At 48.9% G+C, this 49,311-nt stretch carries 43 protein-coding genes, 11 tRNA genes and 1 rRNA gene; 9 read left to right on the forward strand and 46 right to left on the reverse strand.

Annotated elements, in window-relative coordinates; all coding sequences use genetic code 11:
* Window positions 1-183 precede the first annotated feature (183 nt).
* Together KB559_RS23890 and KB559_RS23895 are read right to left on the reverse strand one after the other, a co-directional pair.
* Window positions 184-462: a DUF6171 family protein gene (locus KB559_RS23890; RefSeq protein ID WP_211025839.1), complete on the reverse strand. Its 279-nt coding sequence runs from the start codon at window positions 460-462 to the stop codon at window positions 184-186.
* Window positions 463-469: 7 nt separating this feature from the next.
* The gene (locus KB559_RS23895; protein ID WP_211025841.1) at window positions 470-1,963 is read right to left on the reverse strand and encodes an alpha-N-arabinofuranosidase; all 1,494 of its coding nucleotides are present in this window, start codon (window positions 1,961-1,963) and stop codon (window positions 470-472) included.
* Between the two features lie 180 nt (window positions 1,964-2,143).
* Between KB559_RS23895 and KB559_RS23900 the strand changes: the two genes are divergently transcribed.
* Window positions 2,144-3,067 (forward strand): ArsR/SmtB family transcription factor, encoded by a 924-nt coding sequence (locus KB559_RS23900; RefSeq protein WP_211025843.1) that lies wholly within the window; start codon window positions 2,144-2,146, stop codon window positions 3,065-3,067.
* A 28-nt stretch (window positions 3,068-3,095) separates the two neighbouring features.
* On the opposite strand, the gene KB559_RS23905 is transcribed toward KB559_RS23900, so the two are convergent.
* Window positions 3,096-3,920: an AraC family transcriptional regulator gene (locus KB559_RS23905; protein ID WP_211025845.1), complete on the reverse strand. Its 825-nt coding sequence runs from the start codon at window positions 3,918-3,920 to the stop codon at window positions 3,096-3,098.
* 124 nt (window positions 3,921-4,044) lie between these two features.
* Between KB559_RS23905 and lacZ the strand changes: the two genes are divergently transcribed.
* Window positions 4,045-7,155, forward strand: a complete 3,111-nt coding sequence (gene lacZ, locus KB559_RS23910) for a beta-galactosidase, LacZ type (RefSeq protein ID WP_211025847.1) — start codon at window positions 4,045-4,047, stop codon at window positions 7,153-7,155.
* Window positions 7,156-7,230: 75 nt separating this feature from the next.
* Here the strand turns inward: lacZ and KB559_RS23915 are convergent, their stop codons facing one another.
* The 5 genes from KB559_RS23915 to KB559_RS23935 form a co-directional block, all read right to left on the reverse strand.
* On the reverse strand, window positions 7,231-9,243 hold the full coding sequence (locus KB559_RS23915) for a methyl-accepting chemotaxis protein (RefSeq protein WP_211025849.1): 2,013 nt from the start codon (window positions 9,241-9,243) through the stop codon (window positions 7,231-7,233).
* A gap of 162 nt (window positions 9,244-9,405) precedes the next feature.
* Window positions 9,406-9,921, reverse strand: a complete 516-nt coding sequence (locus tag KB559_RS23920) for an STM3941 family protein (RefSeq protein ID WP_211025851.1) — start codon at window positions 9,919-9,921, stop codon at window positions 9,406-9,408.
* Window positions 9,922-10,644: 723 nt separating this feature from the next.
* Window positions 10,645-11,379 carry a hypothetical protein gene (locus KB559_RS23925; RefSeq protein ID WP_211025853.1) on the reverse strand — a complete coding sequence of 245 codons (735 nt, stop codon included), beginning with the start codon at window positions 11,377-11,379 and terminating at the stop codon, window positions 10,645-10,647.
* Window positions 11,380-11,540: 161 nt separating this feature from the next.
* Complete coding sequence (locus KB559_RS23930) at window positions 11,541-11,915, reverse strand: MmcQ/YjbR family DNA-binding protein (protein ID WP_211025855.1); 375 nt, start codon at window positions 11,913-11,915, stop codon at window positions 11,541-11,543.
* A 50-nt stretch (window positions 11,916-11,965) separates the two neighbouring features.
* Entirely contained in the window at window positions 11,966-12,460 is a 495-nt protein-coding gene (locus tag KB559_RS23935) for a glutathione peroxidase (protein WP_211025857.1), read from the reverse strand.
* 117 nt (window positions 12,461-12,577) lie between these two features.
* On the opposite strand from KB559_RS23935, the gene KB559_RS23940 reads away from it, so the two are divergent.
* Complete coding sequence (locus KB559_RS23940) at window positions 12,578-13,024, forward strand: MarR family winged helix-turn-helix transcriptional regulator (protein ID WP_280520404.1); 447 nt, start codon at window positions 12,578-12,580, stop codon at window positions 13,022-13,024.
* 81 nt (window positions 13,025-13,105) lie between these two features.
* Here the strand turns inward: KB559_RS23940 and KB559_RS23945 are convergent, their stop codons facing one another.
* The 10 genes from KB559_RS23945 to nagA form a co-directional block, all read right to left on the reverse strand.
* Window positions 13,106-13,576: a DinB family protein gene (locus KB559_RS23945; RefSeq protein WP_211025861.1), complete on the reverse strand. Its 471-nt coding sequence runs from the start codon at window positions 13,574-13,576 to the stop codon at window positions 13,106-13,108.
* A 200-nt stretch (window positions 13,577-13,776) separates the two neighbouring features.
* Window positions 13,777-14,631, reverse strand: coding sequence for a carbohydrate ABC transporter permease (locus KB559_RS23950; RefSeq protein WP_211025863.1), 855 nt, complete (start codon window positions 14,629-14,631; stop codon window positions 13,777-13,779).
* A complete protein-coding gene (locus tag KB559_RS23955) occupies window positions 14,624-15,607 on the reverse strand; it encodes a carbohydrate ABC transporter permease (RefSeq protein WP_211025865.1) in 984 nt (327 codons plus the stop codon). Before KB559_RS23955 ends, KB559_RS23950 begins: the two co-directional genes overlap by 8 nt.
* Before the next feature lie 62 nt (window positions 15,608-15,669).
* The gene (locus KB559_RS23960) at window positions 15,670-17,085 is read right to left on the reverse strand and encodes an ABC transporter substrate-binding protein (RefSeq protein WP_247682059.1); all 1,416 of its coding nucleotides are present in this window, start codon (window positions 17,083-17,085) and stop codon (window positions 15,670-15,672) included.
* Between the two features lie 202 nt (window positions 17,086-17,287).
* Complete coding sequence (locus tag KB559_RS23965) at window positions 17,288-17,866, reverse strand: hypothetical protein (RefSeq protein ID WP_211025867.1); 579 nt, start codon at window positions 17,864-17,866, stop codon at window positions 17,288-17,290.
* Window positions 17,867-18,097: 231 nt separating this feature from the next.
* Entirely contained in the window at window positions 18,098-18,901 is an 804-nt protein-coding gene (locus tag KB559_RS23970; RefSeq protein ID WP_211025869.1) for a DeoR/GlpR family DNA-binding transcription regulator, read from the reverse strand.
* 114 nt (window positions 18,902-19,015) lie between these two features.
* Window positions 19,016-19,972: a 1-phosphofructokinase family hexose kinase gene (locus KB559_RS23975; RefSeq protein WP_247682060.1), complete on the reverse strand. Its 957-nt coding sequence runs from the start codon at window positions 19,970-19,972 to the stop codon at window positions 19,016-19,018.
* Window positions 19,942-20,808 carry a class II fructose-1,6-bisphosphate aldolase gene (gene fba / locus KB559_RS23980; protein WP_211025871.1) on the reverse strand — a complete coding sequence of 289 codons (867 nt, stop codon included), beginning with the start codon at window positions 20,806-20,808 and terminating at the stop codon, window positions 19,942-19,944. Before fba ends, KB559_RS23975 begins: the two co-directional genes overlap by 31 nt.
* Before the next feature lie 43 nt (window positions 20,809-20,851).
* On the reverse strand, window positions 20,852-21,814 hold the full coding sequence (locus KB559_RS23985; protein ID WP_211025873.1) for an ROK family protein: 963 nt from the start codon (window positions 21,812-21,814) through the stop codon (window positions 20,852-20,854).
* Entirely contained in the window at window positions 21,811-23,055 is a 1,245-nt protein-coding gene (nagA, locus tag KB559_RS23990; RefSeq protein ID WP_211025875.1) for an N-acetylglucosamine-6-phosphate deacetylase, read from the reverse strand. Before nagA ends, KB559_RS23985 begins: the two co-directional genes overlap by 4 nt.
* A 258-nt stretch (window positions 23,056-23,313) precedes the next feature.
* Between nagA and KB559_RS23995 the strand changes: the two genes are divergently transcribed.
* Window positions 23,314-24,357, forward strand: a complete 1,044-nt coding sequence (locus KB559_RS23995) for an SIS domain-containing protein (RefSeq protein ID WP_211025877.1) — start codon at window positions 23,314-23,316, stop codon at window positions 24,355-24,357.
* Between the two features lie 187 nt (window positions 24,358-24,544).
* Here KB559_RS23995 and gnpA read toward each other — a convergent pair whose 3' ends face one another.
* The 5 genes from gnpA to KB559_RS24020 all read right to left on the reverse strand — a co-directional run bounded on the left by gnpA (window position 24,545) and on the right by KB559_RS24020 (window position 30,187).
* The gene (gnpA, locus tag KB559_RS24000; protein WP_211025879.1) at window positions 24,545-26,719 is read right to left on the reverse strand and encodes a 1,3-beta-galactosyl-N-acetylhexosamine phosphorylase; all 2,175 of its coding nucleotides are present in this window, start codon (window positions 26,717-26,719) and stop codon (window positions 24,545-24,547) included.
* Between the two features lie 15 nt (window positions 26,720-26,734).
* Window positions 26,735-26,917: a DUF6903 family protein gene (locus KB559_RS24005; RefSeq protein WP_211025881.1), complete on the reverse strand. Its 183-nt coding sequence runs from the start codon at window positions 26,915-26,917 to the stop codon at window positions 26,735-26,737.
* Window positions 26,918-26,923: 6 nt separating this feature from the next.
* Window positions 26,924-27,817 carry a carbohydrate ABC transporter permease gene (locus KB559_RS24010; protein WP_211025883.1) on the reverse strand — a complete coding sequence of 298 codons (894 nt, stop codon included), beginning with the start codon at window positions 27,815-27,817 and terminating at the stop codon, window positions 26,924-26,926.
* 11 nt (window positions 27,818-27,828) lie between these two features.
* The gene (locus KB559_RS24015) at window positions 27,829-28,617 is read right to left on the reverse strand and encodes a carbohydrate ABC transporter permease (RefSeq protein ID WP_247682061.1); all 789 of its coding nucleotides are present in this window, start codon (window positions 28,615-28,617) and stop codon (window positions 27,829-27,831) included.
* Between the two features lie 202 nt (window positions 28,618-28,819).
* A complete protein-coding gene (locus tag KB559_RS24020) occupies window positions 28,820-30,187 on the reverse strand; it encodes a carbohydrate ABC transporter substrate-binding protein (RefSeq protein WP_211025887.1) in 1,368 nt (455 codons plus the stop codon).
* Between the two features lie 252 nt (window positions 30,188-30,439).
* On the opposite strand from KB559_RS24020, the gene KB559_RS24025 reads away from it, so the two are divergent.
* Complete coding sequence (locus KB559_RS24025) at window positions 30,440-31,279, forward strand: AraC family transcriptional regulator (RefSeq protein WP_211025889.1); 840 nt, start codon at window positions 30,440-30,442, stop codon at window positions 31,277-31,279.
* Between the two features lie 161 nt (window positions 31,280-31,440).
* Here KB559_RS24025 and KB559_RS24030 read toward each other — a convergent pair whose 3' ends face one another.
* Both KB559_RS24030 and KB559_RS25520 read right to left on the reverse strand, forming a co-directional pair.
* Entirely contained in the window at window positions 31,441-32,418 is a 978-nt protein-coding gene (locus KB559_RS24030; RefSeq protein ID WP_211025891.1) for an alpha/beta hydrolase family protein, read from the reverse strand.
* Window positions 32,419-32,492: 74 nt separating this feature from the next.
* Entirely contained in the window at window positions 32,493-32,906 is a 414-nt protein-coding gene (locus tag KB559_RS25520) for an Lrp/AsnC family transcriptional regulator (protein ID WP_211025893.1), read from the reverse strand.
* Window positions 32,907-33,044: 138 nt separating this feature from the next.
* Here KB559_RS25520 and KB559_RS24040 point away from each other — a divergent pair, with 138 nt between their 5' ends.
* Window positions 33,045-33,497 (forward strand): DUF3100 domain-containing protein, encoded by a 453-nt coding sequence (locus tag KB559_RS24040; RefSeq protein WP_211025895.1) that lies wholly within the window; start codon window positions 33,045-33,047, stop codon window positions 33,495-33,497.
* A gap of 365 nt (window positions 33,498-33,862) precedes the next feature.
* Here KB559_RS24040 and KB559_RS24045 read toward each other — a convergent pair whose 3' ends face one another.
* Window positions 33,863-34,300: an Lrp/AsnC family transcriptional regulator gene (locus tag KB559_RS24045; protein WP_211025897.1), complete on the reverse strand. Its 438-nt coding sequence runs from the start codon at window positions 34,298-34,300 to the stop codon at window positions 33,863-33,865.
* A gap of 119 nt (window positions 34,301-34,419) precedes the next feature.
* Here KB559_RS24045 and KB559_RS24050 point away from each other — a divergent pair, with 119 nt between their 5' ends.
* The 3 genes from KB559_RS24050 (at window position 34,420) to KB559_RS25525 (ending at window position 36,624) form a co-directional block, all read left to right on the forward strand.
* The gene (locus KB559_RS24050; RefSeq protein ID WP_211025899.1) at window positions 34,420-34,971 is read left to right on the forward strand and encodes a cysteine hydrolase family protein; all 552 of its coding nucleotides are present in this window, start codon (window positions 34,420-34,422) and stop codon (window positions 34,969-34,971) included.
* Window positions 34,972-35,189: 218 nt separating this feature from the next.
* Window positions 35,190-35,705 carry a MerR family transcriptional regulator gene (locus tag KB559_RS24055; protein ID WP_211025918.1) on the forward strand — a complete coding sequence of 172 codons (516 nt, stop codon included), beginning with the start codon at window positions 35,190-35,192 and terminating at the stop codon, window positions 35,703-35,705.
* 4 nt (window positions 35,706-35,709) lie between these two features.
* Complete coding sequence (locus KB559_RS25525; RefSeq protein WP_211025902.1) at window positions 35,710-36,624, forward strand: SRPBCC family protein; 915 nt, start codon at window positions 35,710-35,712, stop codon at window positions 36,622-36,624.
* Window positions 36,625-36,735: 111 nt separating this feature from the next.
* On the opposite strand, the gene glmS is transcribed toward KB559_RS25525, so the two are convergent.
* From glmS to rrf, 20 genes are all read right to left on the reverse strand, one after another.
* Window positions 36,736-38,568, reverse strand: a complete 1,833-nt coding sequence (gene glmS / locus KB559_RS24065) for a glutamine--fructose-6-phosphate transaminase (isomerizing) (RefSeq protein ID WP_211025904.1) — start codon at window positions 38,566-38,568, stop codon at window positions 36,736-36,738.
* A 177-nt stretch (window positions 38,569-38,745) separates the two neighbouring features.
* A complete protein-coding gene (locus KB559_RS24070) occupies window positions 38,746-38,994 on the reverse strand; it encodes a hypothetical protein (protein ID WP_211025906.1) in 249 nt (82 codons plus the stop codon).
* 375 nt (window positions 38,995-39,369) lie between these two features.
* A complete protein-coding gene (gene glmM / locus KB559_RS24075) occupies window positions 39,370-40,710 on the reverse strand; it encodes a phosphoglucosamine mutase (RefSeq protein ID WP_211025908.1) in 1,341 nt (446 codons plus the stop codon).
* A gap of 320 nt (window positions 40,711-41,030) precedes the next feature.
* The gene (locus tag KB559_RS24080; protein ID WP_247682063.1) at window positions 41,031-42,467 is read right to left on the reverse strand and encodes a CdaR family protein; all 1,437 of its coding nucleotides are present in this window, start codon (window positions 42,465-42,467) and stop codon (window positions 41,031-41,033) included.
* Window positions 42,467-43,291: a diadenylate cyclase CdaA gene (cdaA, locus tag KB559_RS24085; RefSeq protein WP_211025910.1), complete on the reverse strand. Its 825-nt coding sequence runs from the start codon at window positions 43,289-43,291 to the stop codon at window positions 42,467-42,469. The genes KB559_RS24080 and cdaA overlap by 1 nt, the downstream gene beginning before the upstream one ends.
* A 239-nt stretch (window positions 43,292-43,530) precedes the next feature.
* Window positions 43,531-44,148: a zf-HC2 domain-containing protein gene (locus KB559_RS24090; RefSeq protein ID WP_211025912.1), complete on the reverse strand. Its 618-nt coding sequence runs from the start codon at window positions 44,146-44,148 to the stop codon at window positions 43,531-43,533.
* 126 nt (window positions 44,149-44,274) lie between these two features.
* Window positions 44,275-44,850, reverse strand: coding sequence for an RNA polymerase sigma factor SigW (gene sigW, locus KB559_RS24095; RefSeq protein ID WP_211025920.1), 576 nt, complete (start codon window positions 44,848-44,850; stop codon window positions 44,275-44,277).
* Window positions 44,851-45,092: 242 nt separating this feature from the next.
* A complete protein-coding gene (gene ppc, locus KB559_RS24100) occupies window positions 45,093-47,888 on the reverse strand; it encodes a phosphoenolpyruvate carboxylase (protein ID WP_211025922.1) in 2,796 nt (931 codons plus the stop codon).
* A 329-nt stretch (window positions 47,889-48,217) separates the two neighbouring features.
* Window positions 48,218-48,291: transfer RNA gene (locus KB559_RS24105), tRNA-Gly, on the reverse strand.
* Window positions 48,292-48,300: 9 nt separating this feature from the next.
* A tRNA-Pro gene (locus KB559_RS24110) sits at window positions 48,301-48,377 on the reverse strand.
* Between the two features lie 32 nt (window positions 48,378-48,409).
* A tRNA-Arg gene (locus tag KB559_RS24115) sits at window positions 48,410-48,486 on the reverse strand.
* A 6-nt stretch (window positions 48,487-48,492) separates the two neighbouring features.
* Window positions 48,493-48,567, reverse strand: a tRNA-Gly gene (locus KB559_RS24120).
* 5 nt (window positions 48,568-48,572) lie between these two features.
* Window positions 48,573-48,656, reverse strand: a tRNA-Leu gene (locus KB559_RS24125).
* An 11-nt stretch (window positions 48,657-48,667) separates the two neighbouring features.
* Window positions 48,668-48,740 (reverse strand) — tRNA-Lys (locus KB559_RS24130).
* A 10-nt stretch (window positions 48,741-48,750) separates the two neighbouring features.
* Window positions 48,751-48,825: transfer RNA gene (locus KB559_RS24135), tRNA-Gln, on the reverse strand.
* Window positions 48,826-48,837: 12 nt separating this feature from the next.
* Window positions 48,838-48,913: transfer RNA gene (locus tag KB559_RS24140), tRNA-Val, on the reverse strand.
* Between the two features lie 20 nt (window positions 48,914-48,933).
* Window positions 48,934-49,008 (reverse strand) — tRNA-Glu (locus KB559_RS24145).
* A gap of 15 nt (window positions 49,009-49,023) precedes the next feature.
* Window positions 49,024-49,099, reverse strand: a tRNA-Thr gene (locus KB559_RS24150).
* Window positions 49,100-49,102: 3 nt separating this feature from the next.
* Window positions 49,103-49,178 (reverse strand) — tRNA-Asn (locus tag KB559_RS24155).
* A 7-nt stretch (window positions 49,179-49,185) separates the two neighbouring features.
* A 5S ribosomal RNA gene (gene rrf / locus KB559_RS24160) occupies window positions 49,186-49,302 on the reverse strand.
* Between the last annotated feature and the right edge of the window lie 9 nt (window positions 49,303-49,311).

A 49,311-nucleotide genomic window follows, 5' to 3' on the forward strand; every position in this document is an offset into this window, starting at 1 on the left:
ACCTCTCCTTTTCGAATGGTTGCTCGACACTTCCATTTTACCAAGGATTGGTTTCTTTTTGTTTGATTTGAATGAAAAAAAAGGGGCGTCCCTCAGTCATCTAGGATGACTTTTGGGACAGCCCCTTTTGCAGTAGCCCTACATGTGCATTCCACAATTCCACAATACGGTCACCGTCAGGAATCATTCGATAGCGTTAGCCGCACTCCACAATCCGCCGCCCGGCAGCGGGCATGAACGTTCCTTCAGCCAGGCGATCACCGGAATGATGCAGCCGCAGGCCGTACACGTCACTCCATCCCTCAGTTTCGGGCAGGAACTGCAGAGCTCCAGCCGGTCTTGATACTCCGCTTCGCTAACCCGCCGCTCCGGTGCGAACATCGACGTTTTTAGCAGCCGTTCCATTTGGGCATCGGTAACCTTGTAATCGTCACGGCAAGCTTTGCAGGAGTTCTCAGCCATGGCGAGCCTACGCTTTGACCGCCAGCTCCAGCGTCGTCACCGACATGGCCGGAAGCGTCACGGACAACGTACCGTTTTCCAGCACGAAATCGGTAAATGCTCTCGGAGCAACGGCCTCCGGCTGCTCGAACGTGTTGTGGGCATCGATTTTGTCACCGGTCAGCGTGCTGCCTGTAATGCTCGGTTCGCATGAAGCCAAGCCGCGCAGATCGAGCTTCACTTGATTTGCCGAATCGGCCTGGAGATTACAGAAGCTGATATGAATGGCCCCTTGCGCGTCGCGGGAAGCCGTAGCCGTTACGGCCGGAATCTCCTCGTCACCCATCTTGTAACTGCCGCCGTCGAGCGACAATTCCAGCAATTCGGCGTCCTGATGGACCTTATACATATCGAATACGTGATAGGTCGGCGTCAGAATCATCTTCTCTCCCTCCGTCAAAATGACGGCTTGAAGCACGTTGACGGTTTGGGCGATGTTCGCCATCCGGACCCGGCCGCTGTGCTTATGGAAAATGTGGAACGTCAGTCCCGCCACCAACGCGTCGCGCATTGTGTTCTGCTGATACAGGAAGCCCGGGTTCGTTCCCGGCTCCACGTCGTACCAGGTTCCCCATTCATCGACAATAAGTCCGACCCGGCCTTCCGGATCATATTTATCCATAATCGTACTGTGGCGAGTGATGAGTTCATCCATATGGAGCGCCTTTTTCAGGGTTTCGAACCATAGTTCTTCGTCGAAGCCGGTCGCTCCCCCCTTATTATTCCAATCTTTCGGGACCGTGTAATAATGCAGCGTAATGGAATCCATGAACCGTCCAGCCTCGCGCATCAGCACTTCCGTCCAGTTATAATCGTCCGAGTTTGGACCGCAGGCGATCCGATGGATTTTATTGTCATCATAATTCCGGACATAAGTTTGGAAGCGGCGGTATAAATCCGCGTAATACTCGGGACGCATATTCCCTCCGCAGCCCCAGTTTTCGTTCCCCACTCCGAAGTAAGTTACCTTCCAGGGTTCTTCGTGCCCGTTTTGACTGCGAAGGTCGGACATCGGCGATTTGCCGCCGAACGTCAAATACTCAACCCATTCGGACATTTCCTGAACCGTGCCGCTGCCCACATTTCCGTTGATATAAGGCTCGCACCCCAATTGAGCGCACAGGTCCATGAATTCGTGGGTCCCGAAATGATTGTTCTCGACCACGCCGCCCCAATGGGTATTGATCATCTCTTTGCGCGCTTCCTTCGGACCGATGCCGTCCTTCCAGTGATATTCATCCGCGAAGCATCCCCCCGGCCAACGAAGTACCGGAATTTTAATTTTCTTAAGCGCTTCCAAGACATCGTTGCGAATTCCGTTCGTATTAGGAATAGGTGAGTCTTCGCCAACCCAAATTCCTTCGTAAATACATCTTCCCAAGTGTTCGGAGAAATGCCCGTAAATATTGCGGTTAATGCTTCCTTGTCCGAGATCGGCGTTAAGTACACCTTGCAGCGTCATGAATGATTCACTCCTTAAGTTAATAATTTTATTAATCAGTTTATATTTATATAAACATTATAGTCAGCATACATTCCATTCGTCAATCGGGAAAATGGAAAATTTGACGTTAAAGCTTGCAAAAGGGGTTTAATTTGATTAATATATTTGTTAATCAAATGTCTATAAGGTGGAACTCTAATGAATCTTGATCTTACGGAAGCTTCCCTTCCCGTATATGAAGCGCTAGCCAGCCCGGTACGACTGCATGTCCTGCGACTGTTGACGGAGCGCCCGATGAATATTAAAGACTTGGCAAGCGCGACCGGATTATCGAGCGCAATTATGACGATGCATGTCCGCAAGCTGTCGGAAGCCGGACTTATCGCGACGCAAATGATGCCCGGCAAAAGCGGCTTGCAAAAGGTCTGCTCCCTTGCGATGACCGGCGCGGAAATTCAAATCCTTCCGAGCGGCCCCTCCGGGCGCAAGAGCCATCGGGTTGAAATCCCGGTCGGCCATTATTCCGATTTTCATATCGAGCCGACCTGCGGTCTGGCTACCACGGACAAAATTATCGGCAGCTTCGATGACCCCCGTTATTTTTGGGACCCGGAGCGTACCGACGCCTCCGTTCTTTGGTTCGGCAAAGGCTTCGTAGAGTACAAGGCCCCGAATTACTTGCTGTCCAGCGAACAGCCGACCGAGCTTGTGCTGACTATGGAGATCGCTTCGGAGGCTCCGTCAACCAACAATGACTACCCGTCCGACATCACCTTCAAGTTCAACGGAGTTACTGTCGGCACCTGGACCAGTCCCGGGGATTATGGAGACCGGCTGGGTAAATATACGCCTGACTGGTGGTCTCCCTATACAAACCAGTACGGTTTGCTGAAGCAGCTGCGTATTACGGATGAAGGCACCTTTATGGACGGGCTCAAGTTATCGGATGTTAAATTGCAGGACCTTGATTTGAAGCGTAAGGAGTGGACATTCCGGTTATCCGTCGAGGATGACGCGGTTCATATCGGAGGATTAACCTTGTTTGGAAAAGGGTTTGGAAATTATGATAGCCATCTGGCGCTTGAGCTGTTTTATACGGAGGCGGGGGGCCGGGTTACGTAACCGGCTTCGGCGATGCCTTCCTCTCCCGCTATGAACTCAACCCGTGCAATTTCTTGAAGTCCTCCGGACTCATGCCGGTATGACGTTTAAACACCGCGCAAAAATAACTCGGATTCTCGTAACCGACCTGGTGGGCAATCTCGTAAATCTTTTTGTTCCGTTCACTGAACATCAGCTTTTTGCTTAGGCTGACCCGCTCCTGATTCACGTAAAAGAGCGGCCTCATCTTCATCGTTTTCTGAAACAGCCTGCATAAATATTGGGGCGAAACCGAAGCAACTTCGGCCAGTTCGGCAAGAGGCAGAGGCCGATGCAAATGTTGCGCGATATGCCGGAGCACCGGCTTTAACCGTTCCAACTCCTCATTTCGGCCCGCCGGCTCGATGAGGAGCTTTTTTAGGTCCAGGAGTACGGAATAGATCAGCTTCGAGCATTCCGCTTCAAAATCCGCCGCTTCTTTCCCTTCCATCAAAAGCATCTGCTCAATTCCTTTTATGAGAGTCTTGGAGCGTAATTTGCCTACCCCGGATCTGTCGATTCCCGCATAAGAGAGTAGATGGCTCGCCTCCCTTCCGTTAAACGACACCCAGGCGATTTCCCATGGCGCGCTGACCGGCATGTAACGATGCGGAATGCCAGGAAACAGAAAAAATATGTCGCCCGGACCCATCACGTATTCTTCTTCCCCGAGCACCAGTTTGCCTTGGCCGCCGAGGACCTGGTGTAACTGATAATCGGGAAACCCCGATGGCCGGTCAGTCTCCGATTGGTGCTGCCAATACCCCACCGTCGTCATAAAGACGGGAAGCCCTGCGGCCTCCTCCGTCTGGGAAAACAGGAACGCATCTTTCATCCCGCGCTCCCTCCTTTAGTTTCATATTTTGATATAGAATACTCATATTCTTTATTTTGTATGGAATGGTTCGATCGTATAATGACAATATAATTATATCATTGAATAAGAAAGGTGCTTATCGATGCGCAAAAAACTGGTTTATTCGCCTCCCGCTAACGGTTATCCCGAATGGAACAACAATCCGGACATTTTCCAGCTTGGCCGGCTCCCGGCCCATGCTTCGATGATGCCCTTTCCGTCCATATCGGATGCTCTTGCCGGCGATCCGGCTTCGTCTCCTTTCTATCGTTCCTTGAACGGGGTTTGGAAGTTTGCGTTTGCCGAAACGCCGGAGCAGCGGATCAAGTCCTTCTATGAAACCGATTATGATGCCAGCAGCTGGGGAGATATGCCCGTTCCTTCCCATTGGCAGCTCCAGGGGTACGATTACCCGCAATATACGAATGTCCGTTATCCTTGGGCGGAATCAGAGCCTGAACTGAGTCCTCCTTTTGCTCCAACTGCTTACAATCCTGTCGGATCGTATCTCCGTACGTTCACCGTTCCCGAAGCTTGGGCGGACCGGCCGGTCATTCTAAGCTTTCAAGGCGTGGAATCCGCCTTTTATGTGCGGGTCAACGGAGAGCTGGCCGGGTACAGCGAAGATACGTTTACGCCAGCCGAATTCGATATTACCCCCTATCTGGTTGAAGGAGAGAACAAGCTGGCTGTCGAGGTGTACCGCTGGTGTGATGCGAGCTGGCTGGAGGATCAGGATTTCTGGCGGCTTAGCGGCATTTTCCGGGACGTCTATTTGTACTCGCCCTCCCCGGTTCATATATTCGATTTCTTCGTCCGCAGTGAGCTGGATGCCCAATACCGGGATGCGGAACTGCTGGTGGACATAACCATAGAGGATGTACGCGATGGGGAAAAGTTCGAAGAATTCACGGTCGAGGCCCAGCTGTTTGACGCAAGCGAACAAGCCGTTTTGGCACATCCGCTGTCCTTCGCTTTTTCCGTTCATGGCGGGGAATCCCATACGGCGCAACTCTCGGCTACGATTCACGATCCTTTGAAATGGAGCGCGGAAACGCCCCACCTGTACACGCTGGTCTTGTCCTTGAAGGACCGAGAGGGCCGCGTAGTCGAAGCTGTCAGCTGCAAAACCGGGTTCCGCAAGTTCGAGCTGAAGGACGGATTGATGAAAATCAACGGCAAGCGGATTGTTTTCAAAGGCGTGAACAGGCATGAATTTTCACCGGAAACCGGCCGCGCTTTGGGCAGGGAGGACATGATCCGGGATATTGAATTAATGAAGACGCATAACGTGAATGCTGTCAGAACCTCTCATTATCCAAATCAAACCCTCTGGTATGAGCTTTGCAACGAATACGGTTTGTATGTGATCGATGAGACCAATCTGGAGACGCATGGCACTTGGCAATACAATCAAAAGGAACTGAACGAATTCAATGTACCGGGCAGCAGACCCGAATGGCGCGACAACGTCCTCGACCGCTGCAACTCCATGCTCCAACGGGACAAAAACCACCCGTCCATCATCATTTGGTCGCTGGGAAATGAATCGTTCGGCGGCGATAACTTTATCGCCATGCACGATTTCCTGAAACAAGCAGATCCTACCCGGCTCGTCCATTATGAAGGCATCTTCCATTACAGAAAGTCGGAAGCGGCGAGCGACATAGAATCCACGATGTACGTGAAGCCCGCGGATGTTGAACGTTACGCGCAGAACGATCCGCAGAAGCCGTACATCCTGTGCGAGTACAGCCATGCGATGGGCAATTCCTGCGGCGGGCTCCACCTGTATTGGGAGCTCTTCGACCGTTATGAAATCCTCCAAGGCGCATTCATCTGGGATTGGGTCGACCAGGCGATTCGCACGACGACGCCGGATGGCACCGAATATCTCGCTTACGGTGGAGATTTCGGGGAGTCGCTGCATGACGGTACTTTCTGCGGCAACGGCCTTATATTTGCCGACCGGACGGTGACGCCGAAATTGCTGGAAGTGAAGAAATGCTATCAGGATGTAAAAGTAGAAGCCGCCGATTTGCAGAACCGACTGATTCGGATCACGAACCGGTTCCTGTTTACGGATTTGAGCAACTATTCATTGAATTGGGAATTGGCGCAAGACGGGTTGGTCGTTCAAAGCGGCATCCTGGAAACTTCGGTTCCGCCGGGAGAGTGTGCTGAAATCACGATTCCTTTTGAGCTGCCGAATGATTTCGCCAAAGAATCGGTGCTCACGATCTCCTTCAAAACGACAAGAGATCAGAAGTGGGCCCAGTCCGGACATGAAGTAGCCTGGGGACAATTTGTTTTGTCGCCTCGCCTCCTTCCATTGCGCACCGTTTCCCTTGATGCTCCGGTGCAAACGGAGGAAACGTCGGAGGAACTCCTTCTCACATGTCTGGATGCATCGATACGCTTTAACCGGTCCACGGGAGAACTTACGTCTTATTCCAGAGCCGGTAAAGAACAGCTGCTGAGTCCGGTCAGACCGAATTTTTGGCGGGCCGTCACCGACAACGATCGCGGCAACAAGCTGGCCGATCGGTGCGGCTTCTGGAGAAGCGCCCCTGCCACCCGCCGGTTGATCCGGTTTGACTTTCGTATGGATGGGGCCGATTGCGTCGTTACAACCGATTACATGTGGACGAATCAGCCTGCTTGCACTCTGTCCCTCGTCTACCGGATCCATCGGGACGGTTCGATCGACGTCGAGCAAACTCTTGTTCCGGCCGAAGGCCTGCCGCAGCTTCCGGAGTTCGGACTCTTGCTCGAGCTGAGCCAAGATCTGGACACGGCCGCCTGGTACGGCCGGGGGCCGCATGACAGCTACGCCGACCGTAAAACGGGTGCCCGGCTTGGGCTCTACTCCGGAGCGGTTCGGGACCAGTACGTCCCGTATTTGAGACCGCAGGAATGCGGCAATAAAACCGACATCCGGTTTGCACAAGTTACACAGGGAACTGAAGGACACGGCCTGCGTTTCGACTCCGCGGTTCCGTTTGAATGGAACGTCCTCCCTTGGACGCCGGAGGAACTTGAGGACCACGATCATGTATACAAGCTGCCCGTCAGCCATAAAACCGTGGTACGGGTGAATTACATGCAAATGGGCGTGGGCGGTGACGACAGCTGGGGAGCACCGACGCATGAAGCCTATACGCTTCCTTCCAATCGGCCTTACCGTTTTACCTTTACGCTGCGTCCGATTTGACGGAGGACTGCCGAACGAACAAAGCCGGAGCACCGCAATATTGCGGGCGCTCCGGCTTCTTTTGATGGGTCAGGTTTATATGCTGAATTTCTTGATCATTTCCTGTAATTCCGCAGCCATTTGGCTTAACGATTGGGAGGAGGAAGAAATCTCTTCCATGGCTTGATGCTGCTCTTCCGCCCCGTTGCCTATTCCTTTCAGCTCGGTCAGTGACTCCCGTGAAATGGCGACCATTTCGTCCATGGAAGCCGAAACCTGCTCGGCACTGGCCGAGAGCTCTTCGGTCGCCGCAGACACTTCTTCAATCTGGGAAGTAACGCCTCTCACAGCCTCTTGAACCGTGTCGAACACGTCTTTTACTTTAACCATTTGGACTACGCTTCTTTCGACGTCGGCAATACCTTCCACAACCGCTTTTCCGCTGTCCGAGGCCGCGCCTTGAAGATCCAATAGAATGGCGGTGACATTACTTGCAGCCGCGGTCGTCTGCTCGGCCAGCTTCTTCACCTCACCCGCGACTACGGCGAATCCACGCCCGTGTTCGCCCGCCCGCGCTGCCTCAATCGCTGCATTCAACGACAAGATGTTTGTTTGTGCGGCAATCGCGGAAATGTAGCCGACGATTTCGTTGATTTCTTGCGATTTCGACTCCAATGCCTGCATCATGACAACCGATTTGCTCACGCTGTCTTTCACGCTGCTGACGACCATAACGGCCTCATCCACCACTTGTTCGCCGGTGGCAACTTCACTGTACATATCCTGCACCTGTTGATTCACTGCTCCTGCCGATTCGGCGATTCGCTGAATGCCGGCCGCCATTTCCTCGATCGCGACAGCCGATTGCTCGGAGCTCTCCGTCTGCGTCGTCGCGCCCTTAATCATTCCCTCTACCGATTTAGCGGTATTTTCGGAGGTTTGCACGGAGCTCTCTGCAATAGCAGACAGTTCCTCGGACGAGGCCGCTGTATGCTGAATCGAATCGGTGATCCGTTCAATCATATGCGAAAAGGAATCCAGCATCCCGTTCATATTTCGTTTTAACTGTTGAAGTTCATCATGGCCTCTCCCTGTTTCCAACCTTTCGGTCAGATCACCGACGGCCACCCTCTGCATCAACTTCGTCATTCTTATAATCACCCTCATAATGAAGAAGGAGATCAACAGCGCGATCATGGCTAGCGCCACCGTACAGATCAAAATAAAGAGATCGGCTTTCTTCTGACTTTTCTCCGCTCCGCTCATCAAGTCATGCTTATTGCCGGAGACGATAACCTTCCAGCCCGTCAGTTCCACCTTGGCAAAAGAAGCGATCTTAGCTGTGCCGTCCTCTTCGACATAATCGACGGTTCCCGAATCTTTGGCCAATACCTGCTCCTCATAAGTTTTGATCTTCGCAGCATTGGCGTAGTCTCTGAAATCTTTGCCAACCTTCTCTGCTGTTAGGTGGGACATGTATACCCCGGAGGAAGATAACAGATAGGAATAGCTGGTCTCGCTCATCAGATTATGATTCAATTCCTTCTGAATATTACCCGGCAACAGAATGGCCTGGATCAAGCCCCGGAACTCTCCACTGTTATCCGTGATCGGGATGTCAATGATGATGCTTTGTTCGCCGCTTGTCGTATCCATCAGTATGTCAGAGATACCAAGCGTCTTCTCCTGCTTAACCCGCTGAAAATTAGAGAAACCCGATAAATCCAGCTGCGTTCCTTTCTGGTCAAAAGACTGCCCATCTGCCGTTGAATACGAGATCGACTGTACGTCCGGATTCAAAGCCTTCATTCCTTTAAGGAGCGGCAGGATCTGTTCCTGATCCCCGGAAAGCAGCACCGGTTGGTACTCCTTGACTGCATTTTCAAAAGCGCCTATTTTCCCTTGCAGCATGGTATTCAGGACGTCCGCATTGGCTACAGCAGTCATTACCTGCTGCTGCTTCACTTTGTCCTTTACCACATCGGTAAAACTGAGGCCGAGCAACATGGAGACAGCATACAAAGGAATAATGGATAGCACTAGCAACAATACGGGTAATTTCAATTTCAATGTGTCCAGCTTGCGCCAAACCCCGGTGAACAATTTCATAATGATTTCCCCTTTTATTCTCACGATATACAATCTATGATATTTTATCGACATAAATCGACATTATCATTAGATCTCTGCCCGGCTAAACCTGATTTTTCGAAAATAAATAAAAAACGCAGGAATACTTCCTGCGCTTCGTCCATGTAAGGAGTATATTGCTTATTGATATTGTTCCCATCTCAGCAGCATAGCCTCATAAATCTCCGTAATCGGAACCGTCATACCTGGACGTGAAATGTTGACAGGAGCCCCTGTCAGCTTCTGGTTGACCGAAATCAACCAGCGCTGGATGCCATTCTTGCTGTCCAAAAAAGCTTGGGGATTCCGTAAACGGATGCCGATCGTCAACTGGTTAGCAACATTAAAGATCGAGATCGACTCAACTTCACTCCATAGGATCCGGCCGCCTGCAACATAGGAGGTGCGGTCGAGCAATCCTCCGTCATCGATTTCCAGCACCGGCGAGGTATCAAACAAGCTTTTGAAAATGAACAGAAAACAGATCCCAAAGAACAGTACGCTGATTACGCCAATCCCACCGATTATCCAGCTCTCCGCTTCCGTCAGGGCCAGCCTGAACATCCAGATTCCAGCGGCGATAAACCCTGATGCTAATAAGAGGAGCAGCCATGTTTTCCCCTTTGACGCATAAACCTCAATTTTCCCATGATTCATTGATCGCAGCATCCTCTCGAAGCAGTATTGCCTTACGGGCGGTTTTCACTGAAAAATTAATCCTTTAAAAGAAGTATACCGAAGACGAAGAAAAGTGATCTATGGTTTCAGAGAATTTACCTTCTATAAGCTATCCAGCTACGGGCGGCATGCCAACAGCGGTGATTCGTCTCAGCTAGTTGGATCTCAGCCACATGGGTCTAGTCCGCAACAGGTCTCGGCTAACGGACACCACGGCCCTTAAAACGCCGAATTCATGACATTTCAAATTCTAACGGACATGACGGCCCTTAAATGCTGATTGAACACATGTTTTCGGGTCAATCAACTTAGTTAAGGTCCTGTGTGTCCGTTAGCTTTGCAAAGTTGCCATTATCGATCCAATAGAGTCCCTGGTGTCCGTTAGACTGGAGCTGAGAAGGGATGGCACTCCCGAATGGCTATGAAAGTGCCGAAAGGTAGCGGAACCGGAAAAACAGGAGAGGGGCTGACTTCAATACCAGCGGGCTCCTCTTATTTTCATCAAAGCCCATAGAGTGGAGAAAGCTTATGCATCGAGGTAGCTGATGCCAGTCGAGCTATCGATATAGATGGTTCCTAGCCCCTAGGAATATTCCATTGGAGGTTGGAGCACATGAACGAAACGCGAACAATTATAGTGCATTTCCACACGATTAGGAAGTATACTCGACAGAATGAGAGTAAAGAGCTAAGCCGCTAGGGCTAGGGCTTTAACCAATTACGGATTTCATCCTTCACAAGTCGGGTGTCCCAAGGGTGGAAGAACACATGAACCCCATCATCAGCGAGCGAATAGGCATATCCGAGTTGCCCATTTTCCATGAAGAAGACCATTTGATAATAGTCAGGATCTCCATCTTTGTTCTCAGGCGAATAGCCCGGCTTATCCGTTCCATGATCCAAGAGTTCTATGAAACGCTCCTTATCCCGATCCTTCAGTGTATTAAACGGGGCGGTCTCATCGAACCGGTACAAGGCGACGCTGGCCACCTGATCTTTTGGTATATCCTTATACCGTAGTCCAAGCGACCTGGCATGATCTTCCCCTGCATATAGGCGGTATCCGCCAATAGAAGCCTCGTCCTTCGCGGCGATCAATTCTTCCTTGGCAAATCCTTTGACCTGATACAGCTTCGTGCCGATTTCCAAAAAAGCGGCATCCCCGGGCTGGGTCTTATAATCAGGATTCGTAACCACATCCCCTACCTTGAACTTCACCTCTCCTACAACCTCATCTGTGACATCGTCGGGATCACTCAACACCAATTCATACATGCCTGTGTAGGTCTGATCGTTCAGCTTCACAAAGTCGACCCAATCAATAATCGAATTCCCTTTAATCGGATTCGAATTTGAATTTGGATTCGGTTGGATCTTTCCAGCAGAGCATCCGCCTATAATCATTGCAAAACCAAGCAGCAACGTGAATAATTTCATGTTAAGCCCCCCCTTTTGATACATAGACGATGGCAAGGAGCAATTTGTTCTAAGACCCGCGGCGAAATCAGCAAATTGAAAAATGAGAAGGGCATTTCATATGAAAGGTAAGGCAAACATGAAGACATGAAGGTATTAGAAAAGGGAAGGAGGAGCAGGAATTACCTGCTCCCCCCTATTTTTAGAAGAACCGATTCACGAGCCGCTTTGGTTAAACTGGCGAGCACCAATTCATAGGAATGATCGATCATCGCTTTCAGGTCATCCACGGCGAGGCTGCCGTCGGCGGCTACGGTGTTCCAGTGCTTTTTGTTCAGATGATAACCGGGCCGAACGCATTCATGCTGTTCCCTCAGATTGGCTGCGATAACCGGATCGCATTTCAGCGAAATTTGAACTTCATCGTCGGCTTCCGCCCGGGTAATCAGTGCAAACATTTTGCCCCCTACCTTCATAACCAGCGGCGACGGCCCGAACGGATAATCCTCTACAGCTCCTTTTTTGGAAAGACAATAAGCGGTGAGCTTGCTGTACACAGGTATCTCTCCTTATATTCTTGATAAACGAAATGACTCGTCATCATTAATTATACACGCGCCGACTCCGTTAGCAGCTGTATGATCTCATTTTCGATTTTTTCCGGGGTTTCGTTCGGTCCAAACCGCTTCAAGACATTGCCTTCCCGGTCGATCAGAAATTTCGTGAAGTTCCACTTGATCGACTTCGATCCCAGCACGCCCCGCGCCTTATCGCTTAGATACTTGAATAGCGGATGAGCTTCGTCCCCCTTCACGTCAATCTTTGCAAAAAGAGGAAACGATACGCCAAAGTTCAGCTCACAAGCCTGAGCGATGGCCTCGTCACCCTCCTCCTCTTGGTTCGCGAACTGGCCGCATGGAAAACCAAGCACCGCGAATCCCTGGGCTCCATATTCATCATGCAGTTGTTGCAGGCCTTTAAACTGCGGAGCAAATCCACACTTCGTCGCAGTGTTGACGATCAATAGCACTTGCCCTCTATACTCGGCCAGCGTTTTCTTTTCCCCGCGAATCGTCTTTACCTCGTAATCGTAGACAGACATTATGATCTCCTCCGGTTAGGTTTTATAAATTAGATTTTATACAATTTAATTTGATACGTCAAATATAAGCGTGTTATAATTAGATCCAATTATGTATGTAAGGAGAATTGTTCCGTGATACCCGAAGACGAACTGCTCAAGCTGGAGAATCAACTATGTTTCGCTTTCTACGCCTGTTCCCGCGAGATAACGAAGCTGTACCGCCCGATCTTATCCAAACTTGGGCTTACGTATACGCAGTATATTACCCTGCTCGCGCTGTGGGAAAAAGACGGCATCGGCGTCAAAGAGCTTGGCGCCCGCCTGTATCTCGATTCAGGAACGCTTACGCCCCTGCTCAAGAAGCTGGAATCGCAGGGCCTTTTGACCCGCACCCGCAGCAAAGCCGATGAGCGCAACGTCATCATCGAGTTGACCGACGAAGGACGCGCGCTCAAGACGCGTGCTGCGGAAGTTCCCGCCCAACTGTATTCCGGCGCCGGACTCCGGCAGGAGGAACTCGAACCGCTCCGTGCGCAGCTTCAGTCCCTGCTCCGCAAGGTCGATGAAGCGGTGGAATCGTAAGGTGAGGCCCCTTATTTCAACCGGAAAGAGAAATAAGGGGCCGTCTATTGTTTCCGGGAGTTCAATCACCTTTTCAATATATTAATCCCAAATCTTCGGTCTCTTCACTCCCGCGCTTCTCAAATAATCTAAAAGTTGCCCGGTATGAACCGCTTCATGGTAGGCAATTCTCAAAAGCATATCCCCTAAAGCACGGATATACCCAACGTCGCCTCGATCGATCTTTATGTTGGATAGATCCTCCGGTGAGTAAGATCTTACGGTATCCATAAAGGCTTTCCGATATGGCTCTGAAAAGCCAAGCTCCTCTTTAAGGGTCGTAAACTCCCTTTTGTCATAGGGGGATTCATAATCAGCCACGCTTCCTTCATTCAATAAGGCAAGATGATAATAACGTTCACTATCCAAAACGTGCCGGATCATTTCTTTCACGCTCATGGCATCAGAATCCGGTCTCCAATCCAAGTATTCGGCAGGAATGCTCTCCCAAAGAATCAAACTTCTGCGGCGAATCTCTTCCAAATTCCAAACTACACCCTCTACAGCATTCATTAACTCTCATCTTCTCCATCCAAATGTTATCTCATTATTTTATCAGAACTTATGTTCGCAAAACAAACTAAAGGTAATCCGTGAGGTTCGTAGCTATCCTCAATTATAGAAACGGCAAATAAGGATGCCCCGGAAGCATTAGCTTCAAGACATCCTTAGTAAAGTCGGTGTAGTATCGGCCGGATTAACGGCTTGATGGCTTATTCCTTGACGCCTCCCAGCGCTACGCCTGCGATAATATACCGGGATAACAGGAAGTACACCACAAACAGCGGTAATGCCGTCAAGGCCAGCCCCATATAGATCGAGCCAAACTCCGTCTTGTAAATATCACCGCGCAGCAAGCTTACCATAATCGGCATCGTATATTTTTCCTTCTGTGTCAGGAGAATCAGCGGCATGAACAGGTTGTTCCAGTTTGCCACAAAAGCAAAGATGGCCTGGGTCGCCACGGCCGGAATCATCAGCGGCAGAATAATGCGGTTGAATGTCTTGAATTCACCGGACCCGTCCACACGCGCTGCTTCCACGATCTCTATCGACAGAGTTGCGAGCAGATACTGACGCATGAAGAAGACTACCGCCGGAGCTGCAATCGCAGGAAGAATCAGCGGAAGAAAGTTATTCGTCCAATGCAATTTATACATGAACTGATAAAAACCGATGGCGCTTGCCTGGGATGGAATCATCATCACACACAGGATAAAGGTAAAGAATGGCTTACGCAGCTTCCAGTCATAAGTCACAAGTCCATAGGCGGCTAGCGATGAGAAATAGACCGTCAGGATCGTTGCCGATCCGGAAATAATAAACGAATTCAGGAACCCTCGAATCGGGTCGAAACTCTTTTCAAGCAGTACCTGCAAATTGCTCATAAAGTGGCTTGAAGGCAGCAGAGAGAGCCCGCTTTGGATCTCCGCCGTAGAGCGCGTGGCGTTTACAAACATGATCCAAAACGGAAGGATGCTTAGGAGAGCCAACAGGATACAGACGATATAAATAATCGTCCTGCTTATTTTTAAATTCACGGCTCCACTTTTCGGGTTGTTATCCATGATGTGTCATACCTCCCTCTTTGTTGCTTCTTGCAGACTTTCTAAGCTTCTTTTCCGCCTTCTTCAATCTTTCAGCATCACGGTCGCGCATCAGGTAGAACACCACTGCAGACAATATCCCTGCAATAACGAACATAATCATGCTCGCCGCTGCAGCGCGATTATACAAATAGCTGCCCTTGAACGCTTGCCCATATATGAACATAGATGTTGTCATCGTTGATTCGTCCGGTCCGCCCAAAAGGAACAACTGCGGAATATCGAACATGGTCAAACCACCGATCATCGATGTGATGAGGGTGAATAGCAAAATCGTCCGGAGACTCGGCAGCGTGATGCGGAAGAAGGTTTGAAACCCGCTTGCTCCGTCAATCGCCGCAGACTCAAATAGGGCGGGATTAATACCCATAACGCCCGCAATAAGGATGATCATAGTGTTTCCGTACCACATCCAGAACTGAATGAAGGCAACAATTCCTCGAGCAGTCGTCTTGTCCTGAAGAAAGTTAATTGGAGCATCGGACCATCCCAGCAATTGAATCAAGCTATTTATAGGTCCCATTGGATAGGCAAATAGTGTGCCGAAGAGTATGGCGATCGTACTCGCAGTAATAATATTCGGCATATAAAGCAGTACTTTGAACGCCCCTTGCCCCTTAATGTTGAGCCGTTTGTTCGTGAACCAAGCCGTTAGCAGGAGCGCGAGAAGGATTTGAGGAACGAAATTGACGATCCAGAGCAAACCCGTGTTGAGCAGAGACTTCCGGAAAGAGACGTTATCAAAAAGGAGGTCTTTAAAATTTTTAAAAGGATCATCCAGAATATGAATCGGTTTTGGAATTAACCCCTGCATATCGGTGAATCCGATGGCTGCGGTATATAAAATGGGATACAGCGAGAAAATCAAGAATGCCAGGACGAACGGCAAGGTAAAGATATAGCCGAATTTCGAGTAGTTCACACCTTTGCGGCGCATGCTCTCACCTCTTTAATGGATATGAAGGGGCGGGATAATCCCCCGCCCCCTAGACCGATTTCTTATTCGCTATCGATGTTAAGTTGGTCTTTGACCTGTTGTTTGAAGGTGGCGAGGGCTTCGTCGCGTGTCTTGTTGCCTGCGGTGTATTCGCGTACTTGGTCGCGCCATATCATGTTAATCGATTCGTCATACTGGGTTAAGTTCTTACCGGATGCATTGGCATTCGCCGGAACGAACACGTCGAACATGTTTTGCCCGCCGAGCAACGGAATCTCGCCGTTGGACTTCGACATGACGACGGAGGATGCAACGCTATCCTTCGTGCCTTGCTCGCCTTCCTTCATCGTGCCGTTAGCCCAGAAATATTGGAGTCCGGTTTCGGAGGTATCGAGCGTTACCCAGTTGATAAAGTCAGCAACAGCCTTTTTCTTGGCGTCGTTCTTGGTTACATCCTTGTTGGCGAGCAACCAAGTGCCACCCCAGAAGAAACCAGTCGGCGGCTCGGTAACAGCCCAGTCGCCATTCGTGTCTTTCACTTGATCCTTCATCGTATAGTTAATGAGCCAGGCAGGACCGAAGAAACCGAAGATTGGTTGTGCACCGGTGCCAGACATATCAGCGAACCATGACTCCTGCCAGTCACGCGTATCGTTATGATACCCGTTATCTTTCAGCTTCTTGGCAAGATCGAGGAACTCTTCGCGCTTCGGATCAATATGAAGCTTTCCGTCGACAATCCATCCTTTGTCGGAACTATTCTCAATTGCGTGCCATATATCTCCGTCGCCGGAAATGATGCCGTATCCTTTGGCTTTCAGCTTCTCGGCTGCTCCGAAAAACTTGTCCCAGCCAGGTCCTATTTCATTTTTGATCGTTGCCGGATCATCCGTTCCGAACACATCCTTGGCAAGCGAGCGCCGGTAGATAAAGGCGCCGCCGGTCGCTTGATAGCCGAGGGCCTTCACTTCGCCGTCTTTGCTGCCGATATCAACCGAGTATTGAGCAATCCCCGCATCCTTAACCTTTTGAGCGTCAAGGCCCAGGTCCGCATAGTTTGCGGCATAGCTGGATGCATCTCCCTGCGTGTACTTGAGGACGAACGCCGCTTCGGCTGCATAAATATCCGGAGCGTCTTTTCCGCCACCCGCCAAGGCTTGGTCAAGAGCAGGCTGATAAGCGCCATCGGTAGTTGCGATTACTGTAGTTTTGAATTCCACATTTGCGTCGGGATGGACTTCCAAATACTTTTTGGTCATGTTCGGAATCTCATCCGTAAAGCTCCAGAGGTTAATAGTGACCTTCTCGCCACTGCCCTTGGATTCTCCGGAAGTGTTGTTGGTTTTTGCGGGTTGGTTGGAGTCTGCTGTGGAATTGGTAGTTTTTGAGTTACCGCCACATGCCGCAAGAGCGGATGTCATCACGAGCATTGCAGAAATTACGATTAGAAAACGTTTCATGCCTTTCATGCGTTTCATACTTTGCCTCCCCCTTTATATTTGTTCCTCGGTTTTTTGTAACCGCATTCATAATTATATTGCCGATGGTTCTTAGACATAAGGGAACGTTCATTGGGAATAATTCCACTATTTTTAGATTCCGTTACTCCCTCTGAAATGAAGAATAGCCTCACCCCCAGTGAAAGAGGGTGAGGCTATTCTATAAGACTGAGGAAATCTATTAATCATCCAGCTCTACGCTTTGAATATTTCCGTCCGCATCGACGTTCCACTCGATTTCAACGCCTTGTTTCAACCCGAGATGGTCATCGTCTTCAATCACAATCGTGTCCGGAATTGTAATTGTTTTCTGTTCTCCCTGATCAACTTGAACAGTAACCTTTTTGCCGTCCGCCTTCAGGATCGTTCCTTCATATTCCAGATTCAGCACGACAATACCGCCGTTGGCATCTGTAATCGTTACCCGCTTGCCGCCGTCGGTAAGCAGTTCGATCTTTTTATGATAATTATTTTTCAGCGTAATATCTTGAATTGTCTTTTTAACCTTCACGCCTGAAGGGAGACCTTCCGTTTCCAAGGTAGCTGTCTTGTCGTTCTCCTGCGGATTGGACTGTTCCGCCGAGTTATTGGCATTCGATCCGCTCGTGGCCGGGGCTTCCATAGTAGGTGCTGACGCCTTTTCCGGTGCCTCGGATTGCGGCTTATTGGTGCAGCCGGCTAGAGAAATACTGGCACAAATAATCAGAAGAAGCGTGGCTGTTTTTAAACCTCGTCCAATGCTGGATTTAACTTGTAACATCTTATACCTCCGTAGTGTTTGGCATGGTGTATTAACAAAATTAGTCTTTACCTAATTTTAAGTATTATATATGAAGTCGTTTGAAAATAAAAAAAGAGGACCGCCCTTTGACATCCCAGACCACGATTGAAAGTCATAAAATAGTTCACACGAATAGCTTCGTCCCAGCAAAAACAAAAGGGCTCCGTCAGGACGGGGCCCCTCTTATTATATAGTTGCGCAAACGGCGAGCTAAGCTTGATGGACAACATCTTCAACCGCTGTATAGATCGCAATCTGCTGATCTTTGCATGCTTCTTCAAACCAGCCTTCCGGCTGCTTGTTTGTAATAATCCCCGTTGCCCGCTGCAATGGAATAATCGTGAAGAGCGCGCTCTTCTCAAGCTTGCTTTGGTCGAATACGGCATACACTTCGCTTGAACGTCCGATCAGAAGCTGGGCAATGCGGGCCTCCAGCTCGGAATGCATCGTAAATCCATGCGCTTGAGAGACTCCGTCTACGCCAAGGAACATTTTCGTTACGTTAATCTTCTCAATGACACTTTCCGCAAGCGGGCCGCTAAGCTCGTAACTCTTGGCACGCATGACGCCGCCAATGACAACGACTTGAACCCCATCGGCATCTGCCAGCTCGGAAGCGATGTTCACCGCGTTGGTGACAATCGTGATGTTCCGGTGCTTCTTCAAGGCTCTGGCGATAAAAAAGGTGGTCGTACCACCGGTAAGACAAACGATGTCTCCCTCTTCCACCAGTTCCGCCGCCACCTCAGCGATCCGTTCTTTACCTTGCCGCTGAAAAAAGCGTTTATCCGCAAAGGGCAATTCCGATGTCGACTGCATGAGCGACCCTTCATAAATGGCGCCCCCGATCGTACGAATGATTTGCCCCGATTTCTCCAATAAATCAAGATCACGTCGTGCGGTAGCTTCCGAGCACCCAATGTTCTCGATAATTTCCTGAATCGATATTTTCCCGTGCAATTTAATGAGTTCCAGAAGTTTGGACCTGCGCAACTCACTCTTTGAGTATTCCATGACTCTCTCCTTTGATGACATTGCGTCATCCATACTAATCCTAATTTTGTAGGATGAAGGACTAAATTGCAAGTAGGCCAATTCGATGGCAAAATTACGAGCGAACCATAAGGATTATAGAGCTGTTACCTGCACTTGCTTCACGTAATCTTGAAAAAGCTTATAATCAATATGGCCTGCTTTGTCAGACATCGCATTGGCTGCCGCCGCCGCGGAAGCAATGCGTAGCTTCTCGGCAGGCGCATCTCCGCGTTCTTCTGCAAAAGCCATACCTGCAACAAATGAATCTCCGCAGCCTACCGTATTTACGGCACGAATGGTTGGAGGAATGACACGGTACCCTTGTCCATCGATGAATGCAATAGCTCCCCGGTCACCAAGGGTGACACACACTTGCCCGATCCCCTCAGCCGCCAGCTTCTGTGCCGCACCAGCCCACTCAGACTCGACAAGTCGGTCTTGTCCCAGCCACCCGGCTAGCTCATGTTCATTCGGCTTCACAAAATGTGGCCGGGCTTGAAGTCCGATGCTCAGCGCAGCGCCGCTAGTATCCAAGAATACCCGAGCCTTAGTCGACTGGATGATCCCGATCAGATCCGCATAAAGATCAGCAGGCGCACCTGGAGGCAAGCTGCCTGACAGCACGACAACACTACTTTCCAGGGCAAGCCTGTGTACCGTCTGTTTCATCTCAGCGATTTGATTGTCATCAATGACGGGTCCCTGCTCAAGTAACTCTGTCGAGGTTCCCTCGGACTCGTCAATGATGTTCAGGCAAACGCGCGATTCTCCGCCAACACGTACAAAGGAAGTTTGAATGCCCCGGTTGATCAGGCTACTCTCAATAAAAGAACCGCTACTGCCGGCGACAAATCCACTTGCCGTAACATCGCCGCCGAGTAACTTGATCACTTTGGCCACATTGTTGCCTTTACCGCCCGGTTCGGCAATTTGCCGGGCGACGCGCTGCACGCCGCCTAGCTCAAACTGATTTACATAGTAGGTTTTATCTATGGCCGCATTAAGCGTAACCGTTGTAATCATCGAAGATCGCCGGCTTTCCCGATACATCCGCAAAGCTCCATTTTTTCCATCGCCAGACGCTTCACGGCTTCCTTAGCTGGAACCATATATTTACGAGGGTCATTCTCTTCCACATTGACAGCAAATACATCTTTAATCGCATTAGAGAACGCAATGCGCAGTTCTGTAGCGACGTTCATTTTAGCCATCCCCAGAGATACCGCTCTCTTCACCTGCTCAGCCGGAATTCCTGAACCGCCGTGCAGTACCAGCGGAACATCAACGGTCTCCGCGATTTTTGCGATACGGTCAAAGTCAATGTTTGGCTCCCCTTTATAAATCCCGTGAGCCGTACCGATTGCCGGCGCCAGTGTAGGCACACCCGTAAGCTCTACAAACCGTCTGCAATCTTCCGGGTCGGCAAGCATTGCTTCGTGGTCGGCTACAACGATATCATCCTCAACGCCGCCGACTTTACCGAGCTCCGCTTCGACGTTTACACCAGCGGCGAGAGCGATTTCCATTACTTTAAGCGTCCGCTCCACATTCTTTTCAAACGCAAACATGGAAGCATCGATCATGACGGAGGTATAACCCGCACGGATACACTGAACAATTGTCGAAAAATCCGTACAATGATCCAAATGCAGGGCGATCGGCAGTCCGGTACGATCTGCAGCAACCTTGGCTGCTTCCGCAATGTAATCCGGACCTAAGTGTTTGACGGTTCCAACCGTGGATTGAATGATGAGCGGGGACTCCGTTTCGACAGCCGCTTCCACTACCGCTTGGAGCATTTCCAAGGTATGAACGTTGAACGCACCTACAGCGTATTTGTTTTTACGGGCAATTTGCAGCATTTCAGTAGAAGAAATAAGAGACATAATAAGTTCCTCCTCAATTTTTGTATCAGTTATGTGTAATGGATTAGGCTTGTTTATTGCATTGCAGCGCCCAAAGCGCGCTTCCGATAATGCCGGCATGGTCGCCAAGCTCTGCACTCTTGATGGCAAAATGATTGCGATAATCTTGAAGCAGCAGGTTATTTAATTCATCCTTCATCGGTTCAAAAAGGAGTTCGCCAGCTAAAGCACCGCCGCCACCGATCACGATCACGTCGGGTGAGAGTGTCGGTACGACCCACGCGAGTGCCCGGCCGAGCTCCCGTCCCGTCTGCTCGAGTACATCCCGCGATAGAGCGTCACCCGCCAGACACGCGCGCGAAACATCGCTTGAGCGAATGTCCTTAACGTCAGCAAACCACTCTTGAAGAAGGCTGGTCTCGCCTTGTTCGATCCGCGTCCGAGCTTGCTTGGCAATCCCTGTAGCCGATACGATCGTTTCGAGACAGCCGGTTCTTCCGCAGCCGCAGGCAAAGCCCGTTGGATTGACCGGTACATGTCCGATCTCCCCCGCCATGAAGCGGTGTCCGCGGTGTATCTCCCCACGTTGTACAAACGCGGCAGCCAGTCCTGTGCCGATGGTTATTCCGTATACGTAATCGTAGCCGCGGCCAGCGCCTGCAGCCGCCTCTCCGTATATATACAGGCGTACATCATTATCAATAAAGACCGGTTTACCGGTAAGCCCCCTGAGTTTGGCCGCCACAGGAATTTGATTCCAGTTCAGATTCACGGCCCGAAGACTAACGCCTGCCTCGGGATCAACAAGTCCCGGAATTCCTAACCCGATGACCTCGATCTCGTCTGCAGGGATTCCTGCATCTTCTCTAAGCTGTTCAATCGTCAAAGCGATACTCTCTAAAATAGCGTCCACGCCTTGTTCAGAGCGGGTCGGATATTTTCGCTTAACCAGGATGTTGCCGATTTCATCCAATATTCCGCACTCAATGTTAGTACCGCCTACATCCACACCGACTGCATACTTCATGTGAGGTCCCTCCTCTCCCTGTCCAAATCATCAAGGCATAGGCCCTCACTGGCGTAGACCCTATTGCCCAGCACAAAAGTTTGGCACACTTGAAATTGCTCGTTCACGATAATCAGATCTGCATCCTTGCCCGGCTCGATGGTTCCCTTGGAATGGCTTACGCCGATTTGCTCAGCGGGATGAATCGTTAGGGCGGGAACAAGCTCCGCAATGTCCATCCCCGTAAACTTAACGGCGTTAGCCAAAGCCTCGATCATCGTAAGCGAGCTGCCTGCCAGACCGCCTTCTGTTCCGTCCTCCTGTTTCAAATACACCTTGCCTTGCTTCATAATGACCGGCAGCTTGCCAAGCAAATATTCCCCGTCGGGGCATCCAGCCGCGCACATACTGTCCGTGATCAGAAGTACCTTGCCCTCCGGCTTGATGTCGAAGGCCCATTTGATCAAGCCAGGGTGCACGTGAATACCGTCACAAATCAGCTCGACCGCTAATTGATCCAGCATCAGTGCCCCCCCAGCCGCCCCGGGTTCCCTGTGATGCAAAGATCTCATCCCGTTGAACAGATGCGTAACTTGCGTTGCGCCCCACTCCGTCGCCCGCCTCATCGTTGCGAAATCCGCATCGGTATGGCCCAAGGAAATAACGACTCCTTTGCTTACGGCATAACGGATGACTTCTTCAGCATGGCTCAATTCGGGCGCAATCGTCATCAGCTTGATGGTTCCTTGCGAAGCTTCCCAGAAGGCATCAAATTCTTCAATCGATGGATCACGAAGATCCGCCGGGTTTTGTGCCCCGCATCTGGCTGCATTCAGAAACGGACCTTCCAAATGGACCCCTAACAAGTTAGCTCCATCAGGTTCATGTCCCGTCTTAATAAGTTGCCCTGCACATTCCAGAGCCGTAATGATTTCTTCATGCGTCGCAGTAAGCGTCGTTGCCAGCAATGAAGTTGTGCCATTAGATGCGTGAAACCTGCACATCCCTTGAATATGTTCTGCGCTTCCCAGCATGGCATCGTACCCGCCGCCGCCATGGACGTGAATATCGATAAATCCCGGCAGCAATAGCCCCCCGCCGGCGTCCACACGTCGAATTTCTTTGCCCTCATCCTCTGCATGGATTTCAGAATCAGCAATTTGAGCAATCTTGCCATCGTTGATGAGTAGGCTGCCATTCTCAATCCAACCATTCGGCGTGAGAATACGGGCGTTAAAAATTACAGTTAATGTATGCTTCATCAACATTTCCCCCTTATATGCGGCGAAATCAGTCTGATGTTTTGCTTCATTTCATGATTATAATAATCCTGTTTGTTGTTATTTTCAATCATTAATTGAGCAAATTGATAAAAAAACAATCAAACTTGTCTATAATAATTGCAATATTGACTGAAATAATCACATTTTGATTATAATTTTCTTTTTATGATTGAAATTACACTCTGATTGTTTTACACTCACATTAGTTACACAACCATCGTTAGGAGGCTATTATCCATGAGCTTGACTTATAGCGAAATCAAGCAACAATACACGGCTCTACAGCAAACCTATGACTACATGCTGTCTAAAAGACAAGAAATTGTTGCCTTTGCACAATCGGAATCGATTACTTCCATTACCTTTGTTGGCTGCGGATCCAGCTACTGCTTAAGCGAATCCGCCGCGTTCTCTACTCGTCTGCGTGCAGGACTTCCGGCAAGCGCACTAGCCGGTGGCGATCTCATGCTGAACCCTGAACGTTATAGTTCCTTATTAAAGAACACCTTGTTGGTAGCCCCGTCGCGTTCCGGCAGCACCAGTGAAGTAGTCGAAGCACTTCGATTGCTTCAAAATGATAAGCCTGTCCCTGTACTGGCCCTTTCCTGCGTAACGGATTCTCCGCTATCGAAGAAGGCGGATCTATCGCTGGAATTGCCTTGGGCATTCGACCATAGCGTCTGCCAGACCCGTACCGTTACCAATCTTTATGTAGCCAATCTCATGTTGGCCGCCTTCCTCGGCAACGACGAAGTCGTTATCGCGGATATCCAGAAAGCCATCGATCAAGGCGAAGCCTATATGGAACGAGTAGAAAATGATATCCGTAAAGCAGCCGATTTCGCATGGAGCAATGCCGTGGTGCTCGCAGACGGCGAACTTCAAGGCCTCGCTTCCGAGGGAGCAATCGCTTTGACCGAAATTGCAAAAGTACAAGCACACTCCTACCATCTCCTGGATGTCCGTCATGGTCCGATGGTCACTGTTGGTCCCGACACCCTTGTAATCGCCGCGATCACTGGCAATGGCACAGAACACCAACGCAACCTGATGCGTGATATCAAAGGCAGAGGCGCAACGATCATCGCGTTCGCGGATCATGCCGATGCCATAGCGGCAGAGCATGTGGATTTGGCTGTCATCTCGGACAACAAACTGGATGTTGCCGTGCAAGGTATTCCATTTATCTTCATCCCGCAAATCGTCGCTTTGACAAGCGCGGATCGCCAGGGCATTAACCCGGATCAACCGGACGGCCTGGTTGCTTGGGTCAAGTTATAGAGTATCTAGGCCGGCATACGGCGGTTCATAAAGGTTTAACTCATAAGCCCTTTCGCTTCCTAATAGGAGGCCGGAAGGGCTTTGTTTGTATTTCAGGGCATTTCCCAAGCCCTATTCTGATGTCAGCGAAAAAAAGCAAGCCTTGGATTTACTCCCAAGGCTTGCTTTCCATGCATCGTCATCAATATTAAATCTCGTACCACTTGATCTCGTTCGCTTCCAGCTTCAGTGAGAAGCTGGAGCCGTCGCCGCGGTAAACGACCGTTTCCTGCGGCTCATACGTATTGTTCACTACGCAATATTTGCCGTTCTTCACATAGGCGTGAACTTCCACATTGTAGTTCTCACTGAACCAGCGGTTCAGCTCCCCATCGCTGTGGGTGCTCCAGAGGATCGCACGGTACAGCAGACGGCTGTTCTCGAAGCTGTACGGCAAACCGCTAATATATACGCTCCGCCCCGCGCCGAATTCGTTCACCGCAAGCTGGACCTCCTGATCGATTTGGCGGAGAATCTTAGTGCCTTCGAGAGCAAAAATACTCTTCTTGCCTTCGCCAAAGTCGATTTCCTTGCTTCCATTACTGTTTGTTTTGCAATCCGCCGTAATGAAATGATCATGCTCATCCCAGTTATACTTATCGTATCCCAGGGTAAAGCCGCGCTCTTCCTCTACGCCGAGAACGTTGGCCAGCTGGAAGAAGCGTCCTTGGGCTTGATGCGCTGTAGGCTCGCCAACACCGATAAATCCGCCGCCTTTATGAACAAAGCCTTTAATCGCGGTAACGATATCGGTATCGAGCCACCACTCCCCGCCCGTATAGGCCGTATCCGCGTCCCCAACATTTAATATGACATCAATTCCGTCTAATACGGAAGGATCTTCTTTGATATCGTCGAAGCTGATGAATTTCACATCGAAAGGCGCCCCGGAAAGTGCTTCAATAATGCCGGCGTAGCTGTAATTTTTCTTATAGTAGAGCGCATGATGGACCATATGGTTGCCCCAAGCCCGCATTTTGCCCCAACAGTTAAGCACGGCTACCGTCTTAACGCAGTACGGCGTCGTTCCCTGTACGTTGTCATAAAGGGTACGAAACTCGTCCGTAACACTTTCCACGTAGTCGATAAAGTCCGGAAAATCCAGGGCAAGCTTCAGGTATCCGCCGTATCCGATCCGGTCAATCGGTTTGCGAAGGATCGCGCGTCTGGCGGTAACCCAATTCACTTTGGCTTCTTTTACGGGATCCCCGCCTTCATGGAAGGTATCCGGAAAAAAGTAAGGCAAGAAACGGCCTTCGGTGTATTTAACGCCTGGAATGTCGCTGATCAATCTCAGCGTAGAACCATTGCCCACACTGCCGACTACGGCATCCAGGCCGATCGAAGCGAATTCCTCCATGAACGGCTCGGTACCGATCCAATGATCGCCCAGGAACATCATGGCCTCTTTACCACATTCGTGGGTAATATCAACCATTTCTTTGGCCAGCTTCGCCACTTCACGGCGCTGGAATGCTTGGAAATCGCGGAACTCCTTGCTCGGAATCCGGTAGTTGTTGTTGTAATAGCCCTGATCGATAATAAATTCAGGTCTGAATTTATAACCTGCCTCCTCCTCAAACTGTTCGAGGATATAAGGGCTGACGGAGGCTGAATACCCGTACCAGTCCACATATTTTTCACGAGCGAGCTCATCGAAAACCAGGGTGAATTGGTGGAAGAAGGTAGTATAACGAATCACATTAACATAAGGATGTTCCTCGATAAACTTGCGAATGCGCTGCATCGTAAATTCACGGGTCTTCGGCTGACGAACATCAAACGTAATTTGATGCTCGACATCCTGCCAGTCATTGGTGACCGCATTGTACATATGCACCGGATCCCACATAATATAAGCCAAAAAACTAACGGTGTAGTCATGGAACGGATGCGTTGAGATGGTCACATCGCCGGTTTGCTCGTCATAGCTCCATTGTTCGGTCGGCACGACCTCTCCCGTCGTACGATCGACAACTTCCCACCAGCGCCGGATATCGTCGCGGCTGTTCACTTTGAGCATGTCCGGATAAAGCCCCTTCATGAGGGTAATGGACAGACTCTCGCCTTCCGCTGTATAAATCGGTGTCATCAAGTACATTTGTTGAATTTCGTCCGGATTTGCCTTGGCCCATACGTTATCCTTCCGGGTTGTATAGTAGGTAGAATAGACCTTGGCATCGACATCCTGCAGCTCGGCCGGAAATTCAGTACCGTCGCAGTCGCGCACAGCGTCCGCGCCCCAGCGTTTCATGATCTCCAGCGTTTGCGGAATGACGTCGGTATCAGTAGGTATCGTCACACGTCCTCTTTTTGCACTCATGGATGAAAAACTCCTTTATTTATATTTACGATTGTATAACCACAGCAGCGTGATCAGCATGGTTAGCCCCAGCAGCATTAGCCCAAGTCCGGGAGCACCGATGTCCCTTTGCCCGACAATAACCAATCCGACTCCGACGATAAAAACAATCAGCATCAACAAAATGCGCAGATAATTTTTCAGAAAATCATTCATCATAGCACCTTATCCTTTCAGCCCGCCCATCGTCATTCCCTGGGTAAGCTTCTTTTGTACCAGAATGTATATAATCAGGGTTGGAAGCATGACGAGTACCAAGCCTGCATACATCTGACCGTATTGAACAGCGGATTTTTGCGCTGCCATCAGGTTCATTAAGCCGACCGGCAACGTTTTGAAGGTCGGTTTGGTCAGAAGCGTCATGGAAATGATATATTCGTTCCAGTAGGACAGGAAGTTGAACAGAATCACGGTTACGATGCTAGGTTTGGCCATCGGCATAATGATTTGTACCATCGTACGGAAGTTGCCCGCGCCATCGACGGAAGCCGCCTCCTCGAACTCTTTGGGCAGGGATTTGAAATATCCCGACATAAGATAGATGGTGAAGGGCAGTGACATCGCAGCATATACGACCGCGAGAACAAACAGGTTGTTCAGCAAAACGGGATGACCCAGAATACCGCGGAGCGCCTTGTCGCCGTTGTTCAGCATCAGAAAGATAGGAACTACGATATAGTTGACGTTAATAAACAGGCCCGCCATAAACATCATATTCAAGAATGCGTTCCCTCTAAATTTAAAACGCGAAAGTACATAGGACGCCGGCAACGCCACAATGAGCAATAACCCCAGCGCGATCGCCGTCACTAATACGGAATTGAGCATGAATGAACCCATTTTTGCCTTCAGCCAGGCATCGGCAAAGTTCTGCAGATGTATCCCCAACGGCAGCGCCCAAGGGTTGCCGTAAAACTCACTGTCTTGTTTGACGGAAGCCATGAACGCCCAGAGTACAGGAATGAGGATAATAATGGCCAAAGCGATCAGTACAACATAAATGAAGCCTTTATATAATTTGTCGCTAACGCCTCGCCGTGAGCGGTTGTCTGTAATCATGTTATCCCCTCCTAATATTCCAAATGCTCTCGTCTAGTAACTGCGTTCAGGATCCCGGCCAGCGCGAAGGAGAACAGGAACACAATTACGCCGATGGCCATTCCGTAACCATACGAGGAATTCGTATAAGCTTCTTTATACATATAACTGAGGAACACCTCGGTAGATCCGTCGGGACCGCCGCTCGTCATCGTCATTACGAACAGGAAGCTCATGTTGATCGTACTGATGATGAAGAACGTGAGGGTGGTTCGTATGTTAGTCCAGATTAACGGGATGGTGATCTGAAAAAACTGAGTCATCCGGCCAGCACCTTCGAGTCCAGCGGATTCATATAAGCTCTCGGGAATATTGGCCATACTTGCCATGTACATGACCATGTAATACCCGATCGCCTGCCAGATCATCGCGCCCGCCAAACTGAAAATGACGATCTTTTGATCACCTAGCCATAGAATGGGCTCTGCTTCAAATCCGCGAAACAAGTTTAGGAATGCGTTCAAAAGCCCGCTGTTCGGGTCAAAAATCGCAGAGAAGATCGCACTGATAACTACTACGGACAGAATATTCGGAATATAGAAGACGACTCGCAAAAAGTTCTGCCCTTTAAGTTTTTCACGGGTGAGCATTGAGGCAAACAAGAGTGCGAGAGCAAACGTTACGATCGTCACGATCACAATGAGCAAAACACTGTTCTGAAAGGTCTGATAAAACTTTTCGCTTTGAAAAAGCTTGTTGAAATTCTGAAAGCCTACGAAGGTTTTATTATCGGTATAGCCGCCCCACTTGTACAATGACATTCGAAAGACATCAATCGTGGGGATAATCAAGAAAATTACGAAAAGGAGAACGGCGGGTGCAAGACAGAAAAATATAAAACGTCCTCTTCCTTTATTCGTGTCCATAGGTTTTATCTCTCCTTCCAAAAGGTCAGAACAATGGTGGTCAGCACGTGCTGCCCACCATTGTTCTTAGGACATTCTCAAGAAATCGGGATCGGTATTATTTCATAGCCGCTCTTAAGGCATCGCTTGCTTTAATAATTCCGTTAACCCAATCTTCCTGCGACTTGGCACCAGTCACCAAGGAGTCAATCGAGCGGAATACGGTATCGGAAATGTTCACACCTTCAACAGGATCCGTTGTGGCAAATGCGCCCATTGCGGCTTTTGCGCCACTATCATAGATGCTGTAGAAGAGCTTGTTGTCGCCATCCAGCTTCTCGGACATTCCCTTGATCGGTTGAACCGCACCGACTTTTGCAAAAATGGCTGCGGCTTCGTCGGAGTAAAGATAAGCAATAAACTGCTTCGCCAGGTCGGCATTTTCCGCTTTGGCAGGAACCCAAATTTGTTCAAAGAAAGTGTAAGAATACCGGTCTCCACCTTCTTTCAATGCCGGCAGAGCCGTGAAGCCCCATTTGAATCCTTCTGCGCGAGGAGCTTTGCCCATCTCGCCGACAACCCAGGTTCCGTTAGGCATAAAGAGCGCCTTATTGTCCAAAATCAACTGCTGATTTTTAGTAAAGTTATCTTTGTTGGCATTGGCTGGAACTGTTTTTTCCGTGTAGGTGGAAGTTAATTTAGTAATCAGATCAAATGCTTGCTTCGCTTCCGGAGTTTCCCAAACTCCTTCCGTATAGCTTGTTGCTTTATTGAAGAAATCCGCTCCGCCCACTTCGTTCAGCAAAGCATAGAAGAAGGAATCAAAATACCCTGGCATTGGATAAGCGAACAACGCAATGCCTTCCGCCTTGGCCTTATCACCTAAAGCCCACATTTCGTCCCATGTTTCAGGAACTTTCCAACCCTTTTCTTCAAACAACCCCTCGTTGAAGAATAGGCCGGTTGGACTGTAGAACATAGGCATGAGGTAAGTTTTACCGTCGTTATAAGGATTTGTGATCGACGTGTCGGTAAAGCCAGGGATCAGCTTATCCTTCACGGTAACGTCTTCACCTGGAATTGTCATGGACAACACATCTGTCAGATCAGTCAAGTTATTATCTTTAACGAAGGTTTCGGTCAAGCCTTTCTGTTGGCCCACGGCCAAATGGATCACATCCGGGAAGTCTCCGGATTTCATGCCCGGTCCAATAACATCTTCAATATTCTTATCGATGGTCGTTTCAACTTTTACGCCAGGAGTAGCCTTCTCAAATGCGGCCGTGATCTCCTTCCATACATCAGCACCGTAAGCGGTTTCCAATGCGGCTAACTTAAGCGTGCGCGTCTCTGTAGTCGAAGTAGAGTTTGTTTTAGTGTTGGATGAATCCGTTGTAGTACCAGAAGCATTTTCAGAAGAGTTGCCACAGGCTGCCAGGCTAAGCGTCAATGCTGCCGTGATTGCAAGACTAAGAATCTTTTTCATAAATCCATTACCCCTCCATAATTTTTTCTTTTTTTGTGATTATGCGTAATCGCTTTCATATTTCTTACTCTTCTAACTTATCGTATCGGGCCATTTGTTATCTACATACATGTTGCCGTTGATTTTATATATCTTGCTATTATAATAAGTTTATAATTTAAAAAAAGTCGATGGTTTTTATAGCGGAAAATGTTTGATTATGTCGAAATTAGAAGATTAATGGAATTTCTATATTAGAAGGGACGGAGAGCCTTGGGAAATGTACGCTATTGGCTTCCCGGAAAGGGACGCGGGGAGATTCCCGCCAAGTTGATCTATGTCAGCTCCTCCATTTATGAGGGGGATTGGTTCAGCATCCGTCATACTCATAGCTTTGCCGAGCTATTTTATGTCCGCAGCGGTCAGGGAAACTTCATTGTCGAGGACGACATTTATCCGGTAAAGCAGGATGATCTCGTCATCGTAAATCCGAATGTGGAGCATACCGAGGTTTCTGTCAGCAGCGATCCTTTGGAGTATGTCGTGCTCGGCGTTGAGGGGATGAGCTTTGACTTTGGGAATCGAAGCGGCAGTCTGAATCACAAGATCATCAATTATCGGAATCAGCGAGATGAGCTCTTGTTTTATTTCAATGCGATGCTTCGGGAAACGGAAAACAAGGAAGAGAACTATGAAGCCATCTGCCAAAACCTGCTTGAGGTTGTAATCATTAGCTTAATGCGAAGCTCCGGTCACCCGTTCTCCGTCGTGGCTACTCAAAGAGCTAACAAGATATGCAGCCGGATCAAACGGTATATCGACTCCAACTATACGGAAGATATTTCGCTCGACTTTCTGGCGGACAAGGCGCACATCAGCAAATATTATCTGTCCCATACCTTCACTAAGTATTATGGAATGTCCCCCATTAATTATTTGAATGAGGTCAGACTTCGTACGAGCAAGGAGTTACTCGAAACCACAGACCTTTCCATCTCACAAATCGCGGAATCTTCGGGCTTCTCCTCGCAAAGCTATTTCTCGCAAAGCTTCCGGCGCAGTTGCGGCCTCACTCCCAGCGACTACCGGGTTCAGGCAAAGAGGGGGCAGTGAGAGGGATTAAGTCTGCCGCACATGTAACAAAAAAGGTAGCCCTGAGGGCTACCTTTTTTTATGTTTTACAACTGGACGTTCAATTCAAACTTTTCGTCTTAAAAATGGAATTCGAAACTGTATAGTATAAGGACTATAACGCGATTCCGGGGGATTGACTCCTACTGCATGGTAAATGATTTGGGTATGCCATACGTGTGAAGCCATTGCGTTACCTCTTGGTTTCTCTGGTCTTGATACTTGTCCTCTAACCCATGCCGGCCATCTGGGTACAAAACAAACTTCACGGTTTTACCCGCCTCTTCCAAATCATTTGCAAAATCTTGAACAGTTTGCCAAATGAGGCTTTCATCAGCAGTTCCTTGCAACAGAAGAACCGGGGCCCTAATGGAGGGAATTCGATCCAGAATCGAGTAATCTCCTTTCGCTTCTGGATTGCCATTAATCAAGCCAAATCTTACATATTCGGCCGTCTTTCTATTTTCCTCTACAATTTGAGGTGAATTAATGTCCGGATTTTCATCTAGCCAGCGTAAATTTACATCCCAACCCACAAAAGGACTTACAGCGACAACAGCCTTCACGTCCTGTCGCTCAGAAGCTAACCTTAAAGCCACTCCGCCGCCCATAGATGCACCAAGCAGGTATACAGAATCCTTTTTTACACTTCCGGTGGACATTGCCACTTTAATTCCATTCTCTGCATCCCGCGTATTCTCTGCAATTCCTTGCACATGGCCACCACTCTCCAAATACCCACGATAGAGGGGATACAAATAGACAACTTGGTCACTCATATATCTGAACCCGAACGTAAAGCCAAAATCGTAATGAGAAAGTTCCTTACGCTCAAGAGCGTATCCCCCATGAAGATGTACAACCAGCGGATATTTTCCGGGAGCCTTGGGAACCGTTAGATATGCGAGAACGTTAATATCGTCACTTTTATAAAGCACTTTGAATATATCGATTTTTGGATTTTGACCGGGCCCTTCTATTAGTTCTTTGGAGATGATCTCTACGTCATTATTTGGTTCATTATCGCCAGCCTGACAGCCAGATAAAGCGGCTGTAATTAACATGTATGTAACTAGAATCAAAAAAAATGCTCTGTTTCTCCATTCACCAAGATATACCATGCTCTCCGTCCTTCTCAATAAGCCTAGTAGTCATTTAGCTTTTAGAACATACCCAGATGACTATAAGGGATAATCTACTTAAAGTGACTAATGGAAATATTGATTTTATAGTGACCATATACCAGGATTTCATCTAACAATTTGGACAGCAATCTATAATCAGCCAATTGGACTTTTAGGATAAAACAGGGTTCTCCGCTAACACGATGGGCCTCTTTAATCTCCTCACGTTCCATAATGAACTGTTCAAACTTCGTATGCTTGTAGTCCTTCATCAGAACAGTAATGAATATACAGTAGGTGTTTCCCATTAATCTTTCATTTAACTTAACGGTATACCCTTCTATGACTCCCATCTCTTCTAAACGTTGAATCCGTTTGGAAACGGCGACCCCAGACATATGTACGATCTCACCAATTTGTTTCCATTGCATTCTTGAGTTTTTTTGTAAACAACGTACAATTTCCATGTCTATATGATCAATCACCTTATCAATTTCCTTTCACGGGCAAAGTAATTTGAGCAAACTGTTTCATGGGCGTATGCAAGCCCAGAAAATTGTTTGTTAGAATAATCATCAGAGGATCCTCAAATTCAGATTATACCAAAAAAGGTGGTTATATGGATGAATGAATTGTTCCTTACTATGCTATCACTATCGCTAATCGCTCTTATATCCGTTGGATGCTCCACAAAAGAACCTAATTCAACAAACTCGGCCGAAACAGCAGCGTCCCCTGTTCATCAGCAGTCTGAACATCAACCAGAAGCAGAATCAGAAGAATCACAATATACATTAGATGCTACTGCCTACAAAGAAAATGATCGTTATTTTCTAAACATTGAAACCAATTTGAATATTTCCAAAGAAAACTATGGTATAAAAGCAGTAGAAGGCGAAGGCCATATCCATCTATACATTAACGGTTCATTAATAGGTCCGATTCAAGAGACGAGCGCATATCCTCTTCCCATGATGAAGAAAGGAACTAATGAAATCAAACTTGTATTAGCAACAAATAAACATGCCGAAAGCTACAAGGTTTCTAAAGAATTAAGTATTGAAGTAGAAGAATAATTGAATCTCAACTCCATTAATCTAAAATCAGTATTTTTGTAAAAATAGAACAAGAAAAATTAAAAGCCCTCTAACAAAACACCAGTTGCAGTGCATGTTAGAGGGTTTCGTGCGTAGCTGCTAATGTTAATGCATACTACTTCGGAGGCAAGAACTGAACTGCCGAATACGGTTGTCCAACTTTGCCATCCGCAAAGCGAATTCGTACAGCGGTAAACAAGATTATCATTGTTGGTTTCCGCTTTGTAATCCTCATGACTCCCCCATTTCAAAACGGTTAGACATAATTGTAAATTTAGCGTTTCTCAAAACAGAAAAGGTACCACCCCTCATTCTTCGAGAGTTGTTTATAATGCCATTTCTTATTAAGAGATCGATGGATTCTGTTGTTTAATCTCTTGTATGGAAAGATGGAGACTATAATTCCCATACTCAAGTAGATCATCAAGAAAAAGATTTAGTTGATCTTGCGATTTCACTTTAAGTTTTATATGGTAACAGCCCGCGCCCGATACTCGATGGACTTCAACCACCTCGTTTCGATTCTGAACAAACCGTATAAACAAATCATGGTTTGCTGTCTTCATATAAATAATGACAAAAGCAGTGTAGGCAATTCCCAACTTCATTTCATCGACAATTAGGGAGTAAGCTTTAATTACACCGTTATCCTCAAGTTTTTTAATACGATTCCCTATGGCTTGTCCGGTCATATGAATTTGTTCACCAAGTTCTTTCCATTGAATGCGTGAATTCTCGGAAAGTAACCGAAGTATCTGAAAATCAATGTTATCCAGCTCCATTATAAATTCCTTTCACCATGAAATAGTTTGATTCCAAAGCGTTTCGTCAAAGCATCGATCATGATCGTGATCCGGGTTATCATTTTATTGTAATAAATAAATCAATGAGGTGAAAGAACATGAGTACAGCTTTAATCATTGTAGATATACAAAACGACTATTTTCCAAATGGGAAGATGGAGTTAAGCAATCCTGATCGAGCAGCCGCCAATGCTGCCAAAGTTCTTAATTGGTTTAGACAAAATAATAAAGATCAGATTTTTCATGTCCAGCATATCGCAAGCAGTCCTGAATTGGGCTTCTTTCTTCCAAATACTGAGGGAGCCGAGCTCCATAAAACGGTGTTGCCTTTAGATCACGAAAGCATTATCGTAAAAAATTTCCCGAACAGCTTTTTGAAGACGGATTTAGAGAGCAAATTAAGAGAAAAAGGTATAACCAAGGTAGTCGTTGTCGGGATGATGACGCATATGTGCATCGACGCCACTGTCAGAGCTGCGGTGGATCTTGGTTTTGAAACTACACTAATTGAAGATGCATGTGCGACAAGGGACTTATCTTATCAAGATAGAATCATCCCCGCTGAACAGGTTCATTATGCATTTGTCAGCGCTCTTCACGGCATGTATGCCAATGTCATTTCGACCGAGGAATTCCTGCAACAGAATTAACAGTAACTTTATGAAAAGGTCCCGAGTTATCTTCGGGGCCTTTTTCTGTTGATAGAAACATCTTTATCCGTTAGTGAAACGCTTATATGGAGTTACTTCTTTAAGGCTATTTTTTATTTATTAAAAATTTAAATAAATGACTTGCAACTTACGTAACGTAAGGTTTTATAATGAGTCTACCGGTAATCAAGCTAGCGGCAGAGAACGGAGATGATCAACTGAAACAATATTGGAAAGTCGGGGATCTGGCGAAGCTGACAGGGCTGACTGTGCGCACGTTGCGTTTCTACGACCAGATTGGTCTGCTCACGCCGTCGGCTGCCACAGAATCGGGACATCGGCTCTACGACGACGAAGATTTGTCGCGACTCTATCGAATTGTATCGCTGAAGGAGCTAGGCCTGTCGCTCGACGAAGTTAAGGCGGCGCTGACGGATCACGAAATTGACCTGCTAGAGGTCGTAGACCTGCAAGTCGAGCGAGTGCAAGAGCAATTACGGCGGCAGCAGAAGCTGCTTGATCAACTGAGGCACGTCTCTAAGCTGATGAAAGGAAAGGAGCAGGTGACAGTAGATGATTTCACCTCGCTGTTGCAAGCGATGAAGAACGACTACGAGAAGCCGATCCTGAATCGACAACATAGTTGGGAGCAACGTTTTGGCCTGCTGGGGATGTTCTTAGCGGGCGGGGTTGAGAAAACGAACAATATAAAAGAAGAAAGCAAGGAGGAATAAGATCATGAAAGAAAAGTTTGTAAGCCATGGAACATTCGTAATTGAAAAAACGTATCCGGCATCCAGGGAACAGGTGTATGAAGCAATGGCTGACGCCGAAGCCAAAGCACGTTGGTTCACAAAGCCGGAAGTGTTCGAATTCCGGGTAGGCGGACGGGAATTCAGCAGCGGCGAAGCACCGGATGGAGGAGTGTACACGTTCGATGCGACTTATCAGGAGATCGTTCCTCTCGAGCGGATTGTTTATACTTATGTGATGGACTTTGACGGCGTACGGTTCTCGGTGTCGATTACTACGATTGAGCTTTCAGACTCAGATGGCGGCACGAGGCTGACCTTTACGGAGCAAGGCACCTTCTTCGATGGACTTGATGCGGTTGAGAATCGGGAACACGGATCGCGGGAACTGCTGGAGCTGCTGGGCAATTCGCTTGCTCAGAACGGAGTTGCCGCTGCGGCAGAGGATGACGGCGAACTGGCTCCCGGCGAATTGGAGTTTGCGCATATGCGTTTGTATGACTTTCCAAGGGAAGAGGTTTACCGGGCATGGTCGCAGCCGGAGCTTCTTGCTCAGTGGTGGGGCCCTAACGGCTTCACAAGCACGTTTCGGGAATTTGACTTCCGCGAAGGCGGCTTCTGGCGCTTTACCTTTCACGGACCGGACGGCAAGGATTATCCGAACGAAAACAAATTCATCGAGATCGAGCCGGGGAAGCGTATCGTACTGGAGCATCAAGGCGCTCCTGAATTCCGGCTGACGGCAACATTTTCCGAACAGGCTGATCGGACGCATGTAACATTCCGCCAACAGTTCAAGGACAAGGACATCTTCGAGCAAGTAAAATCCTTTTGCCCGGACAGCAACGAGCAGAACCTGGACCGTCTTCAAGCTGTGTTAGAAGGACAACGTGATAAATAACTGCGGGGGAAACATAATTGCATAAACAGAATCGGCCTAAGAACGTTGGAGCGTTCTTAGGCCGATTTAGGTTTATGGCTGGTATTTTATTTAATTCTTTATTATTTTTACTTACTCCACCGTCACACTCTTCGCCAAATTCCGTGGCTTGTCGACGTCATTGCCGCGGGCCAGGGAAGCATAGTAGGCCAGGAGCTGCAATGGCACGACGGACAATGCCGGCGTAAGGAGCGGCAACGTCTTCGGAATCGCGAAGGCCTGATCGACGGATTTCAGCAATCCGGCTACATGCTCTTCGTGGGTGATCGCCATCACGTCTGCGCCGCGGGCTTTCACTTCCTTAATGTTGCTGACCGTCTTCTCAAGCACGGCTTCCTGAGTCGCCAAAGCGATGACAGGGATGCCCTCTTCGATCAGGGCCAAGGTGCCGTGTTTCAATTCACCTGCCGCATAGGCTTCGGAATGGATGTAAGAGATCTCTTTCAGTTTAAGCGATCCCTCCATGGCTACGGCATAATCAAGGCCGCGTCCGATGAAGAACAGGTGCTCATGCTTGGAGATTTGCTCGGCATAAGCCTTGATCGCATCAGCATTCTGCAGCATACTTTCCACTTGCTCAGGCAATGCTTGCATAGCGGCAAGTACATGCGCTACTTCCTCTTCCGTTTGCGTGCCGCGCACTTGGGCCAAATGCAGTCCAAGCAGGTAGAACGCGATCAACTGGGAAGTGTATGCTTTTGTCGAAGCTACGGCGATTTCCGGACCAGCAAGCGTAGCGATCACGTCGTCCGCATCGCGGGCGATCGAGCTGCCGACTACGTTCGTAACGGCCAGGACATGGGCGCCGTTCGCGTGTGCTTGACGCAACGCTGCCAAGGTGTCCGCCGTTTCGCCGGACTGGCTGACGACGATTACGAGCGTCTCAGGCGTAATGAGCGGCGAGCGGTAGCGGTATTCAGATGCGACATCAAACGATACCGGTACGCGGATCATTTTTTCAATGGCCTCTCCACCTACCAGACCGGCATGATATGCCGTCCCGCAAGCTACGATATGAATGTTGTTAATGGAGCGAATTTTCTCCTCGGTCAAATTCAGGTTCGGGAACAGCACCTTGCGGCCGCTCTCGTCGATCCGGCCCCGCATGGTATCGCGGTAAGCCTTCGGCTGCTCGTGGATTTCCTTGAGCATGAAGTGATCAAACCCGCCTTTTTCTGCGGTCACTGCATCCCAATCGACAGAAATCATTTCCCGAGAAATAAAATTCCCCTCAATGGTCATCAATTCGACAGCGTCTTCAGTCAACACCGCCATTTCCCCGTCATTCAAAATGTACACATTGCGCGTATAGTTCAAAATGGCCGGAATATCGGAGCCGATGAAGTTCTCTCCTTCGCCCAATCCGATGATGAGCGGGCTTGCTTGACGTACGGCTACCAATTTATTCGGCTCATATTCCGTCAATACGCCAAGTGCAAAAGCACCGCGCATGTAAGTGATCGCTTTTTGAACGGCTTTTACGATATCGCCTTCATACTCGCGGGCCACCAAATGGGAAATGACTTCCGTATCCGTCTCCGAGACAAATTCGCAGCCTTGGCTGATCAGCTCTTCTTTCAAATCCAGATAATTCTCAACGATCCCGTTGTGCACGACCGAGAATTTCTGGCTGTGGTCCGTATGCGGATGAGAATTGACATCCGACGGTTTGCCGTGGGTCGCCCAACGCGTATGACCGATTCCGGCCGTACCTACCAAAGGCGCTCCTTCCAGCTTGGACTCCAGGTTGGCCAGACGGCCGATCGATTTGGCAATTTGTAACCCGTCCGGTGTAAAGACAGCGATCCCCGCCGAATCATAACCACGGTACTCCAGCTTCTTAAGTCCATCCAACAAAACCGCCTGCGTGTCTCTCTTCCCGATATATCCAACAATACCACACATATTTATATATCCTCCGTTTCATTCTCTCCGAATTTTATAGGCAGGAGAAAAGAAGCGGAAGATGCAAGCACGGTCCACAGAGACAGAACTATTCAATTTTTAAAGGTGGTTCAAAAAGTCATCTTTTGATGGTCATGACGCTTTCAGAACTAGCCTATTTTTGAAAAATCAGAAAAGTTACAAGTAACTAGATCCATTTTCATGAATGTCCATACTTCTCCGTTCACCCGCGCTGCTTCCGCGTCTCCTGCGCACACTCATGAAATATCGATTAATAAATTTATAAATTCCATTTAGGAATAACATCGACCCGTAAGGTTTGTGGGAACGGTCGCCCATTCCTTTTGCCCTTGCGGTTACGGTGCGATGCGGCACCGGGAGGCCCCCGCCGAACAACTCGAACACCTCCACCTCGTCAGCTTGCATTTGCCGTCCGCCTATCACGAAGCTATTGCAGTAGTCGACCAGCTTAATGCTGTATTGCCTACTTCTTCGGGATAGACTTCAACGCGCGAAATCAAGCTCTGGCGCTTATACTGCTGTGTAACCTCACTACCCTCGCTTTCTTTTCTTGAATATGCTTATTATATGCACCCTCGAGACATTTGGCAATAATCAAGTTGTCCTGATTACTACAGCCTGTCCCCAGAAGTCTTACCCAATAGCAAAGCCGCTGAAACCGGAATTTCCCAGTACCAGCGGCTTATTTTGAAGACCTATGAAAGAAGTCACACTCTTTAGAGGTTGCTCAAAAAGTCATCTTTTGATCAACTCACATTGCATGATTATATCAAATAAAAACTAAACGAGTTCTTTTTCTACTACGGATACGATCTGCGCCACCAATTGCTCCAGCTCTTCCTTCTCGGGCCCTTCCGCCATAACGCGGATCAGAGACTCCGTTCCGGATGCGCGAACAAGTACACGGCCGTTATCGCCAAGCTGACGCTCCACAGAAGTAATAGCCTCCTCAATGGCTGGGTTGCCGACAAACTTGCTCTTATCCTGCACCCGAACATTGACCAGCACCTGCGGATATTGCTTCATTACCTTTTTCATTTCGCTCAGCGGTTTGCCGGCGCCCTTCATCGTATCGACCAACTGAATCGCCGTCAGGATACCGTCTCCGGTTGTATTGTAATCGAGGAAAATAACGTGCCCCGACTGCTCCCCGCCCAGATTGTACCCGCCGCGGATCATTTCCGCCATGACATAACGGTCGCCGACCGCTGTTTGCTGCGTGTTCAGCTCCAATTTCTTGGTCGCTTTGTAGAATCCGAAATTGCTCATCACTGTAGAGACGATCGTGCTGTCCTTCAGCTTGCCGGCCCGGTTCATCGCATCGCCGCAAATGCAGAGGATGTAGTCGCCGTCTACCTCTTCTCCTTTTTCGTCGATCGCAATCAGACGGTCTGCATCCCCATCAAAAGCAAGCCCCACATCGGCGCCAAGACGTAATACTTCTTCTTTAAGCTTCTCCGGATGCGTGGACCCGCAATGATCATTGATATTCAAGCCGTTCGGCTCCGCTCCGATCGTGTATACTTCGGCGCCCAGCTCTTTGAAAAGCATTGGAGCCAGCTCATAAGCAGCGCCGTTCGCACAGTCGAGCACAATCTTCAGCCCTTCAAAAGAATGGCTGATCGTCGTTCTCAAATGAGCCAAATATTTAAATTTTGATTCGATATCGATCATCACGCTTCCGAGTCCGCCGCCTACAGGGCGAGGAAGCTCATCAACTTCTTTATCCATCAGTTCTTCGATCTGCAGTTCAGTCTCATCGGAGAGCTTAAAGCCGTCGCTGCCGAAAAACTTGATCCCGTTATCCTCAACCGGATTGTGGGAAGCCGAAATCATCACGCCTGCATCGGCGTTCAGGATCCGGGTCAAATAAGCCACCGCCGGGGTAGAAACGACGCCTAAACGAATCACGTCGGCTCCGATCGACAGCATCCCTGCTACAAGCGCAGATTCCAGCATGACGCCTGAAATACGGGTATCCATCCCGATAACAACCTTCGGCTTCGGAACCTGTCCTGCAAGAACGTAGCCCCCACAGCGTCCGATCTGATAAGCCATCTCTGCCGTTAATTCCTTATTTGCAACTCCTCTGACTCCGTCCGTTCCAAAATACTTTCCCATGATTTTAATTTCACTCCTTCAAATAGTGTGAAGCCCCCGCCCCCTGTCTCTATAAGAGGTTGTTCAAAAAATCATCTTTCCACGACGAAGTGGATCATGATGAGGATTCGACGTCGAATCTTGAATTCAGCCAGGCCTTCCGTTGCTCACGTACCTCATGTACGCTCCGCTACTCAGTCCCTGCTTCATCCAACCTTCTTGGTCCTGAAAACCTGACTTTTTGAACTCGCACTGTAAGGCGAAAGGCTTCATATCCTTCTCTTTGTCAGTATGGGTCTCGATGTATGGTAATGCTTGTTATTCGCGGCTTATTCCGGAGGTTAGCCTCCGTCTCCATCATCCGGTACACCCTCACTTCCGGTGCTGCCGGTGCTACCGGAACTGCCAGTACTCCCAGTACCGCCAGTGCTCCCGCTGTCGTTCGCACCGTTACCCTGATGATTGGCTCCATCCCCTGGAGGAGTTGAACCGTTTCCGGGGTTCTGCTCTCCCTGCGGTTTATCTTCCGGCACTGTGGTTGCAGGCTTCCCTTTTTCCGTCAGCTCGATCTGCACCTCAAGGGGCCCGCCTGTATCCGACAGCTCGACAAATTCAGGCAGCTTCACCGAAATCGGAACCGTGTGGGTACCCTGTCCCAATCCCGATAAATCCACTGTCGCCGAAATATCCCCGGCTTTCAGTTTATCCAGGATCTCCTTCGCAGCAGATACACTTAGCGAAACCACCGCATCTTCCGGATGGACGAACTTTGTCGTTAAGTTCTCATTCGCATTGATCAGCGTGAGCGGGACATTGTCGATTAGCTTTTGACCAGCGGGTTCGATTTTTACGGTAACCTGAACAGAGCTCGGCTCGATTTTCTCAAAACCTTCGGGAGGAGTCAAGTCTACTGTGTACCTGGTCTCATTTGTCCCCTGGAATTGACTTAAATCGACGGTTACCGGATAGGATGATATACCCTCAAGCGATTCTTTTGACCCATAGATCGCCACGCCTTCGACATTCGTACTTACGCTGGCTAGGACATAGCCGTTTGGAAGCCTTCCTGCCTTACGTACTTCCAAAGGAACATTTTTGTATAACTTATTAATCGGGACCTCGACCTCGACTGTGTCCGGCGAGATTTCCGCATTTGTCATTTCTTGCCCATGCTTATCATATGCCGTGAGCTTGACGCTCTTGCCTTTCACCGTTTCGTTGATCCCTGTTACGTCGACCGTCCCTTGAACCTTCTGCAGTTCGCCGATTTCGCTTTGCGGCAGCGTAACGTCAACCAGGCCATCTCCAACCACAATCGGACTTCCGAGCTGCATACCTTCCGCCGGATTGCCCTTGGTCACAATGGTCACGGGAATCTGCTTCGTTTCCTTCGCTTCAATCGTTACCTTTATAATCGACGGCTCCATGGAAATCAATTGCACACCGGGAGGAAGCTCATGCGTCAAAGGTAATGTAATCGTGCCCGGTCCTATATTTTTCAAATCCAGTTTTACTTTATAGTCGGAAAAATTCGTGGTTAAATCGGTCCGTTTGCCCTTTACCTCTAGCCTGACCGTATCGGGTTCCAGATCGTACAGCACATATTTGTCGCTGTCGAATCCGGTGACCTGGATTTTGGTATCGATCGTTTTGGAGTTCACCACGGTCGTCGGAGCGACCGGTGTCCCGCTGTCGATATGAACCATCGCCCATAAGATAATGCTGAACACCAGTGCAATGATCTTGGCAAAATTGTTATGGTTAAGCCATTTATCCATTATTGCCCGGCCTCCTTCTTTTTCCAGAAGGGCTTACGCTTTTCCTTCTGGTTCGAATTTGGGCCCAGCTCTTCATACAGTTTCGAAATGAGGGACTCTTCATTAATATCGCGCACAACCTGCCCGTCAATGGCCAACGAGATTTGCCCGGTCTCCTCGGACACGACGATAGATATCGCATCACCGACCTCACTGATTCCGATGGCTGCGCGGTGCCGGGTACCGAGCTCCTTGCTGATGAACGGATTCTCAGATAACGGCAAATAACAGGCGGCGGCTGAAATTCTGTGTCCCTGCATAATGACCGCTCCATCATGAAGCGGCGTATTCGGAATAAATATATTAATGAGCAGCTGCGAGGAAATGACCGATTGCATCCGTATGCCCGACTCGGTGTATTCATTAAGCCCCGTGTTCCGTTCGAAGACGATTAATGCCCCTATTTTTCTACGGGATAAAAAATTAACGGCCTTAATAATCTCGCCGATCTCCTTACCGAATTCCTCTTCATCCGCCGTGTTGCGCCCGAACAATTTTCCCCGTCCAAGCTGCTCAAGAGCCCGTCTTAATTCCGGCTGGAAAATGATAAAGATCGCGAGCACCCCGAACGTAAACATCTGGTTCATCAGCCATTTCAAGGTGTACAGATCGAACCAGGTACTCACCGCCCAAATCACGACCAGGACGAGAATCCCTTTCAGCAGTTGAATCGCTCTCGTTCCCCGTACAAGCAAAATCAGGTGGTATATTATATAGGTAACGATCAGGATATCGATGAGGTCTTTAATGTAATCCTGCCACGTCAAATTTGCAAAATAGTTCATGGTGCAACCCCCATAAGCCCCTTGTCGGCAAATTCGCCGACGAAGGAACGTTTATGTACATCTTTTACATGCTTGTCTTTATATGTTCCCCTAAACTCTAGGTTATAACGTTCCAAAGACAGATGCAAGCGCACAATGTGATTAGTAGCTTTCGTCACTGCAAGAAAATATTCCCATTCAGGCAAAAATAAAACGGCGCCGGTTCCCGCAAAGGGAGGCGCCGCGTGCCGGTCTTGCTGCTATCTGTAGGCGACTTCCGTAAACATGTCAGTGATCCTGTACCAAATCCAATCCAGCGCCTGATCAATGCTCTTGATCTCTCCTGCAATATGCGCTGTGGAGGCTTGGTAATACGACCCGTCGATCACTGTCAGATTACCCTGGACATCGCCGTATATCTCTGCCTTGCCATTCTCTACCGTCAGGTTGCCGGCAATCGTTGATCCTTTCGGAACAGTAACAGTGTTGCCGTTAATGATGACCTGATCCAGGTCTGCCGTCTTGACTACCAGCTGATCGTCGCTTTCCCACAGGGAAACTGCGCTAAACAGCATGACGAGGAGAAACATCGCCGCAGCCGTAAGAGCCGGATGCTTTCGGATCCAGCCGATCCAAGCCTGTTGTTTGCGCTGATTCGGGATCTTGCTCATTATGCGGTCTACGAGTTCATCCGGTGCCGTGATCGATCTGTGCTTAATCGTCGCAAACAGCATCATTTCTGTCTGCTCCAGCTCCTTAAACCGTTCATTGCAAGCGGAGCAGTCTTTAAGATGTACCTTCAACTCCACGGCCTGCCCATGCGTTAAATCTTCATCCAGATAATCATGCATCAATGAGGAGGCTTGTTTGCAATCCATATCAGCCAATCCTTTCAGTATCAATCTATGGATAACCAATACACCGTATTGGCATAGTCGTCCTATCTTACATTACGTCTGACGGTACAAAGCGTTTCATAAAAAACGCAAAATCCCTCCGCCAGATCAAAAAACTTTATTCTCCAGCTTTTTACGCAAAAATTCGCGTCCCCGGTGCACTCTTGTTTTCACTGTAGTTACCGGCATATCCAAAACGTCACCGATTTCCTGCAGAGAAAGGTCCTGCAAATAGCGCAGAACGATGACCGACTTATACTTAGCTGGCAAACCTTCAATCGCCTGATGGATTGTCTGCTGAGTTTCCGACAACAAATATTCGCTTTCCGGCGTTCTTTCGTCCCCGGGAATCAGCGTATAGCCATCCATACCCTCCTGATCGTTCATTTCCGCGTCAAGATAGTAACTGGGCTTCCTCTTCCGGAGCCGGTCGATGCACAGATTCGTAGCGATCCGATAAATCCACGTGGAGAACTTCTGCTTATCGTCATAGCGATGAAAACTCTTATACACGCGCAGAAACGTCTCCTGAACGATGTCCTCGGCCTCATGCCGGTTAGACAACATCCGGTACGCCAGATGAAAGATTTTATCTTTATATAAATCAACGAGTTCGGCAAATGCCCCCTGATCACCTTTACGGGCCAATTTTACCAGTCTCGCTTCAAAATGGTCCACCACCATAATTTCCCCCAGATCCATGGACGGGCTTATTCGGGACATCTGCTTGTCCGGCCTTCCGCTCCCCGTGCCCACTTTGCGGTGACATTCGGCCGCTTTCACTTCATTCAAATGTTAATTCAACTCCATGTAAAATGCAATACCATTCATATATATCCCATGCGAGTTGTATAAATTATTAAAAAAACAAGCCGCATCCTCCTCCTTTGCAGGAGCGGAGCGGCTTGTGTTTGAAATGCCGGGTATCAGCCTGTATTCCGGAGGCCGGCGGCAATTCCGTTGATCGTGAGCAGTACCTCGCGCAGCAGGTCTGAATCGTCCTGTCCTTTTTCGCGAGCAGCCCGTAATTCAGTCAGCAACTGAACCTGCAGATAGCTGAGTGGATCTACGTATGGATTACGGAGCCGTATCGATTCCTGTACCACTGGGGAATCATCAAGAATCTCAGGAACGCCCGTAATTTTGAGAATCATATCTTTCGTCAAATGGAACTCTTGCTCGATTTGTCCAAAGATGCGATCCTTCGCTTCCGAATCTCCGCACATTTCAGCGTACTCTTTGGCGATGACCAGATCCGCCTTAATAATGGCGAACTGTAACGTGTCCATCAACGATCTGAAGAACGTAGAGTTCTTATACATATCCTGAAGTACCTTCAGGTTTTCCTCATTATTCTGATAATAAGTGTAGAGCCCTGTACCTGCCGCATACCAGGCCGGGAACAAGTAACGGCTCTGCGTCCAGGCAAATACCCAAGGGATCGCACGCAAATCCTCAAAACGATCGCTGTTCTTACGTTTCGAAGGTCTGGAACCGATATTGAGCTCGCCAACTTCCACCAGCGGTGTCGATTCTCTGAAGAACTTCAGGAAGTCCGGTTCGCGGAACACCAAATCCTGGTACTTGTTGAGTGAAGTCTCCGAAATCCCTGCCACGATGTCATCCCATTTGTCTTCTTCCGGATTGGAAGCTGGACGAACCCGGGCCTGAACCGCCGAAGTGATAAGCGCCGAAGTCGCCGTCTCCAAGCTGCGGTAAGCAATACCCTTCAGGGAGTAACGGGAAGAAATAACCTCGCCTTGCTCGGTAATCTTAATCCCTCCGCCGATGGTTTCCGGCGGCTGCACTTGAATACTGCGGTTCAGCGGCATACCGCCGCGCCCCAGAGCACCCCCGCGACCATGGAAAAACTTCAGCTTCACGCCATACTGTTGGGCTGTTGCCGTAATTTGTTTCATTGCGACACGGAGTTCCCAGTTTGCAGTTACCACGCCGCCATCCTTATTGCTGTCGGAATATCCAAGCATGATTTCTTGCAGGTCGTTCATAGCGGCTACGGATTGACGGTAAATCGGCATTTCAAACAAACGGTGCATGATGCCTGGTGCTGCATGGAGATCATCAATCGTTTCAAAGAGCGGTACGGCTTGCAATGTGCACACTACAGTACCGTCGGCTTCTTTACGGAACAAGCCCACTTCTTTGGAGAATACCATAACCTCCAGAATATCGCTGGCGGCTTCGGCCATACTGATCAGATAACTGGTCACGCATTGCGGTCCGAATTCCTTTTGGGCCTCAAATACCGTACGGTACACATTCAGGCATTCCGTCGTGCTTTCACTATATTCCTGATATGGCGAAGTCAAAGGACGCGGATCGTTGAGCAGGCGCTCCAGAAGGGTTACCTTTTCCTCTTCCTCAAGTTCGGCATAATTGCTTACGATATTCATATGAGCCAGAACTTCCGTCATGGCATTTTCGTGTTCCTTGCTATGCTGACGAATATCCAGTGTAGCCGTATGGAATCCGAACAGCTCCACTTGGCGCATCATTTTTTTGATATGCGTATCCGCAACGTAATCCGCATAGTGGTGACGCAAGCTCCGGTCGATGATTCTCAAATCCTCGATCAGGCCGTTTACGTTGTCGTAACGATCGTGGGAGTCCTTTTTCGAATCGTCCAGTACATTATGGAGCTTCTCTGTCATATAAGTCAGCTTAATGCGGTATGGTTCCTTCTCATTGCGCCAGTGCGGCGTTTTATTCAGCGTCACCTGCAGGCGGTCCTTCTGAATCGAGGCCAGAAGTTCCTCCGTGACGTCAACGATGCTGGTGCTGAAGCTAAGGTATTTAAACAGCTCCGACAACAATCCCTGATATTCGCGGATTGCCAGCTTACGCTGCATTTTAAGCGTCTCCCAAGTTACATTGGCGGTTACGGAAGGGTTTCCGTCCCGGTCGCCACCGATCCATGAGCCGAAGCGCAGGTAGGTAGGAACATGCCACAAATGCTCTGGATAGTATTTGCTTAGACAACGCTCCAGTTCTTGATAAACCTCAGGAAGTACATGGAACAAAGTCTCGTGAAAATAATACATCCCATTTCTCACTTCATCGAGAACCGTCGGTTTGCGATCCCGCAGCTCGTCGGTCTGCCAGAGTGTAATGACCTCATTCAACAGCTTCTCTCTGAGCTGCTCCCGTTCCCGGAAAGTCAGCGTCGGGTTATCGAGCTGAGCGACATCATCAGCGATCCTTTTATGGATATCAAGAATAGCGCGGCGCATCGCTTCTGTCGGGTGAGCCGTCATCACGAGTTCCAAAGACATGCTCTCCAAAATTTCTTGAGCTTCGCTGAAATTAAAGCCTTGTTCCTTCAGGTCTCTTACCGCAGCTTCGATCGTACCGGTTTGTACCGCTTCCCCTGCGGAACGCTCATAATCTCTTTTGCGGCGAATCCGATGGTTCTGTTCCGCAATATTGACCAATTGAAAGTAAATAGCGAATGCCCGGATGACCTGGTGTCGAATTTCTGGCTCCAAGGAATTAATCATTCCCTTGAACTCTTCATGCAATTCCGGCAAGAACACAGCCCGCAACGACTTACTGGCTTCACGAATCTTCTCGACAATATCCAAGAGTTCATTACCGCCTTGATGGACAAGGACCTCTCCTAGAATATTGCCCAAAAAACGTATATCTCGCCGAAGAAGGTTGTTCGAGTTGGTTTTGCCGGCAGCTAGCGTTAATTCCGTCATATTTCTCCCCCATTTCATCCCTATTCCTTCTCTAAAAGCCTTCCTACCATAATACAATAAACTTCCCTGAAAATCTTCACTTTATTTGTAAGGAATTTTAAGGATACGGTAGTCCTCTTTAAACAATAAGAGCGGCCTCCCGCCTGGGAAGCGCCCTAATACAGGCTTTGTTTACTTCGATTGCTCCATCGGAATCAGTAACACAATTGTTACCCGTCATAGTATCTCTATAACTACCCTAACACGGTGAAGCAATAAAATGCAAGGTTAAAAAAAACCTTCGATTATAACAAAAAACATCATCCGACTGATGATGTTGCTGTTATGTATGGAGCGGGTGATGGGAATCGAACCCACGCTACCAGCTTGGAAGGCTGGAGTTCTACCATTGAACTACACCCGCACCTTATAATGGTCGGGACGACACGATTTGAACATGCGACCCCCTGGTCCCAAACCAGGTGCTCTACCAAGCTGAGCTACGTCCCGAAATAAGATGGTGAACCATTATGAAGTTAAAGTGGCGCGCCCTAAGAGATTCGAACTCCTGACCTTTTGATTCGTAGTCAAACGCTCTATCCAGCTGAGCTAAGGGCGCGTATTATGGAGCGGACGACGGGAATCGAACCCGCGACCCTCGCCTTGGCAAGGCGATGCTCTACCGCTGAGCCACGTCCGCAAAGATGGTGCGCGTGGAGGGACTTGAACCCCCACGTCAAAGACGCTAGATCCTAAGTCTAGTGCGTCTGCCAATTCCGCCACACGCGCACTGTGAAAAGTGAGCCATGAAGGACTCGAACCTTCGACACCCTGATTAAAAGTCAGGTGCTCTACCAACTGAGCTAATGGCTCATGAATGAAATGGCTGGGGATATAGGATTCGAACCTATGGATGACGGAGTCAAAGTCCGTTGCCTTACCGCTTGGCTAATCCCCAACAAAACAATCATGGTGGAGGCTGAGGGGATCGAACCCCCGACCCTCTGCTTGTAAGGCAGATGCTCTCCCAGCTGAGCTAAGCCTCCATATGTAGGTTTCAGAAAGATGGTGACCCGTAGGGGATTCGAACCCCTGTTACCTCCGTGAAAGGGAGGTGTCTTAACCCCTTGACCAACGGGCCATCCAGTAAAAAAAGTGGAGCTCTCAACCGGGATCGAACCGGTGACCTCATCCTTACCATGGATGCACTCTACCTACTGAGCTATGAGAGCAAATGGCTCCCCGAACAGGACTCGAACCTGTGACAACTCGATTAACAGTCGAGTGCTCTACCAACTGAGCTATCAGGGAATATTATGCTTGGCGGCGTCCTACTCTCCCAGGACCCTTCGGTCCAAGTACCATCGGCGCTGGAGGGCTTAACGGTCGTGTTCGGGATGGGTACGTGTGGAACCCCTCCGCCATCGCCACCAAACGGTTCAAG

The organism is Paenibacillus sp. Marseille-P2973, from assembly GCF_018101095.1.
Taxonomy (GTDB): Bacteria; Bacillota; Bacilli; order Paenibacillales; family Paenibacillaceae; genus Fontibacillus; species Fontibacillus vini.

Excerpts from the sequence above, each read along its gene's own strand:
- KB559_RS23890 (WP_211025839.1), bottom strand. The coding sequence starts at position 462 with ATGGCTGAGAACTCCTGCAAAGCTTGCCGTGACGATTACAAGGTTACC.
- KB559_RS23895 (WP_211025841.1), bottom strand. The coding sequence starts at position 1,963 with ATGACGCTGCAAGGTGTACTTAACGCCGATCTCGGACAAGGAAGCATT.
- KB559_RS23900 (WP_211025843.1), top strand. The coding sequence starts at position 2,144 with ATGAATCTTGATCTTACGGAAGCTTCCCTTCCCGTATATGAAGCGCTA.
- KB559_RS23905 (WP_211025845.1), bottom strand. The coding sequence starts at position 3,920 with ATGAAAGATGCGTTCCTGTTTTCCCAGACGGAGGAGGCCGCAGGGCTT.
- lacZ (WP_211025847.1), top strand. The coding sequence starts at position 4,045 with ATGCGCAAAAAACTGGTTTATTCGCCTCCCGCTAACGGTTATCCCGAA.
- KB559_RS23915 (WP_211025849.1), bottom strand. The coding sequence starts at position 9,243 with ATGAAATTGTTCACCGGGGTTTGGCGCAAGCTGGACACATTGAAATTG.
- KB559_RS23920 (WP_211025851.1), bottom strand. The coding sequence starts at position 9,921 with ATGAATCATGGGAAAATTGAGGTTTATGCGTCAAAGGGGAAAACATGG.
- KB559_RS23925 (WP_211025853.1), bottom strand. The coding sequence starts at position 11,379 with ATGAAATTATTCACGTTGCTGCTTGGTTTTGCAATGATTATAGGCGGA.
- KB559_RS23935 (WP_211025857.1), bottom strand. The coding sequence starts at position 12,460 with ATGTCTGTCTACGATTACGAGGTAAAGACGATTCGCGGGGAAAAGAAA.
- KB559_RS23945 (WP_211025861.1), bottom strand. The coding sequence starts at position 13,576 with ATGAATGCTGTAGAGGGTGTAGTTTGGAATTTGGAAGAGATTCGCCGC.
- KB559_RS23950 (WP_211025863.1), bottom strand. The coding sequence starts at position 14,631 with ATGGATAACAACCCGAAAAGTGGAGCCGTGAATTTAAAAATAAGCAGG.
- KB559_RS23955 (WP_211025865.1), bottom strand. The coding sequence starts at position 15,607 with ATGCGCCGCAAAGGTGTGAACTACTCGAAATTCGGCTATATCTTTACC.
- KB559_RS23960 (WP_247682059.1), bottom strand. The coding sequence starts at position 17,085 with ATGAAACGCATGAAAGGCATGAAACGTTTTCTAATCGTAATTTCTGCA.
- KB559_RS23965 (WP_211025867.1), bottom strand. The coding sequence starts at position 17,866 with ATGTTACAAGTTAAATCCAGCATTGGACGAGGTTTAAAAACAGCCACG.
- KB559_RS23970 (WP_211025869.1), bottom strand. The coding sequence starts at position 18,901 with ATGGAATACTCAAAGAGTGAGTTGCGCAGGTCCAAACTTCTGGAACTC.
- KB559_RS23975 (WP_247682060.1), bottom strand. The coding sequence starts at position 19,972 with ATGTATCGGGAAAGCCGGCGATCTTCGATGATTACAACGGTTACGCTT.
- fba (WP_211025871.1), bottom strand. The coding sequence starts at position 20,808 with ATGTCTCTTATTTCTTCTACTGAAATGCTGCAAATTGCCCGTAAAAAC.
- KB559_RS23985 (WP_211025873.1), bottom strand. The coding sequence starts at position 21,814 with ATGAAGTATGCAGTCGGTGTGGATGTAGGCGGTACTAACATTGAGTGC.
- nagA (WP_211025875.1), bottom strand. The coding sequence starts at position 23,055 with ATGAAGCATACATTAACTGTAATTTTTAACGCCCGTATTCTCACGCCG.
- KB559_RS23995 (WP_211025877.1), top strand. The coding sequence starts at position 23,314 with ATGAGCTTGACTTATAGCGAAATCAAGCAACAATACACGGCTCTACAG.
- gnpA (WP_211025879.1), bottom strand. The coding sequence starts at position 26,719 with ATGAGTGCAAAAAGAGGACGTGTGACGATACCTACTGATACCGACGTC.
- KB559_RS24005 (WP_211025881.1), bottom strand. The coding sequence starts at position 26,917 with ATGATGAATGATTTTCTGAAAAATTATCTGCGCATTTTGTTGATGCTG.
- KB559_RS24010 (WP_211025883.1), bottom strand. The coding sequence starts at position 27,817 with ATGATTACAGACAACCGCTCACGGCGAGGCGTTAGCGACAAATTATAT.
- KB559_RS24015 (WP_247682061.1), bottom strand. The coding sequence starts at position 28,617 with ATGTCATTGTACAAGTGGGGCGGCTATACCGATAATAAAACCTTCGTA.
- KB559_RS24020 (WP_211025887.1), bottom strand. The coding sequence starts at position 30,187 with ATGAAAAAGATTCTTAGTCTTGCAATCACGGCAGCATTGACGCTTAGC.
- KB559_RS24030 (WP_211025891.1), bottom strand. The coding sequence starts at position 32,418 with ATGGTATATCTTGGTGAATGGAGAAACAGAGCATTTTTTTTGATTCTA.
- KB559_RS24040 (WP_211025895.1), top strand. The coding sequence starts at position 33,045 with ATGAATGAATTGTTCCTTACTATGCTATCACTATCGCTAATCGCTCTT.
- KB559_RS24045 (WP_211025897.1), bottom strand. The coding sequence starts at position 34,300 with ATGGAGCTGGATAACATTGATTTTCAGATACTTCGGTTACTTTCCGAG.
- KB559_RS24050 (WP_211025899.1), top strand. The coding sequence starts at position 34,420 with ATGAGTACAGCTTTAATCATTGTAGATATACAAAACGACTATTTTCCA.
- KB559_RS25525 (WP_211025902.1), top strand. The coding sequence starts at position 35,710 with ATGAAAGAAAAGTTTGTAAGCCATGGAACATTCGTAATTGAAAAAACG.
- glmS (WP_211025904.1), bottom strand. The coding sequence starts at position 38,568 with ATGTGTGGTATTGTTGGATATATCGGGAAGAGAGACACGCAGGCGGTT.
- KB559_RS24070 (WP_211025906.1), bottom strand. The coding sequence starts at position 38,994 with ATGCAAGCTGACGAGGTGGAGGTGTTCGAGTTGTTCGGCGGGGGCCTC.
- glmM (WP_211025908.1), bottom strand. The coding sequence starts at position 40,710 with ATGGGAAAGTATTTTGGAACGGACGGAGTCAGAGGAGTTGCAAATAAG.
- KB559_RS24080 (WP_247682063.1), bottom strand. The coding sequence starts at position 42,467 with ATGGATAAATGGCTTAACCATAACAATTTTGCCAAGATCATTGCACTG.
- cdaA (WP_211025910.1), bottom strand. The coding sequence starts at position 43,291 with ATGAACTATTTTGCAAATTTGACGTGGCAGGATTACATTAAAGACCTC.
- KB559_RS24090 (WP_211025912.1), bottom strand. The coding sequence starts at position 44,148 with ATGGATTGCAAACAAGCCTCCTCATTGATGCATGATTATCTGGATGAA.
- sigW (WP_211025920.1), bottom strand. The coding sequence starts at position 44,850 with ATGGTGGTGGACCATTTTGAAGCGAGACTGGTAAAATTGGCCCGTAAA.
- ppc (WP_211025922.1), bottom strand. The coding sequence starts at position 47,888 with ATGACGGAATTAACGCTAGCTGCCGGCAAAACCAACTCGAACAACCTT.